A 56,233-nucleotide genomic window follows, 5' to 3' on the forward strand; every position below is an offset into this window, starting at 1 on the left:
GAACCCAGAAAGAAGTTTCGGTCCTGATCGTCGATCGGCGTGTCGCCACCGTGAACGCTGCCATTGAACCGGACACCGAACTGGCGCTCATCGCCGAAACGACGGGACAGGTCGAGATGAACCCCGCCCTGCATCTCCGAAGCGTAGTCAGTAGTCACCCGTGTCAGGTCCTGATCGCCAGCGCGCTTCGGAACGATATTGATGGTGCCGCCGACAGCGCTGTTGGGTGAAATGCCATAGAGGAACGCCGTCGGCCCCTTCAGCACCTCGATACGTTCGGCATAATCAGTGAAAACGCGGTAGGTCGGTGCAACACCGTAAACACCGTCAAACGCGATCTCCCCGAAATTGCCTTCACCGATCGGGAATCCCCTGATGTAGAAGGAGTCCAGCATTCCGCCGGATGAGTGAGTATTTCGGACAGATGGATCATTATCCATTACCTCGCCGACGGTACGGGCGCCCTGATCCTCAATCTTCTGCGACGTGTAGGCCGTGGCATTGAATGGAATATCCATAAAATCCCGGTCCCCGAGTATGCCAAGTCGCATACCTTTTGCGACCTGACCGCCCGCATACTCGTCCGGCAATGTCCCGATCGTGGAAGTTTCGTCCTTATCACCTGCAATGATAATTGGTTTAAGTTGGATCGTGTCTTCGGCGGAGGCCGTCTCACTGACCAAAATCGCCAACGCGATCGCGCATCCCATGCGGGTATTCATAGCAAATCCTCGATAAAATTGCCGATCGCAGGCTTCGGTTGATTCGAGACCTCACGCTTCGATCAAAGCCGAGTAAATAACATGATTAAAAAAGTCAATTTTGATTCAGCGCTAGGGTTGTGCGTGGTTGTCAGTCGCGGTCTGGGCTTGGGGTCGTCGCCGTCAGTTAGGTTGGCTCACTATGTCACAGTCCGCTCATGATCATTTTCCCGACCGCCAGCTCGCTCGCGAAATAGCCGCTGTATCTGGGCAAGCTATCCGACATATCCAGCACGCGACGGTGATAGAATATATCCATCCGAGCCGGCGGGAGCTGGGCCTCAGCCCCAAAATTGTACGCTGGAATGAACATCACCTTGAACGGCCCGACGCCCGCAACCTCCACAACGGGCTTGCCGCAGGTCCGGCAGAGCCCGCGGTCGAAGTTCGGCGGCGAACGGTATTTCTTGAATGAGACATTATCGGCATTCTTCAACGTCACATCCTTGGCGCGAACGGCGACCACATCCGCGAATAGTTTGCCGTTGAACGCCTGGCAAATCAGGCAGTGGCATCGGAACCTTGCTTTCGGCTCGGCATGCACCTCGAAAGAGCAGGCAGTGCATTCGCAGGAACCGCGCAGCGGCAGCGATGTGTAGGGGGTCATGTTCGGATGCTCCTGAGCTTGGCTTGATGACGGCACGCCGGTTATCGAAGCATCATCTTGAGGATGATATCGATCGGCTGTCTGAACGGGGCATGGAGCAGGTTGGAAAGATTCCAGCGACCCTGCTCATAAATCCCCTTGGCGTGGCTGAGGGTACGGAAGCCCTCAATGCCATGGTAAGCACCCATGCCGCTGGCCCCGACGCCGCCGAAGGGCAAGTCATCCTGAGCGATGTGCATGATCGTGCCGTTGATGGTGACGTTGCCTGAGGTTGTTTGGCTCAGCACCATGCGTCGATCTTCGTCATCGGCACCGAAATAATAAAGCGCGAGCGGCCGAGGCCGGGCGTTTACGTAGGCAACCGCATCGGCGATGTCGCGGTAGGGAAATACCGGTAGAACCGGGCCGAAAATCTCTTCGTGAGCGATGCGCATGGTGTCTGTCACGCCGAATACGACGGTTGGCGCCAGCGTGTTGCGGCGAGTGGATGCATCGCCGGGCCGATTACCAACCTCGACGATCTGCGCACCCTTGGCTCTGGCGTCCTCGATCAGGCTCTGGAGCCGGGCGTGGTGCCGCTCATTGATGATGGAAGTATAGTGTTCGCTCGTCGGCCCGTCCGCATAGAAAGACGCGACTTTCCGGCCATACGTCTCGATGAATGGCTCGACGTCGTTTTCGTGGACGAGTGCATAGTCAGGGGCGATGCACGTCTGCCCGGCGTTAAGCAGCTTGCCGAAAGCAATCGACGCCGCCGCTTGGTCGAGGGAATGGCCTTTGGCGACAATGACCGGCGATTTGCCGCCCAGTTCAAGTGTGACCGGTACGAGGTTGTCGCTCGCAGCCTTCATCACAGCCCGCCCCACCGCAGTGCTGCCGGTGAAGACGAGATGGTCAAACGGCAGGGCCGCGAATGCCGCCCCTACCGCCGCATCACCGTTCGCGATCGCGAACTGCTCTTCGGAGAAAATCTCACCGAACATTTTTGCGAGCAGCGCATTCGTCACGGGCGTGAACTCGGAAGGCTTCAACATCACCCGGTTGCCGGCGGCGATGGCGGTTGCGACCGGCATCAGCGCCAGGTTCACCGGATAGTTCCACGGCGACATCACGCCGACGACGCCAAGCGGCTGATACTCAATGCGGGCATTGCCCATCCGCATGTGCAGAGCAACGTGACGGCGGGAAGGCGCCATGAATTTACGAAGGTTGCGGATCAGATATTTCGTTCCCTCCGCGACCCCTCCAACCTCCATGATCGCCGTCTCATACCTCGAGCGATGTCCAAAGTCGGCATTGATGGCGTCTTCGATCGCTTTGCGGTGCCCGATTATCGTGGACCTGAACTTCGACAGATCAGCGCGTCGTTGCGCCAGCGACGGCGCTCCGTCACGCAGGAAGGCAGCACGCTGGTCGGCGAGAAGACTGCCTAACCGATCAGGGGCGGTCAATTTGTCGATTGCGTTCATGGTCCACTCCAATGTAGACAAAAGAAACTTATGCGCTTGAGATAGGCGCATAAGTAGTCACTGTCAACAATGTAGTCGAAAGAAACTTCGAGGCACCATGCAGGACACCCCAAACCGCCCCTATCATCATGGTGATCTGCGTCGCGCAGTTATCGAGACGGCATTGGATATGCTTCAGGAGGACAAGAACTGGCAGTTCACGCTGCGGGAAGTCGCCCGCCGGGCTGGCGTAAGCCACGCTGCACCCTACAAGCACTTTCCGGACAAGGCCGCGCTCCTTGCAGAGATTGCAATGATTGGTTTCGACCGGCTGCGGGAGTCTCTATCGGCCGCCAAGCCTGAAGCGCCCCAGTCTCTCCGCGACGAAATCACGCCTGTGGCTCACGCCTATGTCGCGTTCGGGATGGACAACCCTGCCCTCTACCGCCTGATGTTCAGCGCTGGAGAGGAAAAAATCGCGGGAATGCATCTCAATGAGCGGGCGCTCGCGGTCTTCGATCAGGCGCTCGAAATCCTTCGACGGGGCCAGGCCGCGGGGCGCATTCGCAAACGGCCGATAGAAGGCCAGGCGGCGACCTTGTGGGGGCTCATCCACGGCATGACCATGCTTGCGATTGATGGGCTCCTGGTGCCTGAGAAAGTTGGATTTTCCCCTTTGGATTCGGCCTTGAGCACATTGGTGGAAGGTTTGGAGAATACAGCACCAGAAGACTAGCTCCGCATGCAGGAATACCCGCACCCAGTCGACTGCCGCTCAGATCAGCCTATCTCTTTCAGTGGCCAGACTTCAACGACGCCGTGCGCCACCGCGCAGGGAACGTGCGAAACCTTTTCAATGGCTTCGGCTAAGTCTGCGGCTTCTATGATGGCAAATCCGGCGATCGGCAAGGCGGACGACATGAACGGCCCATCGCGGGTTTCCATGCCACGGGCCTCTGGATTGCGGACCTGCACCGGCGGACCGGCAATCCCGATCACCGCGCCTTCGGATCGCAATTTCGCATCCTGGTTATGGGCGGCGTCCCTGACGGGGCCGGGCGTGCGCTCGTAGTCCGCCGGATCTCCATATCCGATTGTGATGAACTTGGGCATGGTGTCGGCTCCTTTCGGGGAATGTGGAGGCCTTGAGAATTGCCAGTCAACGGCTACGACCTGAAGCCGGTTCCGGGAACGGGAACCAAACCGCGCCTTTGAGGTTAAGAGAAATTCGTTTTCCAGCGGCAGCGGCGCCATCGGAAAATTCATTCTCATCCAGCGACTAAAAGCCGAAGGGAACCGATCATGCAAGATCACGACCATAGTGGACAGGAGAACATGGGCAGACGCCCATACGCGATGTTCGCCGTCAACATGCTCCTCAGTCTTGTTGTCATGTACTTCGTCATGTTCTCCATGATCGACGGATGGGGCGATTTCCGGAACAACCTCAACATGCTCTACATGGCGCTGACGATGGTTGCGCCGATGGGCATCATCATGCTTGCCACCATGGGCGGCATGTACAGGAACAACAGGTTAAACGCACTCATATATGCCGGTCTGGCAATCCTGTTTGTGGCCGCCTTCGCCGGAACGCGCACGCAGGCTTTCATAGACGATAGACAGTTCATCGCCTCGATGATCCCGCATCATTCCGGTGCAATCCTCATGTGCGAAGACGCGGATCTCCAGGATCAGGAACTCGTCGCATTATGCTCGCAAATTTCGCGCGGCCAGCGTGAGGAAATCGAGCAGATGAATGCCATTCAGGCCCGTCTTAACTGACCGCCTCCAACGCGGCACGGCCGCCGAACCATTCCGTTGAACCTTTGTTCCCATTTGATCGGCGTCTTTCGCGTCACAGCCGTGATGACGCCTGCCGCACGATCTTTTCGCGGGACACATTCCTTTTCCCACCGAAGATGGCATCGATATGCGGCCGGACCCCGCCTTCTACACGCGCCTTCCGAGTGCTGTGGTCAGTATGTCGGCAAAGCCGCGCCCGGCGCTGCCGTCCTTATCTAGGCGCGGATTATAGATGGTGATTTCGATGCCGACTGCCTTGCCGCTCGCCATGGCGACCTGCAGCGCGGTCCCGAGTTCCTCCCACGACAACCCGCCCGGCACGCGGAAATCGACAGCCGGCATGATGGCGTCGTCGAGGCAATCGGCGTCGAGGTGGATAAAAAAGCCGTCCAGTTCCTCTCGCGTCAGGTGGTCGACCGCTTCACGTGCGGCGGCCTCGATGCCTTTCGCACGCAAGGCGGGAAGGTCGATCGCCTTGAGTTCACTGGGAAGCGGTTGGCTTTCGTATTCCTCCTGATCCTTATGATCGCGGTACGCGAAGGCAACCGCGTCCTGGGGGCGGACCAGAGGACCGCGATCTTCGATATTGGTCAGGAGCGACGGGCCATAGCCGGTGACCAGGGCAAGGTCCATCGAGGCGCCCTCGCCGTTGGGCTCCGCCTCCGGCTGAAAGAAATCGGCGTTGCCATCGATGAAAAGCAGACCGTAGCGGCCACGCCGTCGAAACGCGAGCATCGAGCCCAGCACGATCGTGCAATCTCCGCCGAGTACTATCGGAAATTCGCCCGTATCGAGCACAGCTTCCACCGCGTCGGCAAGCTTGGGTGACCACGCCGCGATTGCTCCTGCATTCAGGACGCCGGTCTCGGGATCGGGAGCCGGATCCTTTGGAGGCACCGCCAGCCGCCCGGCGCGGCGCGCATGGATGCGCTCCGCGAGCCCGAGGCTCAAGAGCCGGTCGGGCAAGTGCTCCACACCATCGGTCGCCAGGCCCAGCGTGGAGGGAGCTTCAAGAATTGCATAGGGAAGGGTCTGCATGCGCGCCTCCATCAGCGGCTATTTCGCAGAATAAGTCACTGCCTCGATCTTGTGACCGTCCGGATCGCGAACGAACGCGCCGTAATAGTTGGCATCATAGTTTGGCCGCAGCCCCGGAGGGCCATCGTCGCTGCCACCGTATTTTAATGCCGCCGCGTAAAATCGATCGACCATCGAACGATCCTCGGCGGCAAAAGCAATATGACTGCCATTGCCGACAGTCGCTGGTTTTCCATCGATCGGCACCTGAACGCTGAAGTGAAACGTCCCGCTTCCGTAGCCCAGTCCTCCCTCGTCCTCGGCCATCGGCACTATGCCGACGATCGGCAAAACGGCATCGTAGAAGCGCTTTGAACGCCCGACATCATTCGTCCCTACCGAAACATGGTGGATCACAACGCCCTCCGTTCCAATTTCGTACCGTAACGACTGCCTCCGATCATTGTTCCCTCGTCGCTGCATGCCGCGATGGTGCTCGGGTCGAACGGCGTCACCGCCTGGGCCTCGTCGAACCAGACCTAGATATGAATTGCTGGGAAAGGTCGCCTGACTGTAGTGGCTCCGCAACTCGGTGTCGGAAACATGTCACGGAAATTCGAACTCTCCACCCGCCATACACGATGAGACAGCAACACTCAGCCGACGCAATCAGCCGATCGAAGGCACGGCTTCAGCCCTTGCCGCCGAAGGTCCGAAAACGCTCAGCATCGATCGACATAACGATTTCCGTCGCGGTCGCGATAATAGCAGCGGCCGGGTTGTCCTGCTACATTTCCGATCAAGGCGCCGGATACACCCCCCACGGCCGCACCGACCGCAGCGCCGCGAACGTTGCCCGTCGCCACACCGCCGACGACGGCGCCCGTGGCGGCACCGATCCCGGCACCCTTTTCCGTCGATGTGCAAGCTGTCAGACCCAACCCTACGCATCCGATAATGAGAAACTTGTGCATTTGAACCTCCATTCCAGTTTGCTCCCGATAAAAGACTCCTTCGGGCCACCAAGGCGACGCGACAGGCCGAGTGTTGGCTTCGGCCGGACCGTCACGGTGAAGTCATCGAACCAAGTCCACTGCCCAAAGTTCCGAAGTAATTGAAGGTCGACTCAAATCGGTCGGGCACTCTCTCGCAAATGAGCGTGAACCGAACAGACGGCACATCTGCAACTGAGGGCGATCGCAAACACTTTATGATTCCACCTTCTTGCCACCCTTGATGAAGTCGATGAAGGCACGGAGAGGTGCCGGCACCAGCCGGCGGCCGGGATAATAGAGATAGGGGCCTGAGAAGCTCAGCCACCACGGCTCCAGCAGGGGCTCGAGTGCGCCGCTTGCCAGATGCGGCTCCAGCCAATCCTCGAAGAGATAGACGATACCCATACCGGCAATGGCAGCGCTGACGCCAAGATCCGTGCCGCCGCCCGATTGTACGAGGAGTTGGCCCGGCGGATCGATGACCACCGTCTCGCCGCCGCGTTCGAATTCCCAGGACGTGACGGCCCGACCGGCGAAACGACCTCGAATGCAGGCATGCCCAAGCAGGTCTCGCGGATGGTTGGGACGCCCCTGCACAGCAAGATATTGCGGTGCTGCGGCAAGGGCAAAGCGCTGTGTGCGAGGTCCGATTGGCACCGCGATCATGTCCTGTTCAAGCCGCTCGTCATACCGGATACCCGCATCGCAACCGGCGGAAATGATGTCGACAAAATTCTCGTCGGTGACGATTTCCAAGCGAATATCCGGATAGGCAGCGAGAAACGGTGGAACGATGCCCGGCAGGACCAGCCGGGCGGCACTGACCGGGACGTTGAGCTTCAGCGAGCCTGCCACCCGATCGCGATCGCTATTGACCTGATCGAGGGCCGAGTGGATTTCCGCAAAGGCGGGATCCAGTCGTCGAAGCAGTTCACTGCCGGCTTCGGTTGGCAGAACGCTGCGGGTGGTGCGATTGAGAAGGCGTATCCCAAGCTCATTTTCCAGGCGCTTGATCGCATCGCTGAGCGCCGACGAACTAATGCCACTGGCACGCGCTGCCTGACGAAAGCCACGAGCACGAGCAACCAACAGGAACGCACTGATATCGTTGAAGTCTGGCATATGGCACCTCCCGCCGACATTGCATTGTCCGTATTTCCGGACAGGCTGTCCTGACTATAGCCAATTGTGACTTCAATTACATCAACTCTATATTGGAGGCAGACAACGGGAGAAATCAAATGACAGCACTCAACCACGCTGGGACCTTCCCACTTGCTGGCCGCAACATCAGGCGGATGGGCTACGGGGCCATGCAGTTAGCCGGTAAAGGGGTCTTCGGCCCGCCAAAAGATCGCGATGAAGCGGTCGCAGTACTGCGAGAGGCAGTGGACAACGGCATCAATCATATCGACACGAGCGATTTCTATGGGCCGCACATTACCAATCAGATCATTCGCGAGGCGCTGCATCCCTATCCTGATGATCTCCTGATCGTCACAAAGATCGGAGCGACCCGCGGTGACGATGCCTCCTGGAACCCGGCCTTCTCGAAAGAGGAACTGACCCAGGCGGTGCACGATAATCTTCGCAATCTTGGTGTGGAGGCGCTGGATGTCGTCAACCTGCGGGCGATGCTCGACGTGCACGGTCCCGCCGAAGGATCGCTCGAAGCGCCCCTTGCGGTACTGGCAGATCTGCAACGGCAGGGACTGATCCGGCATATCGGTCTGTCGAACGTCACAGCCCGGCAGATTACGGACGCTGGAAAGATGGTGGAGATCGTTTGCGTGCAGAACCAATATAATCTGGCGCATCGACAGGACGATGCCCTGATAGACGTGCTCGCAACGCGGGGCATCGCCTATGTTCCATTCTTTCCGCTCGGAGGCTTTTCTCCGCTGCAATCGACGGTGCTCTCAGATGTCGCCACGCGCCTGGACGCCTCGCCGCTACAGGTAGCGCTCGCCTGGCTTCTGAAACGGTCAGCCAATATCCTGCTTATTCCCGGCACGTCTTCGCGAGTGCATCTGCGCCAGAACCTTGCGGCCGCATCCCTCGATCTCCCGGATAGCGCCATGACTGCTCTTGCGACGATCGCCGATTGAATCTGGATTGACGGTTGTCGCTTTAGCCTGAGCCGAGGTGTCAGGTACTCAGAACCTCCAGACGAGATCGCCGCGCACTCCGTGCGCCTGTACGGCGGACGATATTTGCCCGGAATAGGAAACGCCCAGTGTTACGGCCTTCGTCAGGGAATAATCGATACCTGCCTCAACGATGAAAGCATCCCTTGCCAGCGGAGAACCCTCCACCGAAAAGGCCGATCCTCTGGTGAATGTCAGTTCGGTTTCAGGCGAGACATCCCCGAAAGCATGCCGCCATCCCAGCATACCGCGCGCCGTCAGCCTCGAATTGTCGCCTGTGGGAATATCGCCCTGAACACGCACGCCCAGCGTCGTGAAAAGATTATCGTCATTTCCGCTTTGTGACTTCAGCCCGGCTGAACCGTCTTGCCCGATACCTCGGTTTGCAGGTGCACGTAAGCCAGGTTCGCAAAGGGCTCGAAGCCTGCGGCTCGGTTTGTCGATCGTTCGGCGCACCGCAGATCTGCTTGGACATCCCTTGAAGATAGAGTCCGCGGAATGTCGAGGCTCTTCGTTCTCCGTCAGCATTCCGCGGGCCGCCCGTCCATCGCCGCTCGCTCCTCCACATATTGCAGATCCCATAAGGCACTCCCGATGCATTATGGTCGTCGATGACGAGCCCGATGTGCTCAATGCCATCCGTCAACTCCTCACAGTGGTCGGATACCGTGTCTATGCCGGGAGGTCGGCCAGGGAAGTAATGCAGCTTCACACAACAATGTCAGACCACAGTCGATCGCCTGTAGATCTCATAATAGCGGATTACAGGCTGGAGAACGGAGCAACGGGTTTGGATGTTATTGGCGAACTCCAGCAATATATGGGCCGATCAATACCGGCATTCCTGCTGTCGGGGGACACCTCTCCGTCCGTATTGAAATCGATATCGGAAAGCGGCTACCGCCTCCTTAGCAAGCCGGTTGATGGAGACGAACTGCAAAAAGCAATTGCTGAAGCGTTTCAACCCCTTTCCAGCTGAATCAGGCTCACCGCTGATTGCACCGACCATGCGTCTCAAAGTGCCGTCATCTGCTTGCCGCTCCTGACAATCCTTCTGATGGACCCGGAGGCCTTTCCCGCCAGCCTCCTGACGCCGATTGCGCAGATCACCGAGGGTGAAGCGGGATTGGCGAACGTTAAAGTCATAGAACCGATGTCGGCTGGTTCGTCTTCTGTGCAAACACCTGATAGAGTAGTGGACTGCTGATTGTAACGGTCGGACATCATCTTCAAGGGTCGAAAATATTCGACGAAACCGGAGGGCATTTATGGGCTGGAAAACACCGAAGTTTGAATATGTGAATGGGTACAAGATCGTCGAAATCGACGGTCCTGCCTTCGAAGTTCACGATGGTGAACGTCAGCTAGGAGAGAGTTTCCCCTACTCCGGCGAAGCTGCCGCTTACGCAAAATCGTTGCCAAAGCGAGATCATCAGAGCAATCAGGCAGGAAGCCTGCGAAAATCATAGGCAAACCCGATCAACGATTGCGAAGCAGAATTTGACAAACTCCCATCTCCCCTCAGCCCTGGCGTCGCTTGGCTGGTCTGACTTTTTCGCCGACCAGATCGGCCCGAGCCAAACAGAGCTGTTGCCCAGGCGCGTAGCGTCGGTTCACCGGACACGCATCGAGGCGATCGGCGTCACAGGGCCAGTCAAGGTGGAGATTCCAGCCGATGTTAACACGGCTGACCTCGCGGTGGGCGATTGGATACTTGCCGATCCCCTGTCCGGCATGCTCGTCAGCCGCCTCGACCGAAAGACCCTGTTTCAGCGACGACCAGAGGTCGGACGCGGCCAGCAACTTGTTGCTGCCAACATCGATACACTGTTGATCGTGACATCGTGCAACGCCGATTTCAATATTGACCGTTTAGAACGTTATCTGATCACGGCTAACCAAGCAGGAACCAAGCCGGTAATCGTTTTGACGAAAGCTGACACCGCGGCCGACGTTAGCCTGTTTCAAGCCCAGGCCGAAGCTTTGCAGCGTGACCTACCTGTCGTTGCCTTGAACGGGCGCTCTGCCGATGCAATTGCTCTTTTGAGCCCCTGGTGTGGCATTGGCCAAACGATCGCCCTGGTAGGATCTTCCGGTGTCGGAAAGTCGACACTCGTGAACACGCTGATTGGACCTGAATCTGACTCAATGCAGAAAACCGGGACCATTCGTGAATATGACGCACAAGGCCGTCACACCACGACCGCACGATCGCTGCATGCTATTGCAGGCGGCGGCTGGGTTATAGATACGCCGGGAATAAGAACGCTCCTTGTCAGTGATGTCACGGACGGGATCGACACGCTTTTTTCCGACATAGTGGAACTGGCGCCGCTTTGCCGATTTCGTGATTGCACCCATGCGCATGAGCCGGGCTGCGCCGTTCAGGCAGCAGTCAAAAGCGGCGCTTTGGCCGCAGACCGCGTCGACCGCTGGAGACGCCTTGTTTCAGAAAACCGCGACAGAACACCCGTCATCAGCGGACCACGCGGCAACAAAAGCGTTCGAAAGAAAAAATATTGAGGCTCTGCACACCTTGAAGATATGAAGTTTCGCCCCGTGAATTCCTGGGGGCGATCTTCCTGTCTGGGAACCGGGTATGTATTGCGCCAGACATAGAGGGCTCTACTCATGTGAAGTCACTACCGTCGCTTTGCCAAAGTCAAACGCGACAGCACGACAATAAGGCCGACAACCACTGTGACGACGATGAACAGGAATGCGGCGGCAGCAATTGCGGGGCTGATATTTTCTCTGATGCTGGAAAACATCTGCCGTGCCAATGTGCGCTGGTTCGGACCGGCGACGAAGAGCGTCAAGACGACTTCATCGAGCGAGGTTGCGAATGCCAGGACGGCCCCGGACAGGACGCCTGGCATGGCAAGCGGCAGAGTGACGCGTCGAAAGACTGTTATGGGCGAAGCACCGAGGCTTTCTGCAGCGAGTTCCACGCGCCTGTCGATTCCGGCTAACGCGCCTGTCACGCTGACCACGACGAAGGGGACGGCAACGACGGTGTGCGCGATAATCACACCGGCATAGCTGTTTGTCAGGCCGAAGCGCGCAAGCAGTACCTGCATTCCAACGCCCAGAACGACCGCCGGCACGACCATCGGCAGAAGAAAAAGCGTGCGCATCGTTCCGCGAAAGAAGATGAGCCGGTTGCGCAAACCGAGTGACGCTGCCGTACCGAGCACGGTCGCAAGCGAGGTCGTTCCCGTGCCGATGATGATGCTGTTGACGATCGCCCGCCGCCAGGCATCCGCCGTGAACAGTTCTTCGAACCAGCGCAGCGACCAGGATGGGATTGGATAGGTGAGGATGACGCTGGAGGTGAAGGCAAGCGGCAGGATGGCTATGAGTGGCGCCACAAGGAAGAGCATCGTCATCGACGCGAAAGCGAGTTTGGTGAGCTTCATCGGCATGGCTTAATACCTTTCCGATTCTTCGGCGGAGAGCCGCGCATAGACGCTGTAGAGAATCAATGTCGCGACCAGCAGGACTACGCCCAGTGCGCCGGCCATGCCCCAGTTCGCCGACCCGATGGCGTAAAACGCGATGATCGATGAGATCATCTGATCGCCCGGCCCGCCGATCAGCGCGGGCGTGATGTAATAGCCGATCGCCGAGATGAACACGAGCAGGCTACCGGAGGCGACACCTCGCAGGCTGAGCGGCAGTAGCACGCGCAGGAAGGCGCGTAGCGGATGGGCGCCCAGCGATGCCGCCGCCGGCATCAGGTTCTTCGGAATGGTGATCAGCACCGAATAGATCGGCAGCACCATGAATGGTAGCAGCACATGGGTCATGGCGATGATGACGCCCGTGCGGTTGAAGATCAGCGGCAGCGGGCTATCGATCAGGCCAAGCATTTGCAAGGCATCGTTGATAAGCCCTTTTTCCTGCAAAAGGATGAACCAGGCCGCGGTGCGCACAAGAAGCGAGGTCCAGAGGGGCAGGAGGACGGCGCCCAGCATCAGGTCACGCTTCCAGCCGGTGAGCGAAGCCGCGATGATCGCATAGGGAAAACCGATACATGCACAGGCGAAGGTGACGAGGCCCGCGATCCAGAATGTGCGAATGAGAATGGTGCGGTTGGCCGACTGATCGGCGGGCAGGTGTTCGATCTGCCCGGTCGCGTTGCGACCGAGATCGACGGCGGCCAGCAGGTTCCGGTCCGTCAGCGGCGATAGCGCATCGGCAATTGCCAACCAGAATTCCGGCTTCTCCCAGCGCTTGTCGATGGTAACGAGATCGACGGGCGGATTTGCCGTATCTGCGAGCGCGCTGGTGGTCTTCGACATCAGCGTGCGGAAACCGGAGCGGGCGCTATTGAGGCGGCGCACCATGTCGCCAAGCGCCTGATCGTCAGCGACAGCCTTCAAATCGTCCATCAGCGCGGTTTGCATGGCGCTGCTCGGCGGCGAGATTCGGTCCCATCCCGGAAGCACTTCGGCGCTGCGCGGCAGCAGGCGCAGCACGGCGGTATCGGACACCGACTGCGACATCATGCTGAACAGCGGCCAGACAAAAAAGCCGAGAAGGAAGACGAGCAGTGGCGCCAGCAGAAGCAGCGACCGGCTGGTTCGGGATGTCAGCGCTTTCATGGCGAAATGACCCGACAGTCATCGGCCGAAAAGGCGGCGTAGACCTTGGTGCCCGGCTGAAACTCGCGGGATCGCCGGCCAAGCTTCGCGATCAGCTGATGCGATGCATTCTGCAACTGAACACGCAGATGATCCCCCTGATAAACCGAGTCGGTGATCTCCGCTTCCAGACAATTGTGCGCCTCGCCTCGCGTCTCGCTGAGATCGACCCGTTCAGGGCGGATGGACACATACACTGTCTGGCCGGGGGAAACCGTGGCGGAAACAGCCGATAAGACTTCAGCGCCGGATGGGAGGCGGACAACAGCCTGGCCTGCCTGCACCGCCTCGACCACGCCTTCGACCAGATTGGTTTCGCCGATAAATTCAGCGACAAAGCGCGTCGCAGGCTCGTCGTAGACCTGCCGCGGCGTTCCGATCTGCTCGATCTTGCCCTTGTTGAAGACGGCCACGCGGTCCGACATGGTCAGCGCCTCCGACTGGTCATGGGTGACGAAGACGATGGTCAGACCAAGACGTCTATGCAGGTCGCGGATGTCGAGTTGCATCTGTTCGCGCAATTGCTTGTCGAGCGCCCCGAGCGGCTCGTCCATCAAAACGACGCGTGGTTCGAAAACCAGGGCGCGGGACAGCGCCACGCGCTGCTGCTGACCACCGGAAAGCTGGGACGGGCGACGGTCGGCAAAGGCTGACAGCTGCACCATGTCCAGCGCCCTTGCAACGCGTTTGCCGATCTCCGCTTTGCCCATGCCGCGCATCTGGAGTGGAAAAGCGACATTTTCCCCAACCGACATATGGGGAAACAATGCGTAACTCTGGAACACGACACCCATGTCACGCTTGTAGGTCGGCACGTTATTGATGGCATTGCCGTCCAGCAAAATAGTGCCCGAGGTAGCCTGCTCGAAACCGGCGAGCATCATCAGCAGCGTCGTCTTGCCGGAGCCTGACGGGCCAAGCAGGCTGACGAATTCGCCCTTGTCTATGCCGAGATCGAGGTTTTCGACGACGCAGAGCGGGCCATAAAATTTTGTAATGTTGTCAAATCGAATGAATTCCGCCACGGAAGACTCCATCACTTGAGGCAGACGACGTCTCACCGCGAAACCACGGAAAAATGCATCTGACCAGAAAGGAAGGGCACTCTTTTAGAGCGCCCTTCTGCGAGGACGGCCTTACTGGGCAAGCCAGGCGTTGAAGCGCTGCGTCAGCGTCTCCGCATTGTCGATCCAGAAATCGACATTCAGCGGTATCGAGTCGGTCATATTTGCCGGATCAGTGGGCAGATCCTTGGCAAATTTCTCCGGGACCTTGGCTGCGGCGTCCTTGTTCGGCAGACCGTAGGCGACGAATTCCGGTAGCTTGGCCTGGTTTTCGGGCAGACTTGCAAACGCGATGAAGTCCTGCGCGGCATCCTTGTTCTCGGCGTCTTTCAACACCACCCAGCTGTCGACAGCGTAGATGCTGCCGGGAAAGACGACCTTGAAATTCTTGCCTTCGGATCGGTTTATGCCGGTGATACGGCCGTTGTAGGCCGATGTCATCGCCACTTCACCTGATGCCAGGAACTGAAGCGGCTGTGCACCCGATTCCCACCAGACGATGTTGGACTTCAGCTCATCGAGCTTCTTGAACGCGCGCGCCACGCCCTCTTCCGTGGCCAGGACATCATAGAGTTCGTCCTTTGAGACGCCATCGGCGAGCAGTGCAAATTCGAGCGTGTATTTCGGTCCCTTGCGCAGCGAGCGCTTGCCGGGGAATTTCTTGACATCCCAGAAATCGGCCCAGGTTGCAGGGCCCACCTTCAGCTTGTCGCCATCATAGGCAATTGCGGTCGACCAGACGATGGCGCCCACGCCACAATCATTGACGGCGGAGTCGAGAAACTTGTCCTTGCCGCCCATCTTGTCCCAGTTGATCTTCTCATAGAGACCATCTGCACAGCCAAGCGCCAGCTCTTCGGCTTCCACCTGAACCGCATCCCAGTTCGGCGCGCCGGCCTTGACCTTCGACTGGATGACACCGATGCCGCCATCCCAAGCCTCGTCCAAAACCGGTTTCCCCGTCTTTTCTGCAAAGGGTTTGAAGTAGATGTTGCGCTGCGCATCCTGGTAATTGCCGCCCCAGGAGACGACGGTCAGGTCCCGCGCAAAGGCCGGCGAGACAAGGCTTGCGGACACAATGACGGCCACGGCCGCCAGAACTCCGGGTTTCACGAAAGCTTTCATGGCATTCCCCTTTTTTGGTTATTGCAGGAACCGATCGGTCCTGTTCCGATAATGATTTCTTCATGCAAATCGTCGTCCATCGTCGCCTTTGGCATATCGATGTCGTGCAGTCTTTCCGGCTGATGCTCACCCATCTCCCTTTGGGTGCCTTCAGTCGATAGAACCTTTACGATCATTGCCGGTCGACGGCGAATGGATCGTTTTCAGACGTGCTGCCCTCCGTTGATGTGGATTTCGGCGCCGTTGATGTAGGACGATGGCTCCGTGCAGAGAAAATAGATGGTTTCTGCGACTTCGCGCGGGTCACCCAACCTCTGCATGGGCACTTCCGCCGCCACGAGGGCGTCGGTCCCGGGCGACAGGATCGATGTCTCGATTTCACCGGGAGCGATGGCGTTTGCTCTGACCCCACGGCGGCCGAATTCATGCGCCATTTCCCGCGTCAGCGAGCCAAGGGCCGCCTTAGACGCCGCATAGGCAACACCGGCAAATGGATGGACCCGCGTCCCCGCAATGGAGGTGACGTTGACGATCGACCCCTTGGCCGCTTCAAGCTCCGGTATCAGGGCGCGGGCGATCAGCGCCGTCGATACGACATTGACATTAAGCACCTGCGTCCAGATGTCCGCGTCCGTGCCCGTGACGCCGAGGCGGCTCCTGTCCGGCCCCTTCGGCGAAATGCCGGCATTGTTGACCAGCGCGTGCAACCGGCCATTGGGTAGCCGTTCCCGCACGGTTGCAGCGAGGCGGTCAATCTGCGTCAGGTCGGAAAGATCCGCCTGAATATGGCTTTCGCGAGCCGACGGCCAGGCACATTCCTCGGAGAAAGGTTGGCGTGACACTGTCAGTATGCGCCAGCCCTTCGATTGAAACAGCTTCACCGTGGCGTGGCCTATGCCGCGGCTTGCCCCTGTCAACAACATGTAACGCCGTTCTTCGGTCATTCGAGCATTCTCTGTTGATGTTTGATGCATCGTAATTTGGAATCCGCGAAATGCAAGCCTTCTCTCTCCAAAGCCTATCCCTGTCGTAGCTGACGCTCGTTTTCCCGCTCCAGGCGTTCCAGTATAGGCTTCCCGCCGAGCAGGATATCGTCGACGATTGCCATGGAAGCAGCCGCAGAATCGTGGCGTTTGAGGGCGTCGATAACCGGATAATGATGGTCGATCATCGTCCGCCCACCTTGAATATAGGCATCGGAAATATGCGGGCCCATCTGCAACCAGAGCCGCCGCAGGATGCCGTTCAGAAGCGGAAGTCCGGCAATTTTCGGCAGCATGAAGTGGAAGGCCTGATTGAGTTCTGTACCTTTCAACCGGTCGCCATTGGCGATTGCCTGCTCGTTTTCACGCAAAATACCCTCCAACGCCGCGATATCGGCACTCGTTGCCAATTGCGCGGCGGTTTCCGCAGCCAATCCTTCAAGCCGCAAACGGATCGCTCGAATTTCTTTGTAACGGCTCTCATTCATGCCCGGAATCCGGATATCGCGCGGCGAACGGAAGATGATCGCCTCATCATTGGCCAGCCGCAGGATGGCATCACGGATCGGTGTTACGCTCGTGCCGAATTGCTCGGCGAGATCACGGATCTTCAACCGATCGCCTGGCCGGAATTGCCCCTGGATCAGGGCATCGCACAGCTTGCCGTAAATCACACTGTTCAGGTTTTCATATTCCAGTATCGGAAATTCAGGCATGGACTGGTCCAAAAAATTGCGCAATAAGATACTTGATGCATCTTATTTTGCAGGTTGCAAGCTTCGTTTTTCACTTCGGTGATATTTGTGATGGACAAGGCACGGACGTGCGACTGGGAAAACAAGTTTCCATAGGCAGCACAAGCCGATGAAAGCAGCGGCGACAGAGTGAGACGTAGAGAATCGCGCGTAATGGAGGACGCATGACGAAGCCATCGACTGCCATCGAAAAAACAGACTCCATGCTGGCGACATGGAATGTGACGGGACTGGCCGATGCAGAGGCCACGGTCCGGGATATCTATGGCTTTTCCGGCACTGCAAAGCGGCTTTCCAGCGAGCGCGACGAGACCTTTCTGTTTACGCGCGACGACGGAACCGAGTTCGTCCTCAAGATCGCCAACCCGGCAGAAGATCCGCTTGCGCTCGATTTTCAGGATGGTGCACTCTTGCATCTGGCATCAGCCGCACCAACCGTTCCCGTACCACGGCTTGTCTTCACGAATAGCGGCGAACGGAGCCACACGCTGGAAACGTCTGACGGTCCGCGCACCATGCGCCTGCTGACCTTCCTTCGCGGCGAATTGCAGTACCGCACGCAAAACTGCGAAGCGCAGAGCCGGAATGTCGGCCGGGCATTGGCCGCACTCGGGGTTGGCCTTGAAGACTACAATGGACGTCCGCCGGCCGGAAAGCTGATGTGGGACATTTCCCACACGCTCGATCTCGCCAGCGTTATCGACCATGTCGCGCCGGAGCGTCGCGCACGGGTGGAGGCGATACTGCGCGAATTCGAGCGCGCAACCTCCGCGATCAACGGGCTTGGGCGTCGCCAGATCATCCATAACGACTTCAATCCGCACAATATATTGCTCAACCCGGACAGGCAGACCGAGATCGTGGGCATCATCGACTTCGGCGACATGGTGCATGCGCCACTCGTCAACGATCTTGCGGTGGCGCTTTCCTATCATCTGGCAACGGACAATTGGGCTGCGCGGATTGGTGCCTTTCTGGAGGGTTATCGTTCTGCACGCACGCTTGAACCCGCCGAACTGGAGCTTCTGCCGGCGCTGATCCGGGCCCGGCTTGCGATGTCGATCATCATTGCCGAATGGCGCTCGGCACGGGTGCCCGAGAACGCCAGCTATATCATGCGCAACCACGCCTCTGCCTGGCAGGGCATCCTCAACATCTCCGATTTAACACCCGCACAGCTGAAAACGCTCGTGCCGAACCTTTCCGAGGCTTGAATCATGTCGATGGTAAATGCTTTCTCGCACGAAGACTTCGAACGGCTGGATGAAACCGAACGCGCGCTGATCGCTCGTCGTGAAAAGGTACTGGGGCCTGCCTACCGTCTCTTTTACGAAAAGCCGCTTCACCTCGTGCGCGGCGAAGGCGTCTTCCTCTATGACAGTGCCGGTGAAAAATATCTCGACGCCTACAACAACGTCGCGTCGCTCGGACATTGCCACCTGCGCGTTGTGGAAGCGGTCACGAAGCAGACCGCGATCCTCAACACCCACACACGTTACCTGCACGAAGGCATTGTCGAATATGCCGAAACGCTGACGGCGACATTCCCCGAAACGCTCAGTCAGGCCATGTTTACCTGCACAGGCAGCGAAGCAAACGACCTGGCATTTCGGATCGCCCGTTTTGTCACCGGCGGGACCGGCATTATCGCCACGGAGCTTGCCTATCATGGGCTGACAAGCGCTGTGGCGGAGTTTTCTCCCTCGCTCGGTGAATCCGTAACGCTCGGGGCCCATGTGCGGACAATTCCAGCTCCGGACAGCTATCGCCATTCGCCCGACGAGATGATGGAAAAGTTCGGTCGCGACGTGCGTGCAGCCATCGCCGACCTTAAGCGCCACGGCATCAAGCCAGCCATGCTGATCGTCGACACGATATTCTCAAGCGATGGCATTTTCGCCGGGCCGAAGGGGTTTCTCAAACCCGCGGTGGATGCGATCCACGAGGCCGGAGGCCTCTTCATCGCCGACGAAGTGCAACCCGGCTTCGGCCGTACCGGTGAAACAATGTGGGGGTTCGAGCGCCACGGCGTTTCACCCGACATGGTGACGATCGGCAAGCCCATGGGCAACGGCTATCCGATGGCGGGCATCGTGCTGCGCCCGGAGGTCATCGCCGAATTCGGTCCGCGCGCGCGGTATTTCAACACCTTCGGCGGCAATCCGGTGGCCGCAGCCGCCGGCAAGGCCGTGCTTGACACGATCCGCATCGAAGGCCTGCAGCAAAATGCGCTCGAGGTCGGACGCTACTTGATGGACGGCCTGAGAAGTCTCTCTCACCCGGCAATCGGTGACGTGCGCGGCTCTGGTCTATTCATCGGCGTAGAGATTGTCGATGAACCAGCCACAAAGCGTCCGGATGCTGCCTTGACGGCCCGTATCGTAAACGGTCTTCGTGATCGCCGTATTCTCATCAGCGCCTCCGGCCCCAATGCCAACATCCTGAAAATCCGACCTCCACTCGTTTTCTCACGCGAGAACGCCGATATGCTGCTGGAAGCTTTGGACGACACACTGAAGACTGGGCGCTGATGGCAGCGGCAACCCCGTTTTCCGGGTGTAAACGGCGAAGCAAAATGACAGCGAATGGCGCGCCCTCGACATGCTATTGTCACCGGACAAAGAAACTGCCAGTATCCGCTGGCAGGCCCCAATGGGTCGCTGATATTCCATGAGCAGGGTAGCTCTCGACCGGAAACGGGCGGGAGCTTTTTTATTTTTTGGGTGGCGATGATGAATTCAAAAAGCTGGCGGGTCGGTGTGCTGTTCTCCGAAACGGGCGTGACCGGAGCCGTGGAAAAAACCCAGAGGGCCGCAAGCTTGCTGGCGATCGACGAAATCAATGCGGCGGGCGGCGTGCTTGGCCGGGCGATCGAACCCGTCGCCTACGATCCGCAATCAACTCCTAATCTCTATAAGGAGCTTGCGGTCAAGCTTTGCGACGAAGATCGGATCCGGGTCGTTTTCGGTTGCCATATGTCGAGCACCCGCAAAGCTGTTCTGCCTGTCATCGAGGCCCGTAATGCATTGTTGTTCTATCCAACGCTGTACGAGGGTTTCGAATATTCCCGGAACTGTATCTACACAGGCGCAGCCCCTAACCAAAACTCCGTCCAATTGGTCGACTTCCTCATCAAGCATTATGGAAAACGAGTTTTTCTCGTGGGTTCGAACTACGTCTATCCTTATGAATCGAACCGGACGATCAGCGACCTCTTTCTTCAAGTGGGCGGACAGGTTCTGGACGAGATGTATGTTCCGCTGAATCTCAAGACCGAGGACGTCGCCAAGATCATCCGGCACATCCGCGCGGCACGGCCGGACGTCATCTATTCGACGATCGTTGGCGATGGTATCATTCCCTTCTACACGGCGTTCAAGGAGGCGGGGTTCGATGCAGCGATGATGCCGATCGCGAGTCAATCGACAAGCGAGGCCGACGTGATCCGCATGCGGCCGGAGGTGGCCGAGGGACATATCACCGCGGCCCCCTTTTTCGCCTCTCTGGATACACCCCGCGCCCGCGCCTTCGTTTCGGCTTACCAACAGCGATACGGCCTGCAGATGCTGCCTACTGCTCCGGCCGAAGCTGCCTATTTCCAGGTTTATCTCTATGCGGCGGCGTTGCAGCGCGCCGGTGGCGACGGGCTTGAGCAGCTTCTGCCGGCCCTCTATGAGGTCGAGTACGACGCCCCGCAGGGCGCTGTGAAGATAGACCGCCTGACAAACCACACGCATCTGTGGCCAAGAGTGGCAAGGGTGAATGCGCAAGGCGGCTATGACATCGTCTATGATCCGTCGTTGCGCGTCGCGCCAGATCCGTTCATGCGCGAATATCGCCCGGACCTGACGCAGACCTTCCCACATCGTGTTCAGGTCTGAGAGGGAGCGACGATGTCTTTCGCCCTTCTCAGAGATTTGCGGGACCTCAAGGTTTTGGTCATCCATCCCCGGACATCCGAAGGAGAGTTCCTGATCGATCACCTGCGCCGTATCGGTTGCACGGTCAGTTGCCTATGGCCGGTACCTGCCGAGTTGCCGCACGGCACGGATGTCGTCTTTCTCGCCATGGAAGATGAGGCGCGACCGGAAATCGAACGCCTGCTGAAGTGTCTCCCCAATCCTGCTCCGACCATGCTCGCCATTGTCGGTTACGAAAACCCCTCCACATTGCAGATCGTTCTGGAAAGCGGCGCGCTCGCCATTGTCGAGAGGCCGATCAAACCGTTCGGTTTGCTGACCAATCTCGCCATCGCCCGCAGCCTCTGGTTGGAGCGTCAGAAGCTCGTCAAGGAGGCGCGCAAATATAAGCGCAAGGTATTGGGCGACCAGAAGCTTGCCCGAGCCAAGGCCATTCTGATGGCCAATCGCGGCACCAGCGAGAATGAGGCGTATCGCGAAATGCGTGAGCAGGCGATGGCCCGGCGTGTGCCGATCGATGAAATCGCCAATTCGATTATCAACGCGGAACAGCTCTTGCGCCCGTCCCAAAAACATGATTAGTTTTTCATGTGTTTCAAATAAACACCTCCGGCACATCCCTTCGCTTCGCGAAGCCATGTGCCGCTGTTGCACGCGGCTTGGCCGTGATGCGGTGATGGCAAGGGTGCCCGCAGGCTGTGAAAAGCCTCGCGGGTTTTTTGTTGTCTGCTGACAGTGACGTCAGCCCTCCAACCAAATTTTCGGCACGAAAGCCTCACCATCGAGTCAGGCAGTGCCGCCGCGTGCGCCAATCAAAAAAAGGGGAACCAAGATGGTGTTCAACAGACGAGAATTTCTGAAAACCGCAGCCACCGCTTCCGCCGCACTCACCCTGCCGGCTCTGGGCAGCCGGGCCTTTGCAGCCGATGCCATCAAGGTCGGTGCGCTCTACTCCCAGACGGGTGGGCTTTCGGTCGCCGAAAAGCTTCTGGCCAACGGGGTCATGATGGCCGTGGCCGAAATCAACGCGGCGGGCGGCGTTCTCGGCCGCCAGGTCGAAGTGGTGGTGGAAGACGGAGCTTCCGATCCGAAGACCTTTAGTGAAAAGGCGTCGAAGCTGATCCTCAAGGACAAAATTTCCACTGTATTCGGCTGCCACACATCTGCCAGCCGCAAGGCCGTACTGCCCATCTTCGAACGGCGCGGCGCAATGCTGTTTTACCAGACGCACTACGAAGGCTTCGAATGCTCGCGCAATGTCGTCTATTCCGGCGCCGTTCCGAACCAGCAACTCTCCAACTACATTCCCTGGATCGTCGAGAAGCTGGGCAAGAAGAAGTTCTTCATCGTCGGCTCGAACTATGTCTATCCGCGCGAGATGGCCAAGGTTTCCAAAAAACTGATCGAGGCGGCCGGCGCAGAATGGGTGGCGGACGAATATCTGGAGCTCGGCCACTCGGAATGGGCCGTCATGGTCAGCAAGATCAAGGAATCCGGCGCTGACGTGGTCTTGTCCAATGTGGTCGGCGACTCGATCATCGCCTTTTACCGCGAGTTCAAGAACCAGGGGCTGTCGCAGGAGGTTATCCCGATCTGCGCCACGGTTACGTCCGAAATCGAGATCGCAGCGATGGGCGCCGAATATGCTGCCGGCAGCTACACCTCTTTCCCCTATTTCATGTCGATCGAAACGCCCACCAACAAGAGCTTCATCGACCGCTTCAGGACGTTCGTCAACGATCCAAAAGCCGTGACATATCACTCGCTCGAAGCCGCCTATTTCCAGGTATTCCTGTGGAAGCAGGCGGTCGAAAAATCCGGCGACCTGTCAGCCGACGCAATCCGGGCTGGCATTCGCGGCCAGACCTATGACGCACCTGGCGGTAAGGTGACCACAGACCCCGACAACCTGCATTGCTGGCTGACGCCCCGGATCGGGCAATGGCAGCCGGACGGCCAGAGCAAGGTGGTCAACGCCTACCCCGCGCCGATCAAGCCGCTGCCCTATTCGGCCTATGGTGAAACGGAAAGCAATCTGTTCTGCACCGGCAAGGGTCTCGACGCAGCGAAGCTCAAGGGCTGACCCCTCCCCGCGTCGTCCCGCCATCCATGTGTGGCGGGACCATGTCTCGGCAAGACGGGTCTGCGCTTTTCCTGTGCGCAGCGCCGATCCGCTTCGGGGATCGGCAAGGAGCAGGAACAAGCCTGGCCCGGCATTTTCACCAACGGTGGCGTTATGCTCGACATTCTCTTTATCGGTCTCAGTCTCGGCTCGATCCTTCTTCTGGTGGCACTTGGCCTCGCCATCACCTACGGCGCCATGGGCGTCATCAACATGGCCCACGGCGAAATGGTGATGATCGGCGCTTACGTCGCAGTCCTCTCGGGCATTTGGCTAAAAACAAGCCTTTTGCTTGCAATACCGCTGGCTTTCATCGTGACGGCGTTGCTCGGCCTGACGATCGAACGGGTGGTCGTAAGGTGGCTCTACGGTCGCCTGCTGGACACGCTTCTCGCAACATGGGGCATCGCCATCCTTTTACAGCAGGCGGTAAGGCTCGAATTCGGCTTGTCTTTTTTCGGCATTCATATCGAAGGCCTTGGAGCAGGACTGCAGAATGTCGCGGTGCCTTCGTTTCTGCAAGGTACGTTCAGGTTCGCGGGAGCGGACATCAACGCGTACCGCACCTTCACCATCGCGGTTACGGCAGCGCTGACGCTTATGACATGGTTCATTCTCTACCGGACGACGGCGGGCATGCAGGTGCGCGCCATCATCCGAAATCCGAAAATGGCTGCGGCCTGCGGCATCGACGTGAAACGCGTCAACGCCATGACGTTTGCTTTCGGTTCTGGTCTTGCCGGTGTCGCCGGCGTCATGATGTCCGGCTTCAAGACCGTCTTTCCCGACATGGGCACGACCATGGTCGTCGACGGTTTCATGGTGGTCGTCACCGGCGGGGTCGGCAGCCTTTTCGGGACCATCCTGTCTTCAGGGCTTCTGGGCGAAATCAATGCGCTGGTCGCCATCGGGACCAACGACATTCTGGCACGCGCCGTCGTTTTCGGGGTCGTCATCCTCGTCATTCTCGTCAAGCCCAGCGGGCTGTTCTCATTCAAGGGACGCTGACATGAGCATCGAACGAAAATTCCAGATCGCCGCCTATGTCATATTCATCGCGCTGATCTTTGCAGCACCCGTCTTCGGTGACGAGTTCTGGCTGAACCGCATTTCGAAATATCTTGTCTACGGCATGCTCGGCGTCGCCATCGCGCTCACATGGGGCTATGCAGGCATCCTAAATCTCGGCCAGGGACTGTTTTTCGGCCTGGGCGCTTACATGCTCGCCATGTCGCTGAAGCTGTCGAGCCTGACCAGTCTGCAACAGGGCTCTGACAAACCTGTTCCGGATTTCATGCTCTGGAATGCCGAGCCCGGCGCACCGACGGAACTGTGCTGCATCAACAAGGGCTCCTTCCTCTGGCTTCCCTTTCAAAGCCAGTCGGTGGGTCTCGTGCTCGGCATCATGCTTCCAGTGGTGATTGCCGGCGCACTCGGTATGCTGGTTTTCCGCAAGCGCATTTCCGGCGTGTTCGTCTCGATCATCACGCTGGCGCTTGTTCTGCTCGTGCGTCTCATCATGGTCGATGCGCAACCGGTGACAAACGGCTTCAACGGCCTGACGGATCTTGGATGGCTGACGATCGGCGGCATCGAATTCGACCCCTACAGCCGGGCGACCTATTATCTATGCGCCGTGTGCCTGTCGCTGACACTCATCGGTGCCCGTGTTGTGGTGGAAACCCGTGCGGGCCTCATCCTGCAGGCAATCCGCGACGATCATGTTCGCGCCCGCTATCTCGGCTTCGACGTCTCCCTCTACCAGGTGTTCTTCTTTGCCATTTCGGCGGGGATAGCCGGCGTTGCCGGCATGCTCTACGTGGTCGTCGCGGAGTTTGCCTCTCCGACGTTCATGGATCTGTCCTTCTCGGTGACGATGGTCGTCTGGGCTGCCGTCGGCGGCCGTTCCTCCCTGCTTGGCGCCTGCATCGGCGCGATCCTGATCAACATGATCGAGGCTGAAGTCAGCGAGACCGAAGCACTGGTCGAGGCGTGGAAAGCGATCATCGGCCTCATCTTCGTCCTCGTCGTTCTGTTCATGCCACGTGGTCTTGGGGGTCTTGCACATGATGTGCTGCGGCAGTTTATCCGCCGGCTCAAACCAGGTGCGGCATCTTCATCGTTGCAGCAACAAAAGCGAGGCATTGTGATATGAGTGCGATCGCATTGACCATCGACGGTCTCAGCGTCGATTTCGGCGGTTTCAGAGCCGTCAACAACGTCAGCATCACCGTCTTTGATGGCGAGCTGCGTGTGCTGCTCGGCGCAAACGGCGCCGGCAAGACGACCTTGATGGATCTCGTCAGCGGCAAGACCCACAGTACGCAGGGCAAGGTCTTCGTCTACGACACCGACATCACCAACTGGCCAGAACACAGAATCGCACGCGCCGGAATTGGCCGGAAATTCCAGATCCCCAGCGTCTTTCGTGATCTGACGGTGCGTCAGAACCTGGAGGTCGCCAATTGCCGCAACCCTTCCGTGCTTGCCAATCTCCGGTTTGGGTTTTCGCGGGCCGAGGCAAGGCGCGTGGACGACGTTCTGGCACTAACGGGCCTCGAAGCCGAGCAGAACACGATGGCCGCCTATCTCAGTCACGGCCAGACACAGTGGCTGGAGCTGGGCATGCTTATTGTCCAGGATCCCAAGGTGGTTCTGCTCGACGAGCCAACGGCTGGCATGACCCAGGCGGAGACCCGCAAGACCGCAGAGATCATCAACAACCTCAAAGGTCGCCATACGATCCTCGTCGTCGAACACGACATGGGGTTCGTCCGCGAAATCGCCGAGCACATCACCGTTCTCCATCTCGGGGAGGTTCTGGCGGAGGGAAGCGTCGAAGATATCGAGCGCAATCCTAACGTCCGTGCAGCCTATCTCGGTTCGAAAGGAATATCCTGATGCTGTCATTGAAAGACGTGCACAGCTATTATGGCCGCAGCCATATCCTGCACGGCGTCACGCTCGATATTCCGGCCGGCAAGGTGACGAGCATTCTCGGCCGCAACGGCACCGGGAAAACGACGCTGTTGAAAACCCTGATGGCGCTGACCGACCGCATGACGGGCGAAATGCGCCTGCAGGGAACGGACATCGCCTCCTCCCCGACGCATATGCGGGCACGGGCCGGGATCGCCTATGTCCCCCAGGGCAGGGAGATCATTCCGGACTTTACCATCCGCGAGAACATCCTGATGGGCGCCTTTGCGCGTGCCGATCGCAAACGCGAAATTCCAGCGCTGGTGCCGGAACTTTTTCCTTACCTGATGGCCAATCTCGATCGACCGGGCGGCGTGCTTTCGGGCGGCCAGCAACAGCAGCTTGCCATCGCCCGCGCCCTGGCCTCGGATCCAAAAGTGCTGCTTCTCGACGAACCCAACGAAGGCATTCAGCCCTCCATCGTCGAGGAGATTGAAAAGATCATCATCCGGCTCAATCGAGAGATCGGCATTACGATCGTCCTCGTTGAGCAAAACGTCGCATTTGCGCGGCATGCGTCTCACCAGTTCGCAATGCTGGAGAAGGGAAGCGTCGTTGCGGCTGGCGCGATCGACACGCTGTCCGACGCTCTTGTTCATCGGCATATGGCTCTTTGAGACAGCCGGATACCCTTTCAATAGAGACAATGGAAAAACCATGACATTGATACAGAGCTACACCGCCGCCGCCATCCAGTTCGAACCGACCATGTTTGAAAAGGCACGCAATATCGGTCGGCTGGCAGCCCTTTGCGAGGAAGCGGCGGCGGCAGGTGCGCGCCTGATCGTCACGCCTGAAATGGGCACGACCGGCTATTGCTGGTTTGACAGAGCGGAAGTGAAACCTTTCGTCGAGACTATCCCCGGACCAACCACCGATGTCTTCCAGGCCATTGCCAGCAGACACCACTGCTACATTGTCGTCGGCATGCCGGAAGTCGACCCGGCGAGCGATCTCTATTATAATACCGCCGTCCTGATTGGCCCTGAGGGCGTCGTCGGCAGGCACCGCAAGTCGCATCCCTATATCGCCGAACCGAAATGGGCCGCCAACGGCGATATCGTCCACGACGTGTTCGAAACGGAGATCGGCCGGATATCGATGCTGGTCTGCATGGATCTGCACTTCTTCGAGACAGCACGGCTGGAGGCTCTGGCCGGTGCCGACATCATCTGCCACATTTCCAACTGGCTACAGGAGCGCACGCCAGCACCCTACTGGATCAACCGCGCCTTCGAAAATGCGTGCTATGTCATCGAAAGCAATCGGTGGGGATTGGAGAGAACCGTGCAGTTTTCCGGGGGAAGCTGCCTGATCGAGCCCGACGGAACGATCGCCGCGTCAATCGATACAGGCGACGGAATTGCCTATGGCACGGTCGATCTTGCACGCGCCCGCCGCCGCGAGGTCTTGTGCGAGCCGGTGTTCAAGTCCCGCCGACCAGAGCTCTACATGAACATGATGACCAACAGTTTCACCTGGAATCCGGGCGACTACTTCCGCCTCTATGGCTATCAGCCCATCCCAGGCGGACGCGCATCGCGTGCCGCCGTTGCCCAGTTCGCCCCGTCCTCTGTCATCTCCGACAACATTGCCCGCATTACCAAGCTGGCAACCGAGGCGAAGGAGACATCAGCGCCGGACATTCTGGTTTTTCCGGAACTGTCGCTGACCGGACTGGACGCGCCGCAAAGCCGGGCGGAGCCGCTCTCTGGCCCGACGGTATCGGCCTTCGTTCGTCTGGCAATGAAGCTCGGCTTCCATCTTGTCGCCGGATTTGCCGAGGCGGATGGAGACAAGGTCTATAACAGCGCGATCCTTGCAGGCCCCGAGGGACTTGTGGGCAGCTACCGCAAGACACATCTTGGGATTGCCGATAGCTGGGCGACGGCTGGCGACGAATGGAAAGTCTACGATCTTGCCATTGGCCGCGTCGGCCTGGCGATTGGCCACGACGCGCTCTATCCGGAAGCCATCCGTTCGCTCTCGTTGATGGGATGCGATCTGGTCGCCTGCCCCTCCGCGATCGCCGGTATGTTCACCGGCGGTCACGCCGGCACGAAAATCCCGCACAACTATCCGATCCCGAAAGGCGCAGACCCCTATCACTGGCATGCGTTGCGCGTGCGCGGCGGCGAAAACAACGTCTATTTCGCCTTCGCCAATGTGCTGGATGCGGCGCGGGGATACCTCGGCAAGAGTGCGGTGTTCGGACCGGATTCCTTTGCCTTTCCGCGCCAGGAATCGGCGATCCTGGACGAAGACGGGATTGCTGCGGCAACCGTCGACACCACCAATCTCGATACGCCCTATCCGACAAATATTGTTCGGAGAAAGGACCTTGTCGTCATGCGCCAACCGCATCACTATCAGCCGCTGGTCAAGTGGCATCAATGAGAGACTAGCACGATGTATGCATTCACATTTGCAACCGCCCCGCAGATAATTGCCGGACCGGGCTGCATCGCAAGGCTTTCGGAACTGAAGACCCGGCTCGGGTCGCGTATTCTGGTGATTTCGGACGAAGGGGTCGTCAAGGCGGGGCTGGTGCAGCCGGCCATCACCAGCCTTTCGGGAGGCGGCGCCGAAATATCTATCTTCACCGGCGTCGTCGCCGATCCGCCGGAAGCAATCGTTCATGCGGCTGTGGCGCAGGCGGTCGGTTTTGGAGCCACGGGTGTACTTGGTATTGGGGGCGGCTCATCGCTCGATGTCGCGAAGCTGGTGGCGCTTCTGGCCAAAAGCGGCGAAGCGCTTGGCAATATTTACGGGGTTGGCAATGTGACCGGACAGCGTCTGCCGCTGGTGCTTGTGCCCACTACGGCAGGCACCGGATCAGAAGTCACACCGATTTCCATCGTGACCACAGGCGCACATCAGAAAAAGGGCGTCGTATCGCCGATCCTGCTACCGGACGCGGCCCTTCTCGACGCAAACCTGACAATCGGTCTTCCTCCGGCCGTGACGGCTGCAACGGGGATTGACGCCATGGTGCACGCCATCGAGGCTTTCACCTCCGCAAGTGCAAACAACAATCCGGTTTCGCGTACCCTTGCCAAGGAGGCTCTTCGGCTTCTCGGGGCGAATATCGAGATCGCCGTCAAGACCGGAACCGATCTGGCCGCCAGGCAAGCGATGTTGCTAGGCGCGATGCTCGCCGGCCAGGCCTTTGCCAATTCGCCGGTCGCCGCCGTCCATGCGCTCGCCTATCCGATCGGTGGCCATTATCATGTCCCGCACGGCCTTTCCAACAGTCTTGTCCTACCGCATGTCCTGCGCTTCAATGCGAGCGAATGTGGCGATGCTTATGCCGAACTGGCACCTTGCATCTTTCCTCACCTTGAGCCTGCCGGTCAGGCCGAGCGGCTTTCCGGTTTTATCGAAGGGTTAGCGATGCTCCCTATGCGCCTGAACCTGCCCGTGCGTCTACGGGATGTCGGAATTCCCAGGGAAGGGCTTCCTCTGCTGGCGCAAAGCGCGATGGAACAGACCCGCCTGCTCGTCAACAATCCGCGCCCGGTGTCCCTGTCGGATGCTGCCGGTATCTACGAAGCCGCTTGGTAGACAGGTGCTAGATGCTAGGTTTGCGTCTGACGTGACAATCACCTCAACCTGAAGCTAACTGTGCCGCCACAACCCTCGCGTCTTCCCTGGCGCAGGCTACAGCCGAAGAAAGAGGCAGCGCCAGAATGCGAATTTTCTTCGGAACAATCCGTAGATGTTGAAGTTACCCTTCGTCAGGAGGAGGACCATCTATGACCATCAAAGCCACTCTCGTGGGGGCAGCCGCTGCCCTGTCCATGCTTTTTTCAACCGTCGCACTGGCACAGACCGACTTGACGATGTGGTATCACGGTGCGGGCAACGTGGAAGAACGCAAAATTCTGGCCGGCATCATCGACGACTTCAATTCGTCTCAGTCAGACTGGCGGGTCTCGCTTCAGGAATTCCCGCAAAATGCATATAACGAATCCGTCACCGCCGCTGCGCTTTCCAACAAGCTGCCCGACATTCTCGATGTCGACGGGCCGAACATGCCGAACTGGGCATGGTCCGGTTATCTGCAACCACTGAAGATCGATGAGGCAAAGCTTGCGAATTTCCTGCCCGGTGCGGTGGGCAGGTGGGGAGACAAGCTCTATTCGGTCGGCCTGTGGGACGCCGCCGTAGCAGTGTTCGCCCGCAAATCTGTTCTCGATGAAAACGGTATTCGCATTCCAACGCTTGACCAGCCGTGGACCGGTGAGGAGTTCAATGCAGCTCTCGAGAAACTCGCTGCCAGCGGCAAATTCGAATATGCGATCGACCTTGGCATGGCCGATAAAACCGAATGGTACAGCTATGCTTTCAGCCCGTTTCTGGAAAGCTTCGGCGGCAGCTTGATCGACAAGGAAGGTTATCAAACCGCCGAGAACTTTCTCAACGGAGACAATGCCGTCAAGTTCGGCGAATGGTGGCAATCCTTGTTCGAGAAAAAGCTTGCGCCCGGAACATCGCAATCACCTGCCGACCATGAAACCGGCTTTCTGGAAGGTCGCCATGCCTTGCAATGGATGGGCAACTGGGTTGCGGTGAAGGCTCTGGAGAAATACGGAGACGATCTGCTGTTCCTGCCTGCGCCTGATTTCGGGCAGGGTCCGAAGATCGGTGCCGGATCCTGGCAGTTTGGCGTATCGGCCACCAGCAAGCATCCGGAAGGCGCATCCGCCTTCATCGAATTCGCCATACAGGACAAATATCTCGCGCAGTTCTCGGATGCGATCGGCCTTATCCCGGCCACGTCCTCGGCTGCCCAGATGACGAAGAACTACAAGCAGGGCGGCCCGCTTGAAGTTTTCTTCGAACTGTCCAAGCGCCAGGGAACGTTGCGTCCGGTGACCCCCGCTTACGCCTTCATGTCGCCGGTCTTTTCCAAGGCTGTTTCCGATATTGCCAACGGCGCGGACGTTGCCGATACACTGGACAACGCAACGGACGAGATAAACAACAACATAGAGCGCAATTCCGGCTACCAACCCAAATAGGGGTACGGATCGATGACGCTCTTTTCTTCGCGGGGAAAGCTGACCCGGAACAGTCTCACGGGTTGGTTCATGGCTGCGCCGGCGATGGTGCTGATCGGGCTGTTCCTGATCACACCCTTTTTGCTGGGGCTCGGTTTTTCCTTCACCAACCAGCGGCTGACATCTCCCAATCCGACCGAGTTTGTCGGCATTGAAAACTATACCCGGCTGCTGGGTGTCGGAGTGCTGACGCTCGAGCCGGAGAAGGAGGCGGATGGGAGCATCAAGCGCGATGCGGATGGCGCCATCTCCTATCCGAGAATTCGCAGTTTCACGCGTAACAACCCCGACTATCCACACCTGGAAGGAATGCGGGAATATAAGAGCTTCACCTGGGGCGAGAACCAGGTCGTCATTCTAGCGAGCGACGTCGTATTTTTAACGGCGCTCGTCAACACGCTTTCCTTCGTGGTCGTCGTTGCGCCGGTTCAGGCTGCGCTGGCGCTGTTTCTTGCCCTGTTGGTGAACCAGAAGGTCCCCGGCGTCACGATTTTCCGCGCGATCTATTTCATGCCGGTGGTGCTATCGGTGGTGGTGGTGGCGCTTCTGTGGCGGTTTATCTATGCGGCGGATAACGGGCTGCTCAACAGCCTTTTGAGTTACATGAGCTTCGGGCTGTTCCAGCCCATCGACTGGTTGGGCAGAACCGATACCGCTCTATGGGCCATCCTGGTGATGTCGGTTTGGCAGGGCGTCGGTTTCCACATGGTCATATGGCTTTCCGGCCTGCAAACCATCTCCCCTGATCTTTACGAGGCAGCTGACGTCGAAGGAGCGAACCGCTGGCAGAAATTCAGCATGATAACCTGGCCGCTGCTGCGCAACACCGCGGTGCTCATTATCATTGTCATTACCATGCAGGCTTTTGCGCTTTTTGCGCAGATCGATGTGATGACCAAAGGCGGGCCGCGCGATTCTACCCAGAGCATCGTCTATCAGGCAGTTGAGCGCGGATACCGCCAGCAGGACATTGCCGCAGGTTCCGCAATCTCTGTCGTGCTGTTCCTGCTTGTTCTATGCATTTCGCTGATACAGCGATACCTGACAAGGGAGAAGCAATGATGCAGGCCGGACAACGCAGGAGCCTCGCTTTTCTCATCGGCAACTACGTCCTCATGGTCGCCTTCGCGGCGATCTTCATTTTGCCGCTGTTGTTCATGGGGTTCTCGTCGCTAAAACCGAACGACCAGTTGTTGAGTGATGCCGCGTCGATACGCGCGTTCCTGCCGGTGGGAAATCTCTCACTCGAAAACTACGCCGCGGCTTTCGCCCGGGCGCCGATTGCAACGTTCATATTCAATTCGGTTCTGGTAACGGGCGTTACCGTGTTTCTCGCCTTGCTGCTGGGTTCGCTTGCCGCCTTCGCCTTCACCTTTTTGAACTGGCGCGGAAAGGATGTTCTCTTCTCGATCATCCTCGCCACGCTCATCATTCCCTTTGAAACCATTGCCGTGCCGCTACTGCTGGAAGTCAACAATCTGCCATGGATCGGCAGCGACGGGTTTACCTGGGGATGGCTGAATTCCTGGCATGTGCAGATCATTCCATGGATCGCAGACGGGCTGACGATTTTCCTCTTCGTGCAATATTTCAAGGATCTGCCGAAGGAATTGCTGGAGGCGGCGCGCATCGACGGGGCCAGCTGGCTGCTGATTTACGCGCAGGTGGTGATGCCGCTCAGCGGCCCGGTCATCGCAACCGCCGCGATCTTGAAATTTCTCGTCATGTACAGCCAGCAGTATCTATGGCCGCTTCTCGTCACCCAATCCGAGACATACAGGCCTGTGATGGTAGGGTTGCAGTACTTCTTCCAGCTCAACACGCCCTGGGGTGAAGTCATGGCTTATCTCACCATCATCACGCTGCCGATGCTGATCTTTTATCTCTGCCTGCAGAGGCTGTTCATCTCCAGTATCGCGGCGAGCGGGATAAAGGGATAACGCCTCGCCCTGCACAGGGTGAGAGCCGAATCGGGAACGGGTTGCGAGCTGTGTTTTCGATTTCTGATCGTGGTGGCAGAGTGGAAACAGTAGATTTGTTTCCAATGATCTTTGATTTGAACCGTTTTGGTTTGAGTTTTCCGGTACCTCCGCCGAGATCGACCCGGATGCCGAACGCCAAAAGGGCTCCGAGTTTCCCCCGGAACCCTTTGTCAATCGTTGTATATTTGGTTGCGGGGGGCCTGCGCACAGAGACTTGTGAAATTCGCTGCCCCGAACGGACTGAATGGTCGGCCTCAACGTTCCCGAAACACCCTACGCGTTTCGCTGCACCACGCCAAAATCAGATATCAACGACAAGCCCCTTTGCCTTCAGGACAGGCTCCAAATTACTGACTTCGATAACGGATTTGCCCTGCTTGTAAGCTTCGATGAAGCCCGCTTCGGCATCTTCGCGAATTTGCGAGAGACGGGCCGATTCCTGAGCTTCTGCACGACGCACAACCACCAAACCGTCTGCATCACCAACAATGATGTCGCCGGGATTGACGATCTCATCGCCGATGATGATCGTATCGTTTACTGCGGCAATCGTTTCCTTGACGGTACCCTTGATGCAGACGCTGAACGAGAACACAGGGAAGCCGAGGTCTCTAAGCTGCAAGGTGTCGCGCACACCGGTATCCGTCACCAGACCACCGATCCCCTTTGCAAGGCAAGCATTTGCCAGCACGTCCCCAAAGGAACCCGCCTCTTCGTATTCACCAGCCGAAACCACGATGATGTCGCCGGGCTTGGCGTAATTAATGGCCAGCTGCAACATGATATTGTCACGCGGCGCGCATTTGACGGTAAAGGCGGGACCACACAGTTTCATGCGGTAGTCGACAGGCTTGATGCGGGAGGAAAGTGCGCCCCTTCGACCCTGTGCCTCGTGGATGGTTGCCGGCGAAAACTTCGAAAGAGCTTCGATGTCTGCCTTGCTTGGCCGTTCTGCTATATCTTTGATGTGGATCATAAAACCTCCCACGGTAAGGCTGGCGGCGGGAACGTCCCGCCACTCGCATTGAGTTTAATTGTTATATTTCAATCGCTTCCGTGGCTTGAAGCCCGGCGGAATCAGGGGATCGGGTCGAATTTCAGCTCGGAAAGCGGGACCACCTTGTCCGTACGGGTCATTTTGTATTCGGTATTCGGGCCAAGCCACTTGTCCCAGATTTTGTTTATCTCGCCGGAGGCGTCGAGTGTGCGCAGCACTTCATTGATCTTCGCTGTCAGGGCAGGATTGTCCTTTGCCATGCCGATACCGATCGGCTGATAGAGCATAGGCTCCTCGATCATGCGCATCGGTTTGCCCTTGGTCTTAGATTCATTGACGAACTTGGTGGTGGTCATGGTGTTGGCCACCATACCCCGCGCCTTGCCCTGCTGAACGGCAAGATAGGCAGACGCAGTATCCTGGAAGGTCAGCGGCTCGGACTTGTTGAGCTTGATAGACATTTCAGAGGTCGAGCCCTTGGTGGAGGCGACACGCTGGCCTTCGTAATCCGACTTCTTCTTGCCGGCATCATCAACCGGCACGATCAGCATTTCCTTGGCGAGATAGTAGGGATCGCTGAACTGAATCTGCTCGGCGCGGCTTTGTGTGTAGGCGAGATTGGCGACGGTGATATCGACGCGGCCAAGCTTGACTTCCGGCACACGGGCTTCCACCGACACCGGTTTGACTTCGGCCTTCACGCCCAGTTCCTTGGCAATCGCATTGCAAAGATCAACGTCAAAGCCGGCCATTTCACGGGTCTTCGTATCGGGTGCCGCAAATGGCACCACATCAGCGAAGGTTGCGCAGCGTAGCACCTTGTTCGCCATGATCGTATCGAGTTGATCAGCCGCCGCTGGTGAAGCGAGAGCGGTTCCGGCCAGTGCAACGGCAAGTGTCAAGCATTTCCAGTTCATTGTTGGTTCTCCTCTTATGATTTGATTGGTATCAGTGGCGCAGATCGGAAAGGAACCGCTGCGCGCGCGGATGGCGTGGTGCTGTGAAAAACTCTTCCGGCGTCGCTTTTTCAAGAATTTCACCGGCATCGATGAACCAGATGCGGTCGGCAACTTCACGGGCAAAGCCCATTTCGTGGGTCACGCAAAGCATGGTCATACCCTCCGCGGCGAGCCCCTTCATAACGGCCAGCACTTCGCCAACCATTTCCGGGTCGAGAGCGCTTGTCGGTTCATCGAACAACATAACGGGCGGTTCCATGGCCAGTGCACGCGCAATCGCCACGCGTTGTTGCTGACCGCCGGACAATTGCCCCGGATAGGCGCCGGCCTTGTCGGAGAGGCCTACCCGATCCAGAAGCTTCAAAGCCTTCTGTCGAGCAACATCAGGCGCGACGCCTTTTACCCGGATCGGTGAAATCGTAACATTTTCGACAACGGACAGGTGCGGGAAGAGATTGAAATTCTGGAACACAAAACCCACCCTGCTGCGCAGAAGGTTGAGTTCTCTCGTTTTGGTTGCGGCGTGAATATCCTGCCCATCGAGCGTGATGGATCCGCTGTTGATCTCTTCGAGACGATTGACGGTACGGATCAATGTCGATTTACCGGAGCCGGAAGGGCCACAGATGACGATAACCTCGCCCCGCGCAACTTCGGCGTCGACATTCTTCAAAACCTCGTAGTCGCCATAACTCTTGCAGACATTGGAAATACGGATGGTCTGCTGTGTCGATGATGCCGTGATTGTCATGGCTGCTCCGTTATGATTTTCGCCTGCGCCTGCAATGCCTGTTGCGGGGCCTGTTGAGGGCGACTGACCACACCGGCACGGCGTTTGGCGATACGCCGCTCGACGGCATTTGCGAGATACGTCAAGCTCCAGCAAATGGCGTAGTAGACAACCGCGAGGATGAGGAAGACCTGGAAGGGCTGGGTCAGAAGCTGGTTATTGACCTGACTTGCCGCGAAGGTGAGGTCAGGTACGTTGATGACGTAACCGAGCGTCGTATCCTTGATCGTGGCGACAAATGTCGAGATCATGCTCGGGATCATGTTGAAAAGCGCCTGCGGCAAGATGATGAAGCGCATTGCACTGATGTAGCTATGGCCAAGCGCCCTTGCCGCATCCATCTGCCCGGCACCGAGAGCGACAATGCCTGCTCTTACGACTTCGCTGAGAAATGCGCCCTGATAGATGACAAGTGTCGTCAACATGATGACGAAGCTTGGCACATCCGCCCCGGTCCAGAGGGGCACGAGGAAATAACTCCACAGGATGAGCATGAGCAACGGCACGCCGCGCGTGACATAGACCAGCCCCGTTACCGGCCACCGCAGGAACCGCCATTTGGACAGGCGCGCCATTGCCATAAGGATGCTGACCGGAAAGGCCAGTGCGATGGCAAGGGCAGACAGGATGATCGTGTTCGCAAGACCGCCAAGCGGGCCGTTCGGATATTGCCCGATCAACAGCAGCAACCAGTTGTCATGAACGATGGTGATCATATCGCCGATCATGCGCGTGCCCTCCACGCTGGATCGAGGCGCATCGAAAGATAAGCACCGGCACCCATGATCAACAGCGAGAAGAACAGGTACAGAACGGTTCCGACAAGATAGATCTCGAAGGTCTGGAAGCTGAGATTTTCAATTTCCTTGATGGCATGGGTCAATTCGGAAGCCCCGATAATGAGGGCGAGGCTGCTGTTTTTGAACAGGGAAACACTGTGATTGATGAGCGGTGGCAGGGCATTGCGCACGCCTTGCGGCATGATGATGAAGCGCATCGCGGAGAGATAACCGTGCCCCAATGCCTTCGCCGCTTCCATCTGGCCGGGGCTGACGGAGCGCAGGCCTGAACGCAGATCCTCACTGAAATAGGCTGCCTGACAGAGCCCGAGACCGACCACGGCAAAGATTGCTTCGGCATTGTGAGCAATCAGCCAGTCCGTCAAACCTGACGGCAGGAGAGTGAATATCCCGAAATACCACAACATCAATTGCACAAGCGTCGGCACATTGCGGTGGTAGGAAACATAGGCCGCCACGGCGCGATCAGCAAAACGGGACGATGAAAACCGCACGCATAACAGGACCAGCGCAAGCGTCATGGCGAGAGACCAGGACCCGATAAAGATGACGAAAGTCATCTGCAATCCGTGCCACAGCATTGCAATATATTGCGGGTTGCTCAGGATTGCCGACAGGTCGAAACCGCTCACGGCTTTTGTTCCTTCGGTGCGTCAGCCTCCGCCGAAGTCTGCGGTTTGGCCGTCTGAAGTCCGCCCATAACCTGCAATGTCGGGGTGATTTCCATATGCCCGATATTCATGGAAACCGGCGCTGCAATGGCAAAGGCAATCGCCTCGGCAATATCTTCCGCTTTCGGCAACTCGAAACCGTCGATGAAGCGCTCGCGCACGCTCGGGTCGTTGCCATGAACGTGATTGAAGATATCCGTCGCCACCCGGCCGGGGCAAATCTCCGTTACGCGGACCCGTCTGCCAAATGCGTCCAGCCTCAACTGGTTCGACAGCATGGCAACACCAGCTTTAACGGCATGATAGGTCGAGTTGCCGCCGAAATTATAGTTTCCGGCGATGGACGAGATATTGACGACGTGGCCGCGATCACGCTCCACCATGCCCGGAACAATCAGGCGGCAGATGTGGAGAACGGCACGGAGATTCACATCGATCAACAGGTCGATATCCTCCGCATCCGCCTGAAGGAACTTCTTCGGCCTGTCGACGCCGGCATTATTCACGAGAATGTCGAACTGCACCGTTTTTGCGAGATCGGCAATTGCAGCGCGATCCGTAACGTCAATGGCGTGCGGTATACAGCCGGTGCGTTCGGCAAGTTCATTCAGGGCGCCAGCGCTGCGGGCAACCGCATGGACTTCGATGTTTTCGCGGCAAAACCGCTCAACGACAGCGGCACCGATACCGGATGAAGCACCGGTGACCAAAGCGGTCTTGTAATCGGAGAATGGCATTCTGATCCCCTTTTTTTGTTACCTTGAACACTAGCGAAGCTTTCCGTGCTTGCCTAAGACCGATTACTTTTGGAGTAATAAGTAAGTTTTATGGAGACCCGCAAACGGGCGATTAGACACGCGATTCCGGGATATTCTTATCCCGGGCGGGAGAGTTCCGCTCTGGTGCCCAGATTGCAAAACCTGTGCGAGCCTGTAAGCTGCCCCAAGCATGGATATAAGACGTCTCAAATCATTCATCGTCATCGTAGACAGTGGCAGCATCACGCGCGCCGCAGATATTCTGCATCTGGCGCAACCGGCACTCAGCCAGCAACTAGCCGCGCTTGAAGATCATTTCGGCCAGAAATTGCTCATCCGCAGCCAGCAAGGCGTGACGATGACGGATGCGGGGCATGCAGTTTACCGCCACGCACAGATCATATTGCGCCAGATGGAACAGGCGCAGGTCGACGTATCGGCGGCAGGTAACTCACTTGCGGGACGCGTCTCTGTCGGTCTGGTCCCATTCAGCAGCGCTGCAACGCTTTCCGTGGAGCTGTTGGCGGAAACGCGAAAGCGACATCCGGGGATATTGATCCATCTGACGGAAAGTGTCGGACAAACCTATAGCCAGATGATCATGAATGGACGTCTGGAACTGGCATTGATCCACGGCGTCGGACCAATCAAGGGCGTAAAATTCGAGCCCATGCTCAGCGAAGAGTTTTATCTTGTCGCACATCGCGATTTCGCAATCGAAGCGGATTCAAAACCGGTACCGATTGCCGCGCTGGACGGCATGCCCATGCTGATGCCACCCGCGTATAATTTTGTCAGGCGCGCTGTAGACACGGCATTTACCCGCAGCCGGATCAATCTCAAGGTCGTCGCGGAAGTGGAAATCGTCAGGACCCTTGCCCGCGCCGTCGCCAGTGGTCTCGGCGCAACCATCATGCCAAAAGCCATTGCCAACCGGATCGTCTCGGAAACGGGGGAGCCGCTTATTTGCCGGCTACTGTCTCCACGGATCGAAGAAACCCTGTCCCTCTGCATGTCCGACCAGAACTCGCTGTCGGAGCCGGCGTTTGCCGTCAAGGATATCCTCGTGGAGCTGACGGAAAAATTGAAACTCTAGAGTATCCTTCGGCCCGGCAGCCGGGCCAAAGGATCGTGTCAGGATCAACGCATATCCTGGCAGAACTGCGCAATGCGGGCGCAACCCTCGCTCAACATCTCCATACTTGTTGCATAGGAGATCCGGAAGTGCGGGCTCATACCATAGGCGGCGCCTTGTACCGTTGCTACGTGGTGCTCATCCACAAGCGCCATCACGAAATCCACATCGCCTTCGATTTTGCGTCCGCCCTTGGTAGTCTTGCCGATGAGCCCCGACATATTGGGATAGAGGTAAAAAGCGCCTTCCGGCTTATGGCAGCGCAAACCGTCAATCCCGGCGAGCTTGCCCAGAACAAAATCGCGACGCTCACGATAAATAGCGGCGCGTTCTTTAAGAAGATTCTGAGGACCATCGAGTGCCGCAATCGCTGCCGCCTGCGAAACGGTGGCAATGCCGCCACCGTTCTGGCCGTTTACGTTGCTTATTGCCGCGATGAGTTCCTTCGAGCCGCTGGCGCAGTAACCCAGACGCCATCCCGTCATGGCGTAAGCCTTCGACACGCCGTTCATGGTCAGCACGCGGTCATAGAGCTGCGGTTCGACATCGGCAATTGTGCTGAATTCGAAGCCGTCATAGACAAGATGCTCGTAAATATCGTCAGTCAGAATCCAGACATCGGGATGACGCAGCATAACTTCTGCGATTGCTGCCATCTCCGCACGGGAGCAGGCAGCACCTGTGGGGTTGTTGGGGAAGTTGAGAAAGAGCCACTTGGTACGCGGCGTAATCGCAGCTTCCAGGTCCTCGGCACGCAGTTTGAAACCGGTTTGTTCAAAGCACGGCACCGCAACAGGAACACCACCTGCAAATTTCACGATATCCGCATAGCTGACCCATGACGGCGTGGGAATAACGACCTCGTCGCCCGGATTGCAGGTTGCAAGCATCGCGTTGAAGATCACCTGTTTGCCGCCTGCGGAAACGATGATCTGGCTGGCATCATAGGTCAGATTATTGTCCCGCTTGAACTTTCTGGCGATCGCGGCCTTCAGCGCAGGTGTGCCATCCATTGGCGGGTATTTCGTCTGCCCGCCAAGGGCTGCTTCGTGCGCGGCCTCGACAGCGTGAGCGGGCGTCGGAAAGTCCGGTTCACCCGAAGAGAGGCTGACCACCTTGATACCCTGCGCAGCCAGCTCTCTGGCGCGCTGAGTCATGGCGGCGGAAGCGGAAATGGAAACGTTTTTCAGGCGGTCTGATGTAGAGGGCATCTGCATGATCTTTCGGTAAGATTTGGAGAACGGGCCAACCAAAGGCCCATTAAGACGCGAGTTCTGCGGCAGGTGCTAGCGTTGCGCCGGAGACGCTGATTTCACTACGCACGATACGCGCCAGCTCCAGTGAACCGGGCGTATCGCTGTGGACGAGGATGGAGCGCGCCGGCATGGCAATCACCGTGCCATCGATGGCTTCGACCGTGCCATCAGTCAGGAACCGGCGGACGCGCGCGCGCACCGATGGCTCGTCCTTGACCAGAGCGCCGGGAAGACCCCGCGCGACAAGGCTTCCCTTGGCGTCATAGGCGCGGTCGGCCAAAAACAATGCCAGCGTCTTCAACCCAACGCGTTTTGCCGCTTTTTCGATTTCGCTCTCCGGCGTTACGAACACCACAAGCTTTGAATCAACGGCAGAAATGGCATTCATCATCAGGTCGGCAAGCGCCGGGTCGCGATTGACCATATTGCCCATGGCCGCATGAAAACTGAAGTGCCCGACCTCGACGCCTTCGCTTTTGGCAATCGCGATCAAGGCTCCGAGCTGGTAGAGCATCTGCTGTCTCAACTCATCCGGTTGAAACGGCATTTCGCGGCGGCCGAAGCCTGCCCTATCAGGCAATCCCGGATGCGCGCCGATGCCGACGCCATTTTCCTTCGCGAGGCGAACCATTCGGGCCATGATATCTGGCTCGCCGCCATGAAAACCGCAGGCAATGTTGGCCGACGATACGAGCTTCATCATCGCTTCGTCGTCACAGAGCCGGTAAGGGCCGAAGCCTTCGCCCATGTCGGAGTTCAGATCGATCTTCATCGTTTCCTCCCTTTGCTCCCTGGTTTTCCGTCAAACCATCGCATTCAGCGCCCGTTTGACCATCTGTGAGGTCTGCCGGACATCATCGACGTATTTTGCAACTGCCCGCTCGGCCAAACGTGCTTCCTCATGATTGGACCTCACGAATTTGATCTTCCCGCCCGCGCGTGCCTGTCCTAACCGCCACAGGTCAGCCTCGATCACACCCGCAATCTTGGGGTAACCGCCCGCCGTATTTGCATCGCTCATCTGGATAATCGGCTCGCCACCTGGCGGCATCTGCACAACGCCCGGCACCACACCGTGGGAGCGCATTTCGACGGTTTCGGTCGGCTTGACGGGATCACCCGACAGCCGATAGCCGGTCCGATCGCTGCGGGAAGATATCCGCCAGATCTGGCTCCAGAACGCCTCACCGTCATTGGCAAACAGCTCGTGTTCGCCGGCCGGAATGGCGCGCACTGGCAATACGCCGTCAACCACGGGCGGGAAGATATCTCCCAAAGCCACCGAAGGTTCGACCACTCCAACCCCGTTTAAAGGCAGTGGCAACAGATCGGCAGAAGTTCCGATTTCCAGTCTGTCGCCTTTTGCAAGCGGTCGTCCACTGTAACCGCCGAAACTACCGCGCAGTGCCGTGCTCCGGGATCCCATCAAGACCGGAACATCCACCCCGCCCGCAACAGCAATATAGGCGCGGGCGAGTTTCGGCGGCTGCCTCAGCTCCAGTATCTGGCCTTCCTTGCCGACATGAGTGCACCAGGAAAGCAATTCTTTCCCGTCCACCAAAGGACGCCCATCCGCCCCGGTTACGGCAAATATTGCTGCCCCTGTAAAACACAGTGTGAATGGAAAAGTCTGAATCTCGATGACGGCAGCATCTGCCGCATTGCCGGTCAGAATATTGCCGATTTTGACCGAAAGAGGGTCCATGGCACCGCCAGCGGAAACTCCGATATCGCGGTAACCGGGGCGACCGAGGTCTTGGACAGTGTTGAACGGGCCGGTTTCGATGATCTCGATCATAGTTCGATGCCTGTCGGTATGAAGCGAACCGTATCTCCGGGTGCCAAAAGTGCTGGCGTAGAAGAGGCAGGATCGAACATCTGCAAATCCGCGTAACCGATGGAATTCCACCCATTCGGTCCAGTCAACATCGCCACACCCGTCTGCATTCCACCGATCGTCACGCAACCTTTCTCCATCTTGATCGATGGCACGGTTTTTCGCGGCATGTAGATACGCGCATCAAGGCCATACAGGTAGCCAAAGCCCGGTGCACTCCCAAGCGCAAAGACGCGGTAGGTCGCCTCATGGTGAATCCGCACGATTTCTCGGTCGCTAAGCCCTGAAAAATCGCAGAGGGCAGGAAGGTCGCCAGCGTATTCGCCACCGTAATGTACCGGTATTTCAACTGTCTTCCCGACGATATCCAGACTGACGGCTTTATCCCAGGCGTCGTGCAACTGGGAAACGACGAACTCCGGGTCTTCAGGCGTTTCCTTGAAAATCGCCAGAAGGTTCGTCATGCCGGGAATGACTTCGGCGACACCTGCCCAACCTTTTACCGCTTGCGAAAGCGCCCAAATCCAGCGCTGTGCAGGCAGATTGAACTCGCCGGATGCTTCGAGCAAAAACGACCGGGAGCCTATGAATGAAACACGCGCCTGCCTTTTGATGGCAGGCTGAATTTCGTGGCGAGGTGAAAGGGTGTTCGATGTAGCAATCATGATTAAAGCTCGATTTCGAACAGCGGATCACCGAAACCAACCAGAGCATCCTGCGCCGCTAGCTGATTGACGAGAGAACCGTTACGACCAGCGACGAGGGGAACGAGAATGTGGTCGATGCGGATAAATCCAATCACGTCATCTGCGGCAACCAAACGCGGAAAACTTTGCGTTTCGGTAGGTAGAGAAGGATGCGAAAAACAGAAATGACCCGCAATCGGCGCTTTCACCACCACTTTCGAAACATCGACCTTTGATGAGCAAACGGTGTCAGCGAAGGAAGTGGCAGATCTTGCCGGGGCAGAAACGATAATGCGTACCTGCCCCTCAGGCGTCGTAATTTCCACGCCGTCCACGCCTGCATCCGTCAGCATGTCGGTCAAGGCAATCAGTGAGACGGGGTCGCTAAAGTCGGGCCTACTCATGCCGCCTTCCGTTCTTTTAGCCATTGTTCAAGATAGTGAATGTCTTTTTCACCCTGCGAGAAAGCTTCGTCCTCAAACAGAGCGCGCAGGAGGGGAAGATTGGTCGAAATACCCTCCACCTGTGTACCCGCAAGCGCTTGGCGCATCCTTACCATGGCTTCAGTGCGGGTCGGCGCATGCACGATCAATTTGGCGATCAGGGAATCATAATAAGATGACACCCGGTAGCCGAGATGGATGTGGGTATCGACGCGAATCCCCTCGCCTTCCGGCAGCACAAGATCGGTCACGACGCCCGCTGACGGCAAAAAATTATCAGGATCCTCGGCATTGATACGGCATTCGAAGGAATGCCCATCGCAGACAACATCGGCCTGATGCAGATCCAGAGGCTTACCCTGCGCCGCCTTGATCTGGGCCTGAACGACGTCAATCCCGCTCGTCATCTCCGTAACGGGATGCTCAACCTGCAAGCGCGTATTCATCTCGATGAAATAGAACTTGTCGTCTTCAAACAGGAATTCGAAAGTCCCCACCCCGCGATAGCGGATCTGCCGGCAAGCCTCGACGCAAGCCATTCCGACCGGCTGGATCACCTCGACCGAAATTCCAGGCGCTGGCGCTTCTTCGACCACTTTTTGATGGCGGCGCTGCATCGAACAGTCGCGGTGACCAAGCCAGACGGCATTGCCGTGGGTGTCGCACAGTACCTGTATCTCGATGTGACGGGGATGCTGGAGAAACTTTTCCATGTAAAGCGCAGCAGAGCCAAAAGCTTGCCTCGCCTCCTCCCTCGTCAAGGCAATCGCTTCGTGAAGCAAGGCAGGTTCCTGTACCACCCGCATGCCACGTCCGCCGCCGCCACCCGCAGCTTTGATGATGACTGGATAGCCGATCTCATTCGCGATACGCTCCACAGTCCCGGCATCCTCGGGAAGCGCTGTATCCGGTCCCGGGACGCATGGCACACCGGCCGCAATCATTGCCCGTTTGGCAGCGATTTTGTCGCCCATCGCGGAGATTGATCTTGCGTCCGGGCCGATGAATACAAGACCGGCGTCTTCGACAGCCTGCGAAAAAGCGGCGTTTTCAGAGAGAAATCCATAACCGGGATGGATCGCACCCGCACCCGTCAAACGGGCAGCGATTAAAATGGCGTTCTGATTGAGGTAGCTCTTGGCGGCATTCGCCGGGCCAACACAAAGGAAGCTATCGGCCGTTTGGCCATATGGAGCCTGCCTGTCCGCCTCCGAGCAGATCGCCACGGTCTTTAAGCCCAACTCGCGGCAAGCGCGCTGAATGCGTGCAGCAATTTCACCCCGGTTGGCAATCAGAACCGTATCGAAGCCAGATGTATCCGACGCAGCCTTGAGACTTTCTGCCATCACACGATCTCCGCCAGCAGATCGTTCACCTCAACCTCTCCGCCATCAACCTCCGTAAGATAGGTGATGCGGCCTGCACGCGGAGCAACGATTTTGTTGAACACTTTCATGGCTTCAATGATGAAGAGGGCCTGCCCCTCCTCGACCACATCTCCAGCCTCAACAAATGAAGGTTGTCCCGGCGCGGAAGCACGGTGCAGAACGCCAAAAATCGGGGCATGAACGGAGGTTGCCGATGTGCTGGTAGGAAGGGTAGAAGTAGGCTCATCAATCAGAGCTTCGCCCCCGGCTTTGACCGAGACATTGCTGGCAGCATCTGTTTTAGGTGCGGTTTTGAATATCCGCACAGTCACGTTTTTCTCCGTCACCGTGAGTTCGGTGACGTTCGTTCGTCCGACAAAATCAATCAGCGTCTTTATCTTCGACAGGTTCATAAACGTACTCGGCATTGTCCAAAGCCATCCGGTAATCCCGCAAGATCGGGATCACTTTCGGCTGACGTAGACCTAGCACGATAGGCTGTTTGATGGGGTCAGAAGAACTTTTGATGGAGGTGTTCAATTAATCCGTGCCGTAAGCTGTTGAGTTAGCAACGACTGCCCGCTGTTAGGCTCAGGACATATTAAATCCCTTGCGGGGTTTGCTCGGTTTTGATTCACTTGGATCGAACGGAGGGACCCCAATGAGTGAATTGATGTTGCCATCGGAAATGCAGATGCGTCGGATCGAACGGTATTTCCCGCTGTCGTACGGCGTTCCGCGCGTTGATAACAGGCTTGTTTTGAGCGGCATCATCTTTGTTCAGCGTAATGAGTTGCGATAGCGCGACGCGCCGAAGGCGTAAGGGCCGCACAAGACGATCTACAACCGCTTCATCCGCTGGAGCCGGCTCGGTATATTCAATCGCATTCTGGCCGAACTAACCGCAAAGCGGGGCAAGCCCGAGTAATCGATGATCGATGCCGCTGCGCTCATACCTTCTTCTCAAGCATATGCATCGCTGCGGCCGTCATCTTCTGGCTTTGATTTAACGAGTCCTGACCCTAGAGCCCCATCGGGGATATAACGCCAGCAAGTCATTTGCGGTATCCAACGGCTTTAAACGCCAATTGAACGCCAAAAGGGCTCCGAGTTTCCGCGGAGCCCTTTGATATTTTTGTATTTGGTTGCGGGGGCCAATTCTTGCGATTGGTCGAGAGAACCATACCAAAGCTAGCAGCTTAGTCGCTCAACGTAAGTCGAGCTCGAATCCCTCTCGTCCCGCCGATTCTACGCCATGGCGCGACATTGCTACGCAAACACCGTAGATGGCCTCAGGGCGACATGCGCGGACATCAAACATGTCGAGTTTAGCGCCCTTTCACTTAGGAGCCGCCTTTTTGCGGCAAACATGCAAACAGAGTAGGCACATACTCTCTTAGATGCAAACTTGGCGATTCATTTACTTGTAGAACGGGTTTGACCACGCGATCTTCCCATTCGCGTCGATCACCACAACGCGCCACCAGTCACCATCAAACTTTGCCAGAGAAAATCGCGCAGAGGTCAAATCGGTTCCGGATAATTTTTCGTTGCGCGAAGCGCGGCCGACAATCGATACCTGAAACGCTGGCGAGCATTTAACGGAAACCTGGCCATCTTCGATGCGGATATCTTCGATTGAGGGCCCCTGGGTCGAATAATAATGACCCTTCTTCAAGGCCTGAAGTAAAGCTTCCGGCTCGTTAGCCTCGGCTTTGACCATAACCCAGCCGCCGAAGGCATCACGGTTCTGATCTTCTCCAGCCACCCAGTGAGCGTCATCACATGCCAATGCATTGATGTGCCGGCCAGTGTTAAGGATATCGTCGAGATAATAGGATCCTCCGCCGCGACCATTCAAAACCTGGCTAGTGTGATTGTAGACCTCAACGGCATGAGCGCCCGGAACTGACGCGGCATCGCCCGCTGTGAGCGCATACCATTCGGGATGCGGGATGGCAACGAAAGCGCCCGCGTCGATGCATCGTTGCGCAAGCTGAGGACCGGTTTCATCAGCGCCGTTCGGAGGAAAATCCGCCGGTAGACCAACCGCCAGTATGTGCCATTTCTCGCCATGTTCGGTTGATGGCGCATGACATTCTGCACCCAAAAGGGTTGTGAATGTGTTCGTTCTATAGGGGCGCGTATCCGCGATCGGATAATTATAGTGCGGCATGAAATGGTCGGAGAGGCAAAGAAAGTCATAGCCCCTCTCACGATATCGTTTGCACACTTCCTCGGCATCCAGCTTCCCGTCGGAGAGGCTAGAATGTGTATGCAGGTTTCCTTTGTAAAACTGACCTGCCGTGGCAAAAGCTTCAGCTTGCATGCTTCATTGTCCTGTTTGCGAGTTGTTGAGATGCTGAATCGAAAGCCGCCAGCAATTTTCTTGTGTAATCGGACGTCGGCGCTCGAAGGATATCGGCCGTTCCACCGTAATCGCGGATGCGCCCTTTTTCTAAAACAAGGATCTGATCCGACATTTCCGCAACGACCGGCAGGTCGTGCGAGATGAACAGGTAGGTGGTCTGGTGCTCTCGCTGCAGCCGTTTCATCACCTTCAGGACGGATGCCTGTACCGTAACATCGAGAGCAGACGTGATTTCATCGCAAAGAATGAGGTCCGGCTTCCCAGCGAATGCACGGGCAATAGCGACACGTTGCTGTTGCCCCCCTGAAAGCTGCCGTGGCGAGCGTTGCAAAAAAGCCGGGCCCAGGTCGAGTTCCAGGAGGAGTTCTACGGCACGGTCGCGAGCGGCCGCCCGCGTCATGCCGAAGAAAATCTGGAGCGGCCTCGTGATCAATTGCTCGACCGTGTGCTGTGGGTTGAGAGATGAGGCCGGATCCTGAAAGATCATTTGTACACGGCGGCGAAGGTCATGATTGCGGGATGTCGTGAGCCCAGAGACAATCTTGCCGTCAAAAACGATTTCCCCGCCGTTTCCATCGACCAGCCCCGAAATGATCGACGCCAATGTGGATTTTCCACTACCGGATTCGCCGACCACGCCCAAGGTTGTCCCTTTTGGAATGCTCAAAGAGATGTCTGAGAGAATAGGAGAAGCTGGAGCTTTGCGTGGAACCAGCTTTTGCAGCAAGCGCCACGACGTCGGCCGTTCGTAAGTGAACGAGAGGTCCTTGATCGCGAGTATATCGGGTGCATTCTGATCGATTGCTGCGTTCGACCTGCTCACATCCAGTCTGGGAATGGCCGCAATTAGCGATCTGGCATAGTCGGTAGACGGATTTGCGAAGACTTGCTGCGTTGGCCCGTCCTCCAGTACTTTTCCATCTTTCATGACGAGAACGCGTTCGCACATGCGAGCGATGACATTCAGATCATGGCTGACGTAGACCAGGGTGGTATTTGTGCGTTTTTGCAGGCGTCCCACCAAGTCGAGAACCTGCGCTTCCACGGTTTTATCGAGTGCAGTCGTGGGCTCATCAAGGATGATCAATTCGGGTTCTGCGACCAAGGCGGCGGCAATAACGACACGCTGGCGTTGGCCGCCCGACAACTGATGCGGATAGCGATCGAATATCGTGGCCGGATCCGGCAACTCCATTTCAGCCAGTAACTCCAGCGCACGGGTTTTCGGCTGCTGGCCGGAAGCCGCAGTGTGGAGGTTGATAAGCTCAATCAGATGTTGGCCGATGGTGCGATGCGGCGTCAGGGAGGAAAGGGGATTCTGCGGCACCATCGCAGCGCGACCGCCGCGATACCTGCGCAACTCTGCGGCATCAAGTTCGAGAATGTCTTTGCCCGCGACAATGATCGAGCCGGCGGCAATTCTGGCACCGGGACGGCTATATGCGAGAAATGCTCGAGCCAGCGACGATTTCCCGCAACCGCTCTCGCCGACAATACCGATCGTCTGGCCTTTCGGAATCTTGAAACTGATATCCTCAAGTGCTGCGGTCTCGGTCTTACGCCCGGTTTTATAGACCAGTTTTAGATTGCGCACTTCGATATGAGCGTTGTCCAGCATATCAAAGCTCCGTTGAGGTGATGCCAAAGGCTCGTGCAAGACCGTCGACCAGGAAGTTTACGCCAATTATGAGGCTCGATAACATTACGGCTGGCAACAGGAGAAACCACGGGTCGGTGAAGACCACACCCATCGCTTCCTGCACCATCAAACCCCAGTCGGGGGTCGGCTGACTGATGCCGAGACCCAGAAACGAGAGAGCACTGATCCGCAGCACGGCAGAAGATAGACGAACCGCAAGCTCCACCCCGAGAAGTCCCACCAGATTGGGAAGTATTTCCCTTGCCATAATTGCCAGACGCGTTTCGCCGCGCAACTCGGCTGCCCGGATAAAATCGAGTGTGGAGAGACTTATGGTCTTGGCGCGGATCACTCGGACAACACCCCAGGCATAAACAACGGCAACAATCGGGATCAGTGCACCCACATCCTTGCCGAGGGCGAGAGTCAAAATGGCGATAAGAATGATGTCCGGGATTGCCATCAAGGCATCGACAACCCGCATAACCGCTTCATCGAACCGGCCGCCGATGTAGCCGGCGAGGATACCAAGTGTTGATCCGACGACGAGCGCGATCGCGACGCCGCAGAATGAGACGAGCAGAGCGACACGGCCTCCCTCGATAATCCTGCTGAAATAGTCTCGTCCGATCTGATCCGTTCCCATCAGAAAATCCCATGACGGCCGCAGCAAAGGCGCTCCGACAAGCGCGCTGGCGTCATGGGGCGCAATGATTGGGCTGAATACGGCCAGACACAGATGAACCACAACGAGGACGGCCCCGATTAGCGTAGCCGGTTCTGAAAGCGCGCGCCTTAGTGGCGACGAACGCAATCCTGGTTTGGCTTCGACGGTGACGATTGGAAAATCAGCCATGGCGGGCACTCATACGAACGCGAGGATCAAGAGCAAGGATCGCCAGATCGGCGATCAAATTGGATACGACAACAGCCAGAGCAGCCAGGAAGGCAATAGCCTGAATGGTCGGGATCTCGCGTTGCGAGATCGCGCGTAAAAGTTCGCCGCCGGCACCGGGATATTTGAAGACGGCCTCGACAACGACCGAACCGGCCAGAAGGCCTGCAATGAAGCTGGCCGTGCCATTCAGCATTGGAATGAGAGCCGATGGCAGCGCGTGCTTGATGGCAATCCGCCAGGACGGTATTCCTGCCAACCGGGCGCGCTCGACATAGTCGCTATTCAAGGCTTCGACCATTCCGGCACGAAGCAATCGGAACTGGTAAGCTGCGCCGTGTACACACAAAGCGACGACCGGCAAAATCGCCGCTGCAAGGATAGTCAGCGCGGGAGCATCGGTCGGCGCGAATATGACTGCGGGAACGATGCCGAGCCAGACCGCAAAAACGATGACGAAGATATTGCTGACGACAAAATCGGGCATCGAATAGGTAAAAAGCGTTGCACCGGTGATCGACGTGTCCAGCCATTTGCCTGATCTCAAACTGGCCAACACTCCAAGTGTTATGACGATCACAAGCATCACCAGAAGCGCAATTCCGGCCATGATCGCCGAATTGAGCATGGGATGGTATATGTGGTCTATGACGGGCTCACGCTTGACCATCGTCTTTCCAAAATCAAACGTAACCAGCTGATGCCAGACCTCGAAGAAGCGGACGGGGATCGAACGGTCCAACCCCAGTTCCGCTCGCATTTGCGCGAGCTGATCTTCTGTATAGAAGGCCATCTCATCGGCCGGAATCGTTGCCGTTAATGCGTCACCCGGGAGCACTTCGGTGCCAAGGAACACAATGAGTGACGTCAATGTCAGGATAAATAAGGACAGGAAAATCCTTCTGCCGATCATCGTGACGATATTTGACATAATGCGCTCCCGGCGGGGGTTCAGGGATCGGCCCGTAGCGATCCGGTCAAACGTCGATCCAGCAATCATCGAACCTGCTACCCCAATTCTGCGAATGGGACTTCAGGTTCTTCACCGAGGGATGATGCGCAAGCATATTGCGCCGGCCGCCGAGCACGATTGCTGGTGTGTCCGCTTGAGCAAGGCGTTGTAGTTCTTGATATTTCTCGAAGCGCTTCTCATCATTCGGCTCCGCAATTGCTGCCTCAAAGAGCTTTCCATAACGCTCAGCGTTCGGGCCGGTCCAGCCCGCAGACTCAGTCGGATTGGTAACCATGCGTCCCAGATTGATTGCAGGATTTCGCGGGCCGACAACGCCTGCGTTGGGGCGCCCGAAAGGGGGATTGACCTGCTTCACATAAGCATCGAAACCATCGGTCGGCATTTCGCGAATCTCGATATTGATGCCGGCTTTCTTCAGAGACTCGGCGGCGATCGCCATCACCCTCGGCATTTCGGGAAAGGACGGCGCAAATACGACCGGCGGAAGCGTGATCCCATTCGGATGGCCTGCTTCTGCAAGAAGCTTTTTCGCGCGCGCGGGATCGAACGCGAGCTGTCGCGGCAGAAACTCTTTGTTGATGCCTGACATTTGCGTGTCGTTGCCAACCCAACTGCCCGGATCGTTGTAGACGATGGTATTGATGGCATCCCGGTCGATGCTCAGCGTCATTGCTTCGCGGACCTTTGCATCGTTCCAGGGTAGGTTGAGGTTTTTAGGCAGGCCGATCAGGAACTGGTCGCCGCCTTGGGATTTGTGAACCACGCCGCCAGCGCCCTCAAACTGACCCGCCGTGGTCGGATCAATGTTGAAAACCGCATTGAACTGGCCTGATCGGAAACCGTTAATCGCGGTCTGCGAGTTCACCACATAACCTTCGATCTCGTCGAAGTAGGGACGGCCCTGCAGCCAGTAATTTTCGTTGCGCACAGCCTTGAAGCCACGGCGATTGTCGACCTGAACCAGCTTGAAAGGACCAGTACCAATGCCGTCGGCGAAAATTGCCTCTGGTTCTGCGGCCGGGACGACCGTGAGCCGATATTCGGCAAGAATGTACGGGAATTCCGCATAACTTGCATTAAGTGTAAAGCGGACGCCGTATTTGCCCTGCGCCTCGACCTTCTCGAACCATTTGTTGAAAAAGCCGCTCGCCTTCTGCTTGATATGCGCGTTGAATGACGCAACGACGTCGTCAGAAGTCATTTCCTTGCCGTTGTGAAACTGCACGCCCTCACGCAGCTTGATGTCCCAGATCTTCAATGTCTCGTCGGTCGGATGCCAGCTTTCTGCCAACTCGCCTTGCAGGTTGAAGTCATGATCAATCCAGATCAGACAGTTCCATATCGACCGCGTTAAAAGATCGATCCAGTAATACGGATGCTTGCCGTTGTTGGACGTACCCACAGCCCAGTTCGGGTATGTCTGGCCATATACCAGCTTGCCACCCGACTTTGGTGCCATGTCATTCGGTGTTGATGCCCAGGACGGCAACGCCCCAGCAGCGATTGCGTAATTGCTCCCGAGCAGAGGCTCAAGGCCAAGAGCGGAGGCGCCGACCGCCAAAAGTTGCAGGAAATCGCGTTTTGAGATCGGGGTCACTGCGTCGTCTCCATGAAGTCGGTTCGAGCAACCTGGCGATGCCGCGAACTCAAGGGCTTATGCTCTGCGCGGCGGTGGGAAGTGACAATTATACTCCACCCCATTCTCAACCTCGCACGGTCGAAATTCAACATCAAATACTATGTTTCTATCGAATCCATTGACTGAAGCTATGGATAACGTCATCCGATGACTGTTATGTGACGGCGCTCCAGCAAAGCCCGATTTTTGCAGAAATGATCTCAACTGGTAGGTCGACCTATCGATTGTCCTTATGCAGAAGCCGGAAACCCCGTACATTGCCCGATGAAGTTTTGGCCCCCCTCACCCTCGAACGCATGGTCGACCAGGCTTCCAAACCGGTCCTGTGCACGCCGCAATGATGGACAACGTCGCCAATCACCGGTTCACATACCCGTGACTGCGAGATCAGCGGCAAGTGCTTGGAGATGCGTGTCCGGATGTCGCTAAAGCACAGACGGAGCCGTCTGAAACGTCCGTAAGCTCACCACTCTGATCGAACATTGACGGGATTGCAGGACGACCACATGAGCTTTTCCTTTTTTCGATTTCCTGTTCTCGATAAGGACATTGCCAAACGGCTTTCCTATTGACTAATACAAATCTTTGTCGCCTATCATAGGCTGTGGCTATAGTATTTACCCAGCTTCGATCCTTTCATGCCGTGGCCGAAAACAACGGCTTCACGGCGGCTGCGAACGCATTGAATGTTACCCAACCGACGATCACGACCCAGGTGAAAGAACTTGAGGATCGATACGGCGTCGAATTGCTGATCCGGCGTGGTCGACGTGTTGAACTGACCGAAACGGGCATAGCGCTGTTTGACATCAGCCGCCGCATCATGAAACTGAATGACGAAGCAGAGGAACTGCTGACGAACAGCGGCAAGCTGATGACCGGTGAACTTCGCGTCGCCGCGGTCGGTCCCTTCCACGCGACGGAGATGATCGCCCGGTTTCTCGCCAAGTACCCCGCAATCAAGGTCGGTATGCTGCTGGGCAATTCCGACCAGACATTACAACGAATACTCGATCTGGAGTCAGACGTTGGTATCCTTGCCCATGTTGTGGACGACCCACGCATATATACGGTGCCCTACAACCGCCATGAGGTTGTTGTCTTCATCAATGCTGACCACCCGTGGTTTTCTCGAGACAGCATAAGCATCGCCGAACTCGCGGATCAGCCGCTGATACTCCGGGAGGTCGGCTCCACGACAAGGCGCTCGCTTGAGCGTGCAGCCAAGATAGCCGAAGTCGCGATCAACCCTTTTATCGAAATCGGTAGCCGCGAGGGTGTCTGGAAAGCAGTTGAGCAAGGGCTTGGCGTGGGTGTTGTTGCAGATTTCGAGTTCGTGTCGCATCCGCGATTAAAGACCATCCATATTGCCGACGCGGAAGTCTCCACCGAATACCGTCTCGCCTGCCTGATGGAGCGGCGTCATTCCCCCAAGATCGAGGCTTTTATCGAAATAGCGGAAGCCCGCTAGGTTCAGTACTCATTGCCCACAACTACAGCATGAATGACCAGATTTGCTTGAGCCGCAATCGCCTTGCAACCCCAACATCCCGTCGATGGGTGGCGCCGTCCCCCTATCGCCAGGCCTGAGTCCGCGCCAACAGACCGCGGGCGACCAGCGCGTGGATGAGCTTGGCGGCTACATTCGTGTAGAAGATCATCATGCCCATCGCGGCGGCCGGCGCGATGTCGCCCGCATCGTCCATGTTGAGCACGGCAACGGAGGCGAGCTTGGTGTCCGTGGAATAGAGGAAGACCACGGCGGAGACCGTCGTCATCGCATTGACGAAGAGATAGATCGCAATGTTGAGGATCGCTGGCAGGCAGACCGGCACCGTCACCCGGAAGAACAGCCGTTGGAAAGGTTGCTTCAGGGAGGCTGCGACGGATTCGAATTCCGGATCCATCTGCTTGAGAGCTGTCAGCGCCGTCAGATGAGCGACCGTATAGAAATGCGTCACGGTGCAGACAACGAGGATCGTCATCGTGCCGTAGATTGAATTCAAAGGGTTGGCGGGGTTGTTGAAGAAGAAGATATAGGCGAGGCCGAGCACCATGCCTGGCACGGCCATCGGCATCATCGCCAGGAAATGAAAAAGGTTTCGGCCCAAGCGGAAACCATCCGTCTTTTCGACCATGTAGGCGCCGGCGAAGACGACGAGCGAGCCGAAGAATGCCGTCAGCAGGGCTAGCTTGATCGAGTTACCATAGGCCGCCCAGCCACCGCCGTCCATCAGGTCGAAGGCGAAGTTCTTCGTCGTCAGCGTCAGGTCATAGGGCCAGAACTTTACGGCCGCAGCGATCTGGCACATGGCGACCATGCCGAGGATAAAAAGGCTCACAAGGCAGGCGAAGGCGAAGCAGCACCTGTCCATGCGGGCATTCGACTTCGGTGTATAGGGTACGGCACGGGCCGAGAGCAACGCGACCTGCCGTTTCTGCATGCGTCGGTCGACGGCGAAGGCGAGGATCGCCGGTACGAGCAGGATGACGGAAACGACCGCCCCCATTTCGAAATTCTGCTGGCCGATCACCTGCTTGTAGATATCGACGGCGAGCATGCCGTATTGGCCTCCGATCACCTTGGGCAAGCCGAAATCGGTGATAACCAGCGTGAAGACCACGAAAGCGGCAGAGACCAAACCATAGCGCGCACCGGGCACCGTTACCGTCCTGAATGTGCGCCATTTGCTGGCCTTCAGGGAGGCGGCGGCTTCGTAGTGCCGCGCGTCGGCCACGGACAGCGCCGTCAGGATGATCAGAAAAGCGTGCGGCAGCGTGAAGAAAACCGATCCGATGACGATGCCGATCGGCCCATATATGGAATAACCGAGGAGCCAGTCCTTGAATATACCCTGGTTGCCGAAGAGATAGACGAGCGCGATGCCGGGCAGCAACGAGGGTACCAGTATCGGGAGCGCCAGAATGCCGCGGAACAGGCCCTTCAGCGGCATGCAGCTGCGTGTCAGCCCGTAAGCGAGCGCGAAGGCGACGGAGACGGTGAATGCGGTGCTGATCAGCGCCATCAGAACCGAATTGGTGATCGATTGCGCCAATGCCGGCGTCGAAAAGTAGGTCCTGAAATTCTCAAAGCCCAGGCTCCGGGCGGGCCTGAGTACGATACGCCGGAAGGTGCCGGAATCATATTCGCGCCACTCCGTCCCCTTTTCCAGTGTGGATCCGGCAAGGAACGCGGCATCGGTGGTTGTGCCACGGACACGATACTTTACCGGACTGCGAAACTTGAACTCGGGGAAGAATTTGGTGGCGGCGAGCCGGCCGTCGGAATTGGTGGTAAGTTCTGTTTCACCGACGGCGCCAAGCGTCCTGTTCAGCGCCTCCGCGTTTACGACTGGCCCCCAATTCACACCTGTCTCATCACTCACCTGAAACTCGAAGGCCGCAAGTTTAAATTCGTAGGTCGAGAGTGATTTCGACAGCATGATGAAGAGCGGCGCGCCGAGCGCGACGACCAAATAGAGGCCGATGATGGCCATGAAACCGAGTTTGACGCGATCGTCACGGGAGGTTTCCTGACGGAGCCGCCTGCCGGCGAGTGGAAGATTGGGTGCTTCGAGAACGATGTTCATCATGCGT

The 56,233-nt window shown here is 57.5% G+C and carries 58 protein-coding genes and 2 pseudogenes (2 of these 60 only partly in view); 24 read left to right on the top strand and 36 right to left on the bottom strand.

Annotated elements, in window-relative coordinates:
- The 3 genes from RS75_RS10480 to RS75_RS10490 all read right to left on the bottom strand — a co-directional run.
- Window positions 1-722, bottom strand: partial view of a TonB-dependent receptor gene (locus tag RS75_RS10480; protein ID WP_045020081.1) — the beginning only. It extends 1,426 nt beyond the left edge of the window; the window shows 722 of its 2,148 coding nt (coding positions 1-722); its start codon is at window positions 720-722; the stop codon falls past the left edge of the window.
- 184 nt (window positions 723-906) lie between these two features.
- Window positions 907-1,368: a GFA family protein gene (locus tag RS75_RS10485; RefSeq protein ID WP_045020083.1), complete on the bottom strand. Its 462-nt coding sequence runs from the start codon at window positions 1,366-1,368 to the stop codon at window positions 907-909.
- 41 nt (window positions 1,369-1,409) lie between these two features.
- Window positions 1,410-2,837, bottom strand: a complete 1,428-nt coding sequence (locus RS75_RS10490; protein WP_045020085.1) for a coniferyl aldehyde dehydrogenase — start codon at window positions 2,835-2,837, stop codon at window positions 1,410-1,412.
- 97 nt (window positions 2,838-2,934) lie between these two features.
- Here RS75_RS10490 and RS75_RS10495 point away from each other — a divergent pair, with 97 nt between their 5' ends.
- Window positions 2,935-3,552, top strand: coding sequence for a TetR/AcrR family transcriptional regulator (locus RS75_RS10495; protein WP_045020087.1), 618 nt, complete (start codon window positions 2,935-2,937; stop codon window positions 3,550-3,552).
- A gap of 44 nt (window positions 3,553-3,596) precedes the next feature.
- Here the strand turns inward: RS75_RS10495 and RS75_RS10500 are convergent, their stop codons facing one another.
- Window positions 3,597-3,929 (bottom strand): YciI family protein, encoded by a 333-nt coding sequence (locus RS75_RS10500; protein WP_045020215.1) that lies wholly within the window; start codon window positions 3,927-3,929, stop codon window positions 3,597-3,599.
- 189 nt (window positions 3,930-4,118) lie between these two features.
- Between RS75_RS10500 and RS75_RS10505 the strand changes: the two genes are divergently transcribed.
- A complete protein-coding gene (locus RS75_RS10505) occupies window positions 4,119-4,601 on the top strand; it encodes a DUF305 domain-containing protein (RefSeq protein ID WP_045020089.1) in 483 nt (160 codons plus the stop codon).
- Window positions 4,602-4,769: 168 nt separating this feature from the next.
- On the opposite strand, the gene RS75_RS10510 is transcribed toward RS75_RS10505, so the two are convergent.
- From RS75_RS10510 to RS75_RS10525, 4 genes are all read right to left on the bottom strand, one after another.
- Window positions 4,770-5,660 (bottom strand): arginase family protein, encoded by an 891-nt coding sequence (locus RS75_RS10510; protein WP_045020217.1) that lies wholly within the window; start codon window positions 5,658-5,660, stop codon window positions 4,770-4,772.
- An 18-nt stretch (window positions 5,661-5,678) separates the two neighbouring features.
- Window positions 5,679-6,056, bottom strand: a complete 378-nt coding sequence (locus RS75_RS10515; protein WP_045020091.1) for a VOC family protein — start codon at window positions 6,054-6,056, stop codon at window positions 5,679-5,681.
- A 305-nt stretch (window positions 6,057-6,361) separates the two neighbouring features.
- On the bottom strand, window positions 6,362-6,613 hold the full coding sequence (locus RS75_RS10520) for a glycine zipper family protein (protein WP_045020219.1): 252 nt from the start codon (window positions 6,611-6,613) through the stop codon (window positions 6,362-6,364).
- Window positions 6,614-6,847: 234 nt separating this feature from the next.
- A complete protein-coding gene (locus RS75_RS10525) occupies window positions 6,848-7,756 on the bottom strand; it encodes a LysR family transcriptional regulator (protein WP_045020093.1) in 909 nt (302 codons plus the stop codon).
- Window positions 7,757-7,875: 119 nt separating this feature from the next.
- On the opposite strand from RS75_RS10525, the gene RS75_RS10530 reads away from it, so the two are divergent.
- Entirely contained in the window at window positions 7,876-8,742 is an 867-nt protein-coding gene (locus RS75_RS10530) for an aldo/keto reductase family oxidoreductase (RefSeq protein ID WP_045020094.1), read from the top strand.
- Between the two features lie 48 nt (window positions 8,743-8,790).
- Here RS75_RS10530 and RS75_RS27300 read toward each other — a convergent pair whose 3' ends face one another.
- Window positions 8,791-9,420, bottom strand: coding sequence for an autotransporter outer membrane beta-barrel domain-containing protein (locus RS75_RS27300; protein WP_084686769.1), 630 nt, complete (start codon window positions 9,418-9,420; stop codon window positions 8,791-8,793).
- Here RS75_RS27300 and RS75_RS10540 point away from each other — a divergent pair.
- The 4 genes and pseudogenes from RS75_RS10540 to rsgA all read left to right on the top strand — a co-directional run bounded on the left by RS75_RS10540 (window position 9,383) and on the right by rsgA (window position 11,304).
- A complete protein-coding gene (locus RS75_RS10540; protein WP_052679669.1) occupies window positions 9,383-9,760 on the top strand; it encodes a response regulator in 378 nt (125 codons plus the stop codon). The two genes, RS75_RS27300 and RS75_RS10540, sit on opposite strands and share 38 nt — an antisense overlap.
- A pseudogene (locus RS75_RS27065) lies at window positions 9,761-9,913 on the top strand (MFS transporter); the annotation flags it as partial.
- A 136-nt stretch (window positions 9,914-10,049) separates the two neighbouring features.
- Complete coding sequence (locus RS75_RS10550; protein WP_045020097.1) at window positions 10,050-10,250, top strand: hypothetical protein; 201 nt, start codon at window positions 10,050-10,052, stop codon at window positions 10,248-10,250.
- Window positions 10,251-10,281: 31 nt separating this feature from the next.
- The gene (gene rsgA / locus RS75_RS10555; RefSeq protein ID WP_084686753.1) at window positions 10,282-11,304 is read left to right on the top strand and encodes a ribosome small subunit-dependent GTPase A; all 1,023 of its coding nucleotides are present in this window, start codon (window positions 10,282-10,284) and stop codon (window positions 11,302-11,304) included.
- A 119-nt stretch (window positions 11,305-11,423) separates the two neighbouring features.
- On the opposite strand, the gene RS75_RS10560 is transcribed toward rsgA, so the two are convergent.
- From RS75_RS10560 to RS75_RS10590, 7 genes are all read right to left on the bottom strand, one after another.
- Window positions 11,424-12,206, bottom strand: coding sequence for an ABC transporter permease (locus RS75_RS10560; protein WP_045020099.1), 783 nt, complete (start codon window positions 12,204-12,206; stop codon window positions 11,424-11,426).
- Window positions 12,207-12,209: 3 nt separating this feature from the next.
- Window positions 12,210-13,388, bottom strand: coding sequence for an ABC transporter permease (locus RS75_RS10565; protein WP_045020100.1), 1,179 nt, complete (start codon window positions 13,386-13,388; stop codon window positions 12,210-12,212).
- Window positions 13,385-14,464 carry an ABC transporter ATP-binding protein gene (locus RS75_RS10570; protein ID WP_045020101.1) on the bottom strand — a complete coding sequence of 360 codons (1,080 nt, stop codon included), beginning with the start codon at window positions 14,462-14,464 and terminating at the stop codon, window positions 13,385-13,387. Before RS75_RS10570 ends, RS75_RS10565 begins: the two co-directional genes overlap by 4 nt.
- Before the next feature lie 99 nt (window positions 14,465-14,563).
- Window positions 14,564-15,616 (bottom strand): ABC transporter substrate-binding protein, encoded by a 1,053-nt coding sequence (locus RS75_RS10575; RefSeq protein ID WP_045020103.1) that lies wholly within the window; start codon window positions 15,614-15,616, stop codon window positions 14,564-14,566.
- Window positions 15,613-15,792, bottom strand: coding sequence for a hypothetical protein (locus RS75_RS10580; RefSeq protein ID WP_045020105.1), 180 nt, complete (start codon window positions 15,790-15,792; stop codon window positions 15,613-15,615). The genes RS75_RS10575 and RS75_RS10580 overlap by 4 nt, the downstream gene beginning before the upstream one ends.
- Before the next feature lie 27 nt (window positions 15,793-15,819).
- A complete protein-coding gene (locus tag RS75_RS10585; RefSeq protein WP_045020107.1) occupies window positions 15,820-16,560 on the bottom strand; it encodes an SDR family NAD(P)-dependent oxidoreductase in 741 nt (246 codons plus the stop codon).
- A 74-nt stretch (window positions 16,561-16,634) separates the two neighbouring features.
- Window positions 16,635-17,315 carry a GntR family transcriptional regulator gene (locus RS75_RS10590; protein ID WP_045020223.1) on the bottom strand — a complete coding sequence of 227 codons (681 nt, stop codon included), beginning with the start codon at window positions 17,313-17,315 and terminating at the stop codon, window positions 16,635-16,637.
- A 203-nt stretch (window positions 17,316-17,518) separates the two neighbouring features.
- Between RS75_RS10590 and RS75_RS10595 the strand changes: the two genes are divergently transcribed.
- From RS75_RS10595 to RS75_RS10660, 14 genes are all read left to right on the top strand, one after another.
- Complete coding sequence (locus tag RS75_RS10595) at window positions 17,519-18,568, top strand: phosphotransferase (RefSeq protein ID WP_045020109.1); 1,050 nt, start codon at window positions 17,519-17,521, stop codon at window positions 18,566-18,568.
- A 3-nt stretch (window positions 18,569-18,571) separates the two neighbouring features.
- On the top strand, window positions 18,572-19,885 hold the full coding sequence (locus tag RS75_RS10600; protein ID WP_045020111.1) for an aspartate aminotransferase family protein: 1,314 nt from the start codon (window positions 18,572-18,574) through the stop codon (window positions 19,883-19,885).
- 198 nt (window positions 19,886-20,083) lie between these two features.
- Entirely contained in the window at window positions 20,084-21,235 is a 1,152-nt protein-coding gene (locus RS75_RS10605; RefSeq protein ID WP_045020113.1) for a transporter substrate-binding domain-containing protein, read from the top strand.
- A 12-nt stretch (window positions 21,236-21,247) separates the two neighbouring features.
- Window positions 21,248-21,856, top strand: coding sequence for an ANTAR domain-containing response regulator (locus tag RS75_RS10610; RefSeq protein WP_045020115.1), 609 nt, complete (start codon window positions 21,248-21,250; stop codon window positions 21,854-21,856).
- Between the two features lie 250 nt (window positions 21,857-22,106).
- Complete coding sequence (locus tag RS75_RS10615; RefSeq protein WP_045020117.1) at window positions 22,107-23,357, top strand: transporter substrate-binding domain-containing protein; 1,251 nt, start codon at window positions 22,107-22,109, stop codon at window positions 23,355-23,357.
- A 153-nt stretch (window positions 23,358-23,510) separates the two neighbouring features.
- A complete protein-coding gene (gene urtB / locus RS75_RS10620; RefSeq protein WP_045020225.1) occupies window positions 23,511-24,404 on the top strand; it encodes an urea ABC transporter permease subunit UrtB in 894 nt (297 codons plus the stop codon).
- Window position 24,405: 1 nt separating this feature from the next.
- Window positions 24,406-25,551, top strand: a complete 1,146-nt coding sequence (gene urtC / locus RS75_RS10625) for an urea ABC transporter permease subunit UrtC (protein ID WP_045020119.1) — start codon at window positions 24,406-24,408, stop codon at window positions 25,549-25,551.
- The gene (gene urtD, locus RS75_RS10630; RefSeq protein ID WP_045020121.1) at window positions 25,548-26,297 is read left to right on the top strand and encodes an urea ABC transporter ATP-binding protein UrtD; all 750 of its coding nucleotides are present in this window, start codon (window positions 25,548-25,550) and stop codon (window positions 26,295-26,297) included. The genes urtC and urtD overlap by 4 nt, the downstream gene beginning before the upstream one ends.
- A complete protein-coding gene (gene urtE, locus RS75_RS10635; RefSeq protein WP_045020123.1) occupies window positions 26,297-26,992 on the top strand; it encodes an urea ABC transporter ATP-binding subunit UrtE in 696 nt (231 codons plus the stop codon). The genes urtD and urtE overlap by 1 nt, the downstream gene beginning before the upstream one ends.
- Window positions 26,993-27,032: 40 nt before the next feature.
- Complete coding sequence (locus tag RS75_RS10640) at window positions 27,033-28,772, top strand: nitrilase-related carbon-nitrogen hydrolase (protein ID WP_045020125.1); 1,740 nt, start codon at window positions 27,033-27,035, stop codon at window positions 28,770-28,772.
- 12 nt (window positions 28,773-28,784) lie between these two features.
- On the top strand, window positions 28,785-29,939 hold the full coding sequence (locus RS75_RS10645; protein ID WP_045020127.1) for an iron-containing alcohol dehydrogenase: 1,155 nt from the start codon (window positions 28,785-28,787) through the stop codon (window positions 29,937-29,939).
- 191 nt (window positions 29,940-30,130) lie between these two features.
- A complete protein-coding gene (locus tag RS75_RS10650) occupies window positions 30,131-31,399 on the top strand; it encodes a sugar ABC transporter substrate-binding protein (protein WP_045020130.1) in 1,269 nt (422 codons plus the stop codon).
- A gap of 12 nt (window positions 31,400-31,411) precedes the next feature.
- Entirely contained in the window at window positions 31,412-32,500 is a 1,089-nt protein-coding gene (locus tag RS75_RS10655; RefSeq protein WP_045020133.1) for a carbohydrate ABC transporter permease, read from the top strand.
- On the top strand, window positions 32,497-33,378 hold the full coding sequence (locus RS75_RS10660; protein ID WP_084686755.1) for a carbohydrate ABC transporter permease: 882 nt from the start codon (window positions 32,497-32,499) through the stop codon (window positions 33,376-33,378). The genes RS75_RS10655 and RS75_RS10660 overlap by 4 nt, the downstream gene beginning before the upstream one ends.
- 343 nt (window positions 33,379-33,721) lie before the next feature.
- Here the strand turns inward: RS75_RS10660 and RS75_RS10665 are convergent, their stop codons facing one another.
- From RS75_RS10665 to RS75_RS10690, 6 genes are all read right to left on the bottom strand, one after another.
- A complete protein-coding gene (locus RS75_RS10665) occupies window positions 33,722-34,396 on the bottom strand; it encodes a 4-carboxy-4-hydroxy-2-oxoadipate aldolase/oxaloacetate decarboxylase (protein ID WP_045020135.1) in 675 nt (224 codons plus the stop codon).
- 101 nt (window positions 34,397-34,497) lie between these two features.
- A complete protein-coding gene (locus tag RS75_RS10670; protein WP_045020137.1) occupies window positions 34,498-35,334 on the bottom strand; it encodes an ABC transporter substrate-binding protein in 837 nt (278 codons plus the stop codon).
- A gap of 31 nt (window positions 35,335-35,365) precedes the next feature.
- Complete coding sequence (locus tag RS75_RS10675) at window positions 35,366-36,127, bottom strand: amino acid ABC transporter ATP-binding protein (protein WP_045020139.1); 762 nt, start codon at window positions 36,125-36,127, stop codon at window positions 35,366-35,368.
- Complete coding sequence (locus RS75_RS10680; RefSeq protein ID WP_045020141.1) at window positions 36,124-36,894, bottom strand: amino acid ABC transporter permease; 771 nt, start codon at window positions 36,892-36,894, stop codon at window positions 36,124-36,126. Before RS75_RS10680 ends, RS75_RS10675 begins: the two co-directional genes overlap by 4 nt.
- Window positions 36,891-37,598, bottom strand: a complete 708-nt coding sequence (locus RS75_RS10685; protein WP_045020143.1) for an amino acid ABC transporter permease — start codon at window positions 37,596-37,598, stop codon at window positions 36,891-36,893. The genes RS75_RS10680 and RS75_RS10685 overlap by 4 nt, the downstream gene beginning before the upstream one ends.
- Window positions 37,595-38,374: an SDR family oxidoreductase gene (locus RS75_RS10690; RefSeq protein WP_045020146.1), complete on the bottom strand. Its 780-nt coding sequence runs from the start codon at window positions 38,372-38,374 to the stop codon at window positions 37,595-37,597. The genes RS75_RS10685 and RS75_RS10690 overlap by 4 nt, the downstream gene beginning before the upstream one ends.
- A gap of 211 nt (window positions 38,375-38,585) precedes the next feature.
- Here RS75_RS10690 and nac point away from each other — a divergent pair, with 211 nt between their 5' ends.
- On the top strand, window positions 38,586-39,491 hold the full coding sequence (gene nac, locus RS75_RS10695) for a nitrogen assimilation transcriptional regulator NAC (protein ID WP_045020147.1): 906 nt from the start codon (window positions 38,586-38,588) through the stop codon (window positions 39,489-39,491).
- Window positions 39,492-39,535: 44 nt separating this feature from the next.
- On the opposite strand, the gene RS75_RS10700 is transcribed toward nac, so the two are convergent.
- Genes RS75_RS10700 through RS75_RS10730 form a run of 7 tightly spaced genes read right to left on the bottom strand, consistent with a single transcriptional unit; the run spans window position 39,536 to window position 45,532 of the window.
- On the bottom strand, window positions 39,536-40,741 hold the full coding sequence (locus RS75_RS10700) for a pyridoxal phosphate-dependent aminotransferase (protein WP_084686773.1): 1,206 nt from the start codon (window positions 40,739-40,741) through the stop codon (window positions 39,536-39,538).
- Window positions 40,742-40,790: 49 nt separating this feature from the next.
- Window positions 40,791-41,558: a 5-oxoprolinase subunit PxpA gene (locus RS75_RS10705; RefSeq protein ID WP_045020152.1), complete on the bottom strand. Its 768-nt coding sequence runs from the start codon at window positions 41,556-41,558 to the stop codon at window positions 40,791-40,793.
- 30 nt (window positions 41,559-41,588) lie between these two features.
- Window positions 41,589-42,584 (bottom strand): 5-oxoprolinase subunit C family protein, encoded by a 996-nt coding sequence (locus tag RS75_RS10710; RefSeq protein WP_045020154.1) that lies wholly within the window; start codon window positions 42,582-42,584, stop codon window positions 41,589-41,591.
- Window positions 42,581-43,288: a 5-oxoprolinase subunit PxpB gene (gene pxpB, locus RS75_RS10715; protein WP_045020156.1), complete on the bottom strand. Its 708-nt coding sequence runs from the start codon at window positions 43,286-43,288 to the stop codon at window positions 42,581-42,583. The genes RS75_RS10710 and pxpB overlap by 4 nt, the downstream gene beginning before the upstream one ends.
- 2 nt (window positions 43,289-43,290) lie before the next feature.
- Window positions 43,291-43,713, bottom strand: a complete 423-nt coding sequence (locus RS75_RS10720; RefSeq protein WP_045020158.1) for a dihydrolipoyllysine-residue succinyltransferase component of 2-oxoglutarate dehydrogenase complex — start codon at window positions 43,711-43,713, stop codon at window positions 43,291-43,293.
- Window positions 43,710-45,098 carry an acetyl-CoA carboxylase biotin carboxylase subunit gene (locus tag RS75_RS10725; protein WP_045020160.1) on the bottom strand — a complete coding sequence of 463 codons (1,389 nt, stop codon included), beginning with the start codon at window positions 45,096-45,098 and terminating at the stop codon, window positions 43,710-43,712. The genes RS75_RS10720 and RS75_RS10725 overlap by 4 nt, the downstream gene beginning before the upstream one ends.
- Entirely contained in the window at window positions 45,098-45,532 is a 435-nt protein-coding gene (locus RS75_RS10730) for an acetyl-CoA carboxylase biotin carboxyl carrier protein (RefSeq protein ID WP_045020163.1), read from the bottom strand. The genes RS75_RS10725 and RS75_RS10730 overlap by 1 nt, the downstream gene beginning before the upstream one ends.
- A gap of 248 nt (window positions 45,533-45,780) precedes the next feature.
- Between RS75_RS10730 and RS75_RS27070 the strand changes: the two are divergent.
- A pseudogene (locus RS75_RS27070) lies at window positions 45,781-46,020 on the top strand (transposase); the annotation flags it as partial.
- Window positions 46,021-46,539: 519 nt separating this feature from the next.
- On the opposite strand, the gene RS75_RS10740 reads toward RS75_RS27070, so the two are convergent.
- The 5 genes from RS75_RS10740 to RS75_RS10760 are packed head-to-tail and all read right to left on the bottom strand — an operon-like array spanning window position 46,540 to window position 52,594.
- Window positions 46,540-47,448, bottom strand: coding sequence for a PHP domain-containing protein (locus tag RS75_RS10740; protein WP_045020165.1), 909 nt, complete (start codon window positions 47,446-47,448; stop codon window positions 46,540-46,542).
- Window positions 47,438-49,108: a dipeptide ABC transporter ATP-binding protein gene (locus tag RS75_RS10745; RefSeq protein WP_045020166.1), complete on the bottom strand. Its 1,671-nt coding sequence runs from the start codon at window positions 49,106-49,108 to the stop codon at window positions 47,438-47,440. Before RS75_RS10745 ends, RS75_RS10740 begins: the two co-directional genes overlap by 11 nt.
- Window position 49,109: 1 nt before the next feature.
- On the bottom strand, window positions 49,110-49,985 hold the full coding sequence (locus RS75_RS10750) for an ABC transporter permease (protein WP_045020168.1): 876 nt from the start codon (window positions 49,983-49,985) through the stop codon (window positions 49,110-49,112).
- Complete coding sequence (locus tag RS75_RS10755) at window positions 49,978-50,955, bottom strand: ABC transporter permease (RefSeq protein WP_045020170.1); 978 nt, start codon at window positions 50,953-50,955, stop codon at window positions 49,978-49,980. The genes RS75_RS10750 and RS75_RS10755 overlap by 8 nt, the downstream gene beginning before the upstream one ends.
- 46 nt (window positions 50,956-51,001) lie before the next feature.
- Entirely contained in the window at window positions 51,002-52,594 is a 1,593-nt protein-coding gene (locus tag RS75_RS10760) for an ABC transporter substrate-binding protein (RefSeq protein WP_045020172.1), read from the bottom strand.
- A gap of 646 nt (window positions 52,595-53,240) precedes the next feature.
- Here RS75_RS10760 and RS75_RS10765 point away from each other — a divergent pair.
- Window positions 53,241-54,107: a LysR substrate-binding domain-containing protein gene (locus RS75_RS10765; protein ID WP_045020174.1), complete on the top strand. Its 867-nt coding sequence runs from the start codon at window positions 53,241-53,243 to the stop codon at window positions 54,105-54,107.
- A 103-nt stretch (window positions 54,108-54,210) separates the two neighbouring features.
- On the opposite strand, the gene RS75_RS10770 is transcribed toward RS75_RS10765, so the two are convergent.
- Together RS75_RS10770 and RS75_RS10775 are read right to left on the bottom strand one after the other, a co-directional pair.
- Window positions 54,211-56,226 carry a putative 2-aminoethylphosphonate ABC transporter permease subunit gene (locus tag RS75_RS10770; protein WP_045020229.1) on the bottom strand — a complete coding sequence of 672 codons (2,016 nt, stop codon included), beginning with the start codon at window positions 56,224-56,226 and terminating at the stop codon, window positions 54,211-54,213.
- Window positions 56,226-56,233, bottom strand: the end of a protein-coding gene (locus RS75_RS10775) for a putative 2-aminoethylphosphonate ABC transporter ATP-binding protein (RefSeq protein WP_045020176.1). The gene runs 1,168 nt beyond the window's last position; 8 of the gene's 1,176 nt are visible here — the last part of the coding sequence; its start codon lies off the right edge, out of view; the stop codon is at window positions 56,226-56,228. Before RS75_RS10775 ends, RS75_RS10770 begins: the two co-directional genes overlap by 1 nt.

This window comes from Rhizobium nepotum 39/7, from assembly GCF_000949865.1.
Lineage (GTDB): Bacteria > Pseudomonadota > Alphaproteobacteria > Rhizobiales > Rhizobiaceae > Agrobacterium > Agrobacterium nepotum.

Bases quoted from the DNA above. Each gene is read 5' to 3' on its own strand.
- RS75_RS10485 (WP_045020083.1), bottom strand. From the start codon at position 1,368: ATGACCCCCTACACATCGCTGCCGCTGCGCGGTTCCTGCGAATGCACT.
- RS75_RS10490 (WP_045020085.1), bottom strand. From the start codon at position 2,837: ATGAACGCAATCGACAAATTGACCGCCCCTGATCGGTTAGGCAGTCTT.
- RS75_RS10495 (WP_045020087.1), top strand. From the start codon at position 2,935: ATGCAGGACACCCCAAACCGCCCCTATCATCATGGTGATCTGCGTCGC.
- RS75_RS10500 (WP_045020215.1), bottom strand. From the start codon at position 3,929: ATGCCCAAGTTCATCACAATCGGATATGGAGATCCGGCGGACTACGAG.
- RS75_RS10505 (WP_045020089.1), top strand. From the start codon at position 4,119: ATGCAAGATCACGACCATAGTGGACAGGAGAACATGGGCAGACGCCCA.
- RS75_RS10510 (WP_045020217.1), bottom strand. From the start codon at position 5,660: ATGCAGACCCTTCCCTATGCAATTCTTGAAGCTCCCTCCACGCTGGGC.
- RS75_RS10520 (WP_045020219.1), bottom strand. From the start codon at position 6,613: ATGCACAAGTTTCTCATTATCGGATGCGTAGGGTTGGGTCTGACAGCT.
- RS75_RS10525 (WP_045020093.1), bottom strand. From the start codon at position 7,756: ATGCCAGACTTCAACGATATCAGTGCGTTCCTGTTGGTTGCTCGTGCT.
- RS75_RS10530 (WP_045020094.1), top strand. From the start codon at position 7,876: ATGACAGCACTCAACCACGCTGGGACCTTCCCACTTGCTGGCCGCAAC.
- RS75_RS10540 (WP_052679669.1), top strand. From the start codon at position 9,383: ATGGTCGTCGATGACGAGCCCGATGTGCTCAATGCCATCCGTCAACTC.
- RS75_RS27300 (WP_084686769.1), bottom strand. From the start codon at position 9,420: ATGGCATTGAGCACATCGGGCTCGTCATCGACGACCATAATGCATCGG.
- RS75_RS10550 (WP_045020097.1), top strand. From the start codon at position 10,050: ATGGGCTGGAAAACACCGAAGTTTGAATATGTGAATGGGTACAAGATC.
- RS75_RS10560 (WP_045020099.1), bottom strand. From the start codon at position 12,206: ATGCCGATGAAGCTCACCAAACTCGCTTTCGCGTCGATGACGATGCTC.
- RS75_RS10565 (WP_045020100.1), bottom strand. From the start codon at position 13,388: ATGAAAGCGCTGACATCCCGAACCAGCCGGTCGCTGCTTCTGCTGGCG.
- RS75_RS10570 (WP_045020101.1), bottom strand. From the start codon at position 14,464: ATGGAGTCTTCCGTGGCGGAATTCATTCGATTTGACAACATTACAAAA.
- RS75_RS10575 (WP_045020103.1), bottom strand. From the start codon at position 15,616: ATGAAAGCTTTCGTGAAACCCGGAGTTCTGGCGGCCGTGGCCGTCATT.
- RS75_RS10580 (WP_045020105.1), bottom strand. From the start codon at position 15,792: ATGATCGTAAAGGTTCTATCGACTGAAGGCACCCAAAGGGAGATGGGT.
- RS75_RS10585 (WP_045020107.1), bottom strand. From the start codon at position 16,560: ATGACCGAAGAACGGCGTTACATGTTGTTGACAGGGGCAAGCCGCGGC.
- RS75_RS10590 (WP_045020223.1), bottom strand. From the start codon at position 17,315: ATGCCTGAATTTCCGATACTGGAATATGAAAACCTGAACAGTGTGATT.
- RS75_RS10595 (WP_045020109.1), top strand. From the start codon at position 17,519: ATGACGAAGCCATCGACTGCCATCGAAAAAACAGACTCCATGCTGGCG.
- RS75_RS10600 (WP_045020111.1), top strand. From the start codon at position 18,572: ATGTCGATGGTAAATGCTTTCTCGCACGAAGACTTCGAACGGCTGGAT.
- RS75_RS10605 (WP_045020113.1), top strand. From the start codon at position 20,084: ATGATGAATTCAAAAAGCTGGCGGGTCGGTGTGCTGTTCTCCGAAACG.
- RS75_RS10610 (WP_045020115.1), top strand. From the start codon at position 21,248: ATGTCTTTCGCCCTTCTCAGAGATTTGCGGGACCTCAAGGTTTTGGTC.
- RS75_RS10615 (WP_045020117.1), top strand. From the start codon at position 22,107: ATGGTGTTCAACAGACGAGAATTTCTGAAAACCGCAGCCACCGCTTCC.
- urtB (WP_045020225.1), top strand. From the start codon at position 23,511: ATGCTCGACATTCTCTTTATCGGTCTCAGTCTCGGCTCGATCCTTCTT.
- urtC (WP_045020119.1), top strand. From the start codon at position 24,406: ATGAGCATCGAACGAAAATTCCAGATCGCCGCCTATGTCATATTCATC.
- urtD (WP_045020121.1), top strand. From the start codon at position 25,548: ATGAGTGCGATCGCATTGACCATCGACGGTCTCAGCGTCGATTTCGGC.
- urtE (WP_045020123.1), top strand. From the start codon at position 26,297: ATGCTGTCATTGAAAGACGTGCACAGCTATTATGGCCGCAGCCATATC.
- RS75_RS10640 (WP_045020125.1), top strand. From the start codon at position 27,033: ATGACATTGATACAGAGCTACACCGCCGCCGCCATCCAGTTCGAACCG.
- RS75_RS10645 (WP_045020127.1), top strand. From the start codon at position 28,785: ATGTATGCATTCACATTTGCAACCGCCCCGCAGATAATTGCCGGACCG.
- RS75_RS10650 (WP_045020130.1), top strand. From the start codon at position 30,131: ATGACCATCAAAGCCACTCTCGTGGGGGCAGCCGCTGCCCTGTCCATG.
- RS75_RS10655 (WP_045020133.1), top strand. From the start codon at position 31,412: ATGACGCTCTTTTCTTCGCGGGGAAAGCTGACCCGGAACAGTCTCACG.
- RS75_RS10660 (WP_084686755.1), top strand. From the start codon at position 32,497: ATGATGCAGGCCGGACAACGCAGGAGCCTCGCTTTTCTCATCGGCAAC.
- RS75_RS10665 (WP_045020135.1), bottom strand. From the start codon at position 34,396: ATGATCCACATCAAAGATATAGCAGAACGGCCAAGCAAGGCAGACATC.
- RS75_RS10670 (WP_045020137.1), bottom strand. From the start codon at position 35,334: ATGAACTGGAAATGCTTGACACTTGCCGTTGCACTGGCCGGAACCGCT.
- RS75_RS10675 (WP_045020139.1), bottom strand. From the start codon at position 36,127: ATGACAATCACGGCATCATCGACACAGCAGACCATCCGTATTTCCAAT.
- RS75_RS10680 (WP_045020141.1), bottom strand. From the start codon at position 36,894: ATGATCGGCGATATGATCACCATCGTTCATGACAACTGGTTGCTGCTG.
- RS75_RS10690 (WP_045020146.1), bottom strand. From the start codon at position 38,374: ATGCCATTCTCCGATTACAAGACCGCTTTGGTCACCGGTGCTTCATCC.
- nac (WP_045020147.1), top strand. From the start codon at position 38,586: ATGGATATAAGACGTCTCAAATCATTCATCGTCATCGTAGACAGTGGC.
- RS75_RS10700 (WP_084686773.1), bottom strand. From the start codon at position 40,741: ATGCCCTCTACATCAGACCGCCTGAAAAACGTTTCCATTTCCGCTTCC.
- RS75_RS10705 (WP_045020152.1), bottom strand. From the start codon at position 41,558: ATGAAGATCGATCTGAACTCCGACATGGGCGAAGGCTTCGGCCCTTAC.
- RS75_RS10710 (WP_045020154.1), bottom strand. From the start codon at position 42,584: ATGATCGAGATCATCGAAACCGGCCCGTTCAACACTGTCCAAGACCTC.
- pxpB (WP_045020156.1), bottom strand. From the start codon at position 43,288: ATGATTGCTACATCGAACACCCTTTCACCTCGCCACGAAATTCAGCCT.
- RS75_RS10720 (WP_045020158.1), bottom strand. From the start codon at position 43,713: ATGAGTAGGCCCGACTTTAGCGACCCCGTCTCACTGATTGCCTTGACC.
- RS75_RS10725 (WP_045020160.1), bottom strand. From the start codon at position 45,098: ATGGCAGAAAGTCTCAAGGCTGCGTCGGATACATCTGGCTTCGATACG.
- RS75_RS10730 (WP_045020163.1), bottom strand. From the start codon at position 45,532: ATGAACCTGTCGAAGATAAAGACGCTGATTGATTTTGTCGGACGAACG.
- RS75_RS10740 (WP_045020165.1), bottom strand. From the start codon at position 47,448: ATGCAAGCTGAAGCTTTTGCCACGGCAGGTCAGTTTTACAAAGGAAAC.
- RS75_RS10745 (WP_045020166.1), bottom strand. From the start codon at position 49,108: ATGCTGGACAACGCTCATATCGAAGTGCGCAATCTAAAACTGGTCTAT.
- RS75_RS10750 (WP_045020168.1), bottom strand. From the start codon at position 49,985: ATGGCTGATTTTCCAATCGTCACCGTCGAAGCCAAACCAGGATTGCGT.
- RS75_RS10755 (WP_045020170.1), bottom strand. From the start codon at position 50,955: ATGTCAAATATCGTCACGATGATCGGCAGAAGGATTTTCCTGTCCTTA.
- RS75_RS10770 (WP_045020229.1), bottom strand. From the start codon at position 56,226: ATGAACATCGTTCTCGAAGCACCCAATCTTCCACTCGCCGGCAGGCGG.